We start from the raw sequence: 55,926 nt of genomic DNA, 5'->3' as shown, positions 1-55,926 counted from the left end.
TTATTCTGAATGTCGGTCATGTCGATTGCCTTGGACGAAATAAGGAAGTGAAGTCAGGCGCGGGATCAAAATGGGCAGGATCACGCGCCAACGGTTTCAAGACGTTCTTGGTTTGCCGTCAATGGCCAGTGCTGCGTCCTTTGTAGCAGGTATGGCGCTGGGCAGATGACGGGCAATCAGCCCGCGATAAGCTGCAGCACCGAGACAGGCACCGACAATCGGTGCAAAAACCGGAATCAGGAAGTACGGGATATCGCGTCCGCCAGTGAAGGAAATTTCACCCCAGCCTGCAAAGAAAGTCATCAGTTTAGGACCGAAGTCGCGGGCCGGGTTCATCGCGAAACCGGTCAGCGGCCCCATCGAGCTGCCGATCACGGCAATCAGCAGGCCGATCAACAACGGCGCCAGCGGTCCTTTGGGCAGGCCATTGTTGTCGTCGGTGAGCGACATGATCACGCCCATCAGAATGGCGGTGATGATCACTTCAACCAGAAAGGCCTGGCCCGTGGACAGGGCAGGGTTCGGGAAAGTGGAGAACACCGAGGCCAATTCAAGGCTGGCTTCGGTGCCACGAACCATTTGGTGAGTTTGTTCGAAATCGAAGAACAGGTTGCTGTACAGCGTGTAAACCAACAATGCCCCGCAGAAGGCACCGGCGACCTGGGAGAAGATATAGAAAGGCAGTTTGCGCTTTTCGAAGTCAGCGAAAATGCTCAGCGCGATACTCACGGCAGGGTTGAGGTGCGCACCGGAAACACCGGCGGTGAGGTAGATCGCCATGCTGACGCCAACCCCCCAGATGATGCTGATTTCCCACAACCCGAAGCTGGCACCCGCCACCTTGAGCGCGGCAACGCAGCCGGTACCGAAAAAGATCAGCAGTGCAGTACCCAGAAACTCGGCCATGCATTGGCTCGAGAGCGACGGTTGTTGTAACGCAGTTGTCATTGAAAACCTCGTTTTTTGTTGTTGTGTGGCGCTTTTCCATCGAGGTCAAAGCGCGATTTTCACCGAGGCAGGATCCCCATCCTGTGCTCGGCTTACTGCCGGGTGCTGCGGTGAGACGTTCGTGCTGTGTTCACATTCGAAAAAATATAGACAAGAAGCACTGCTGTCAAAGGTCGAAAGTGAACCATCAGTCATATTTAAACTATTAGTCCTGTGAATGATCGCATCGTTCATCTGACGAGAGGCGTGTGGACGAACGACCGAAAGCCCGGCCATGCTTTGGAAATAGCAGCGCAATAGAGCCTTTTATCGATCAATGACCTAGAATCCTGCGCAGTATTTTTCTTCTGCCGCCAAGTCTGGAGCTGTCATGACCCCCGCATTGGATTTGTTGAAAAAAGTTCGTGCCGAACATCGTGTGCACAGTTACGAACATGATCCGAAGGCAGCGTCCTATGGTCTGGAGGCCGCGGAAAAACTGGGCCTGGCCCCCGCGCAGGTGTTCAAGACATTGCTGGCGGCCAGTGAGAAGGGGGAGTTATTGGTGGCGGTGGTGCCGGTCGTCGGAAGTCTGGACTTGAAGGCGCTGGCACAGGCCGCAGGCGTGAAAAAAGTCGAAATGGCCGATCCAGCCGCTGCGCAGCGTTCGACGGGGTATCTGTTGGGCGGTATCAGCCCGCTCGGGCAGAAGAAGCGCCTGCGCACGTTTATCGATCATTCGGCCCAGCCGTTTTCCAGTATCTTCGTCAGCGCCGGGCGGCGCGGTCTGGAAGTCGAACTGGCGCCTGCCGTGTTGGCCGAACACACCCAGGCGAAGTTCGCCGATATCGGTCGAGCCTGAGCAGAAGGTCTTGGGCTAACAACCCGGCGCTGTATGGTGGAAATTGGTTCGTTCTGTCACTGGTGAAGGGCTATGCCGGGCTTCATGCTCGGCGACCTGAAGAAAGGGAGAAGTGCCATGCAGCTTGAGTTTCATCAGATCGATGCGTTCAGTGATCGGCCGTTCAGTGGTAACCCGGCGATGGTGTACCGGCTCGATGCCTGGCTTGACGATGAGTTGATGCAAAAAATCGCCGCCGAACATAACCTCGCCGAAACCGCGTTCCTGGTGCGTGAGGGTGCTGTCTGGCGCATTCGCTGGTTTACTCCGACCACCGAAGTCCCGTTATGCGGTCATGCGACCCTGGCCAGTGCCTACGTACTGTTTGAACTCTATAAAGAACCGGTCGAGCGACTGGACTTCATCTGCAAGTCCGGCCCGTTGAGTGTCACCCGAGAGGGTGGGCGCTTGTGGCTGGATTTCCCGGCAGTCGTGCCGTCGGAAGTGGGCGTGACCCTGGATGTCGAGCGCGCCTTGGGCGTCGAGGCGGTCGATGTGCTGGGCTCGAACGAATTGTTCGTGGTGCTGGAGTCCGAGCAGGCGGTGCTCGATTGTCAGCCAGACATGATTGCCCTGGCGAAATTGCCATGGCCGGGCGCCATCGTGACAGCCAAAGGCAGCAAGCATGACTTTGTGTCGCGCTACTTTGCCCCGGCGATCGGCATCAACGAAGACCCGGTGACCGGTTCAACCCATTGCAGCCTGATTCCGTACTGGTCGAAACGCTTGAGCAAGTCGAGTCTGACGGCTTATCAGTGCTCGGCGCGGGGTGGGGAGTTGTTTTGTCAGCTGGAAGGGGATCGGGTGAGTATTGGCGGGAATGCGACGCTGGTCGCGAGCGGAACGCTAATGCTGGGTTAAACGAAAATCCAATAGATGGGAGCGAGCTCCCACCTATGTCCGCGTTGTTCAGCTGGCGGCGCCGTAGCGCCGAACCCCGGACTCGATCGTCGGAATCTGCGCCGCTGTACTGCCGGAGGCCTGGAACAGTACCAGGTGTTCCGCCGCTACCCGAATGCCGACTTCAGCACCGACCAGATGATCGGCATGACTTGGGAAAATCGACTCCAGCTGTGCGCCCGTAGGCAACTGCAAGCGGTACAGCGTTGAGGCACCCTGGAAGCTCTTGCCGACAATCTGCGCCCTCAGTGGGCTGGACGGTGCATAGACGATGTCGTCCGGACGCAGCAATACGTCCACGGCGCCACCGATCGGCCAGGTGTAGGCACGGTTGCCGCGCAATTCACCCAATTCGGTCTGCACCGACTCCGGGCTGCTCAACTGACCGCGAATGAAGTAACCCTGGCCAATGAAGCTGGCCACATACGGTGTCAGCGGTTCGTGATAGAGGTTGTAGGGGGTATCCCATTGTTCCAGGCGACCTTCCTTGAAAACGCCGACATGGTCGCTGACCGCGAAAGCTTCTTCCTGGTCGTGGGTCACCAGAATCGCACTGGTGCCGCGAGCCTTGAGGATGTCGCGTACTTCATGGCTGAGCTTGCGTCGCAACTCACCATCGAGGTTGGAGAACGGTTCGTCGAGCAACAACAGTTGCGGTTCCGGCGCCAGGGCGCGGGCCAGTGCAACCCGCTGCTGCTGGCCACCGGACAGTTCATGGGGAAAGCGCTTGCCGAGATTTTTCAGGTTGACCAGTTCGAGCAATTCTTCGGTGACACGATCCTTTTGCGGGTGCTTGCGGATCCCGAAGGCGATGTTCTCGGCCACGCTCAAATGCGGAAACAGCGCGTAATCCTGGAACACCATGCCGATCCGGCGTTTCTCCGGGGCGAGGGTGAAGCCGGCGCTGGAGATGGTCTCGCCCGCCAACTGGATCTCACCCTCGTGCACCGGTTCGAAACCGGCAATGGCCCGCAGAGTCGTGGTTTTGCCGCAGCCCGAAGAGCCCAGCAGGCAACCGATATCGCCGGCATTCAAATGCAGGTTGAGGTTCTGCACAACCCGCTGGTTTTGATAACCACAGGCCAGATTGCGCAGGTTCAGCAGTAATGGCTGGCTCATGCGTGATGGTACGAAGGTGGGACGAGAAACTCGAGCAGGGCCTTTTGTGCATGCAGACGGTTTTCGGCTTGATCCCATGCCACCGAACGCGGGTCGTCGAGCAGGTCGAGGCTGATTTCCTCGCCACGGTGGGCCGGCAGGCAATGCATGAACAGCACGTCCGGCGCGGCCAGGTCGAGCAGGGCACGGTTGACCTGGAACGGTGCGAACAGCTTCAGGCGCTTGGCGGTTTCCTCTTCCTGGCCCATGGAGGTCCAGACGTCGGTGCTCACCAGATGCGCGCCGCGCACGGCTTCCCGAGGATCGCGGACGATGCTTACCCGATCGCCGGCCTTGGCCACGAATTCAGGGTTGGGTTCGTAACCCTCCGGGCAGGCGATGCGCAACTGGAAGTCGAACTGGATCGCCGCTTCTATATAGCTGTTGCACATGTTGTTGCCGTCGCCGATCCAGGCCACGGTCTTGCCTTGGATCGAACCGCGATGTTCGAGGAAGGTTTGCATGTCGGCCAGCAACTGGCACGGGTGCAGGTCATCGGACAGGCCGTTGATCAGCGGGACTCGCGAATTGGCGGCGAATTCGGTCAGGGTGCTGTGCGAAAACGTACGGATCATCACTGCATCGAGCATGCTCGACATCACAATGGCGGCGTCGCCGATCGGTTCGCCACGGCCCAGCTGAGTGTCGCGCGGCGACAGGAAGATCGCCTGGCCACCGAGCTGGATCATGCCAGCTTCGAACGAAATACGGGTACGGGTCGAGGACTTCTCGAAAATCATCCCCAGGACGCGGTTTTTCAAAGGCTCGAACAGTACGCCGCGGTTACGCAGGTCCTTGAGCTCAACGCCTCGACGGATCACGCTGACCAGCTCTTCGGGCGTGCAATCCATCAGGGAGAGAAAGTGCCTTGCGCTCATCATTGACTACCTTTTTGCAACAGACCGCAGATACTCAAAGCCTTGTTTAACTGAAAAACGGGCGAGACCTGCGGCGTAAGCCGCACGGGGCGACGAAATAGGGGAAGGCGCGATATTGACATTAAATGTCGCGTTTTTCCAATAGGCTACGGTGTTTAGAGGATTTCAGAGAGGCTACGGGGTGACTGAGGTAGCGCTTTTGAAGCCTGTTTCCTGACAGCAGCTGAGCATTTGTACACTGGGCTCGCCGGGCTTGGCAATCAGGCAGGGCGCGGGCGACAGATTGGCAGTCGGTTTTTGATCTGTCATTCGAGCCTTTGGCGGGCAATGTGTCTAGTCTGAAACATTTGCTAATGCAAAGTGCTGGGTTATAACTAAAGCACGAGCGACGCAGGAAGCCTCAGGAATGGAATCGAAAGAACAGTTATTGATGGAGCTACTCGGCCTTACGGCTCGCTCTCTGACCCACCTCACTGCTTCCATGACCTCGATGTCTTTCGAGTTGTTACGCAGTGAAGATGAAGTCACCAAGGCGGCTGGCCGGCGCATGATCGACCGCATGGCCACCATCAGTGCCGGGCTCGACGAGCATTGGCGGCTGATCGGCGAGCTCACCGGCGTGCACGTCGCCCACGAGCAGATCGAAACCATCGAGGAAATCCAGCTGCAGGCGCCGCCGAGTCTGCCGCCGAACTGATCTCCTTGCTGCCATCGGCCGGCCTGATGGTCGTCGATTCACAAGACGAACGTCGCTGGCGCGGTGGCAAGTCACGCGCCATAGTTTTGTTCCCGCGGCCGACATTGCCCGCCCAGAACAAAACAGAGACTGGCCATGACCAAGACTCTCCATCACCGTGCGTGCCACCTGTGTGAAGCCATCTGCGGCCTGACCATCGAAACCACCGAGGTCGAAGGCAGCGGCGTGCAGATCACCTCGATCAAGGGCGACCCTCAGGACAGCTTCAGCCGTGGGCATATCTGCCCCAAGGCGGTGGCCCTGCAAGACATTCAGAACGACCCGGATCGCCTGCGTCAGCCGATGCAGCGAGTGGGTAGCGAGTGGCAGCCTATCGAGTGGGAAGATGCGTTCAGCCTTGTAGCCGAACGCCTGGCGGCGATTCAGGAGCGTCACGGGCAGAACGCGGTGGCGGTCTATCAGGGCAACCCCAGCGTGCACAACTACGGGTTGATGACCCACAGCAATTACTTCCTCGGCCTGTTGAAAACCCGTAACCGGTTTTCCGCGACGTCGGTCGATCAGTTGCCCCATCACCTGACCAGTCATTTGATGTATGGCCACGGCTTGCTGTTGCCGATCCCGGACATCGATCACACTGATTTCATGTTGATCCTGGGCGGTAATCCGCTGGCCTCCAACGGCAGCATCATGACCGTGCCGGATGTGGAGAAGCGCCTCAAGGCGATTCAGGCCCGGGGTGGCAAAGTGGTGGTGGTCGATCCGCGTCGCAGCGAAACGGCGGCGATTGCCGACCAGCATCTGTTCGTGCGCCCCGGCGGCGATGCGGCGCTGTTGTTCGGGCTGCTCAATACGTTATTCGCTGAAGGCCTGACCCGCGACAGTCATTTGCCGGTCGATGGGCTGGATGAAGTGCGTAAGGCGATCGCAGGTTTCACTGCCGAGGCCATGAGCCCGCTGTGCGCAGTCCCCGCCGAACAGATCCGTCAACTGGCGCGGGACTTCGCGGCAGCCCCGACGGCGGTCTGCTATGGCCGCATGGGCGTCTCGACCCAGGCCTTCGGCACCTTGTGCCATTGGCTGGTGCAATTGATCAATCTGGTGACCGGCAACCTTGATCGTGTCGGCGGTGCGTTGTGCACCGAGCCGGCGGTGGACCTGGTGGCGTCCACGTCGGGCGGCCATTTCAACCTGTGGCAAAGCCGCGTGTCCGGGCGTCCTGAATACGGTGGCGAGTTGCCGGTGTCGGCGCTGGCCGAAGAGATGCTCACCGAAGGGGAAGGGCAGGTCCGTGCGCTGATCACCGTGGCGGGTAATCCGGTGTTGTCCACGCCCAATGGCCGACAGCTGGAGCAGGCGCTGGACGGACTGGAGTTCATGGTCAGCGTCGACCTGTACATCAATGAAACCACGCGTTATGCCGACCTGATCCTGCCGTCGACTTCGGCGCTGGAAAACGATCATTACGACACCACCTTCAATATGTTCGCGGTGCGTAACGTCACCCGTTTCAACCGGGCGATTCTCGCCAAGCCGCAAGGCGCGCTGCATGATTGGGAGATCTTCGTGGGGCTGGCCAAGGCCTTTGCGGCGAAGACCGGCAAGGCGCTGAAACCGACCATTGCGCCGGCGCAGATGATTGACCGGGGGCTGCGGATGGGCCTGTATGGCGATGCTTCAGGGCACAAACTGTCGCTGGCGACCTTGTTCGATCACCCTCACGGTATCGATCTCGGCGCGCTCAAGCCCAATTTGACGCCTCGTCTGAAGACGGCCAATCAGCGCGTCCAGGCGGCGCCTGTGGAGATCCTCGCCGATCTGGCGCGCTTTGCGGCGTTGCAAGCACCAGCCGCCGATGAGTTACTGATGATCGGTCGCCGCCATGTGCGCAGCAACAACTCATGGATGCACAACTATCACCGCCTGGTGAAGGGCAAGCCGCGCCATCAACTGCTGATGCACCCGGACGACCTGGCCAGCCGCGGGCTCAGCGATGGGCAGCGGGTGCGCGTCAGTTCACGGGTCGGCGTGATCGAGGTTGAAGTGGTCGCCAGCCTCGATATGATGAAAGGAGTGGTCAGCCTGCCCCACGGTTGGGGTCATGCGCGACCGGGCGTGCAGATGACGATTGCCAGTGGCCAGCCAGGTTCCAGCGCCAATGACCTGACTGACGAATGTCAGCTCGATGAGTTGTCGGGCAATGCGGCATTGAACGGCGTGCCGGTGACCGTGGCGGCGGCGTGAACATGTCTGTCGGGGAGGCCGAGCATGGCGCTCGGGTTTCCGTTACAATGCGCCACCGTGCCGACCACTGAGTCGGAAAGTTCAGCCGAGGTGCTCCATGGATATCATCGAAACGATTAAAGAGCAGATTGCCAACAACACCATTCTGCTTTACATGAAAGGCTCGCCGAATGCCCCGCAGTGTGGGTTCTCCGCGAAAGCCGCCCAGGCTGTGATGGCCTGTGGTGAAAAGTTTGCCTATGTGGATATCCTGCAGAACCCGGAAATCCGCGCCAACCTGCCAAAGTACGCCAACTGGCCAACCTTCCCACAACTGTGGGTTGCCGGTGAGCTGGTTGGTGGTAGCGACATCATGACTGAAATGTCTGCCGACGGTTCGTTGCAGGCACTGATCAAAGACGCCGCCGCCAAAGCCGCCGCTGCCAAGACCGAAGCCTGATTCGGTACCTGTAGGAGCGAGGCTTGCCCGCGAAGCAGGCGCCGCGCTTCTGCAGATACACCGCGTCATCGTTCTTCGCGGGCGAGCCTCGCTCCTACAAGAGCGCACGTAAAAAGCCCCGCCTCTGTAAAGAGAGCGGGGCTTTTTATTGCGTCGGGGTTAGCGGCGTAGAACTTACTCTTCGCCCATCTGCGATTGCAGATAGTTCTCAAGGCCGACTTTATCGATCAGGCCCAGCTGGGTTTCCAGCCAGTCGATATGTTCTTCTTCGGACTCAAGAATGTCTTCGAGCAGTTCACGGCTACCGAAGTCGCCAACGGTTTCGCAATGGGCGATAGCGACTTTCAGGTCGGCATGACCGTCGCGCTCGATCTTCAAGTCACACTCAAGCATTTCCTTGGTGTGTTCGCCGATGTGCAGCTTGCCCAGGTCCTGGACGTTCGGCAGGCCTTCAAGGAACAGGATGCGCTTGATCAGCTTGTCAGCATGCTTCATCTCGTCGATGGATTCGTGGTACTCGTGCTTGCCGAGCTTGTTCAGGCCCCAATCTTCATACATGCGCGCGTGCAGGAAGTACTGATTGATCGCGACCAGTTCATTGGCAAGGATTTTGTTGAGATGCTGGATGACTGTAACGTCGCCTTTCATGGTGGGAGTCCTGCCCTGTATTAGCTGTATATAAGGCGGAGTTTGAGCCGCGTAATTAATAGTGTCAAACCTAAGTTATTGAAACTTAAATGAAAATTAATCGGAATAAGAATGTTTGTGTTCCGCGTCTAAGGCCTAAGCGATTGATTTTCAGACATAAAAAAACCGGACATCAAGTCCGGTTCTTCGAAATACGGTAGTTATGCGGCTGTAAATTCTACGGGGTAGGGGATCGCCGCCTGGGCCGTTTGCAGTTTGCCCAGTGTTTCACGCACCACTTCCTTGGCCAGGCAAGCGCATTTGCCACATTGGCCGGCTACGCCGGTAGCCAGACGGACTTCCTTGTAGCTGCAGCAACCTTCATAGATTGCATCGCGGATTTGACCGTCGGTGACGCCGGTGCAGAGGCAGACATACATAAGTGAGAACCGTCGCTGGTTGTGACTCAATTGCGATGGATCTTAATGTTAACGAGAATGATTGTCAAAGTGGTTTCTGAAGGCTTTTCGTCATAAGGGCCTTTGACTGACGAACGGTTTCCTCTCGCGCCTTGCGAAAAAAAATAGCAGCGGCCATTTTGCCCGCCAGAAAAAAACCGCTAAGGACAGGCGAAAAACGCGGTGTATGATGGTCGGCCTTTTGCGAAGGAGGTTCGTGTCACAGGGCTGTCGCCTGAGGGTGACAGGCTGGCATGAGCCCTGTTCTTCAACGTTATTACACCAGGAGATATCCAATGAGCGTACTCGTAGGCAAACAAGCCCCTGACTTCACCGTACCGGCCGTACTCGGCAATGGCGAAATCGTAGACAGCTTCACCCTGTCCTCGGCCATCAAAGGCAAATACGGCCTGGTGTTCTTCTACCCACTGGACTTCACCTTCGTTTGCCCGTCCGAGCTGATCGCTCTGGACAACCGCATGGCTGACTTCAAGGCACGCAACGTTGAAGTGGTCGCCGTTTCGATCGACTCGCACTTCACCCACAACGCGTGGCGCAACACCCCGGTGAACAATGGCGGTATCGGCCAGGTTCGTTACACCATGGCTGCTGACATCAAGCAGGAAATCATGAAGGCTTACGACGTTCAGTCCGCTGACGGCGTGGCTTTCCGTGGTGCGTTCCTGATCGACGACAAAGGCGTTGTCCGCTCGCAGATCGTCAACGACCTGCCGCTGGGCCGTAACATGGAAGAGCTGATCCGTCTGGTTGATGCTCTGCAATTCCACGAAGAGCACGGCGAAGTTTGCCCTGCCAACTGGAAAAAAGGCGACAAAGGCATGAACGCTTCGCCAGAAGGCGTTGCGGCTTACCTGACCGAGCACGCTGCTGCGCTGTAAGCCAGGCGTCCGGCAATAAAAAACCGGCCTCACTGAGGCCGGTTTTTTTATGGGCGGGATAAACCGGCGACCAGCCTCAGTCGTTGTAGTCTTCCCAGCCGCCCATCTGTTTCCAGCGATTGACGATGCCGCAGAACAGCTCAGCAGTCTTCTCGGTGTCGTAGCGAGCCGAATGAGCCTCACGACCGTCGAAGTCGATGTCCGCTGCCTGACAGGCCTTGGCCAGTACGGTTTGACCGTAGGCAAGACCGGCGAGGGTCGCGGTGTCGAAGCTGGAGAACGGGTGAAACGGGTTGCGTTTCATGTCCAGGCGCGCGACTGCCGCGTTGAGGAAACCCAGGTCGAAGCTGCTGTTGTGACCGACCAGAATCGCCCGTTTGCAACCGTTGGCTTTCAGGGCCTTGCGAATGCCACGGAAGATATCGGTCAGCGCCGCTTCTTCACTCACTGCCATGCGCAACGGGTGATCGAGTTTGATCCCGGTGAATTCCAGGGCTGCTGCTTCGATGTTGGCGCCTTCGAATGGCTCAACCCGGAAGAAGTAGGTGTGATCGGGGTACACGAACCCTTTTTCATCCATGGCGATAGTGGTTGCAGCAATTTCCAGCAGGGCGTCGGTGGCCGAGTTGAAGCCACCGGTTTCTACGTCGACGACAACCGGCAGGTAACCACGGAATCTGGCAGCCATTGGATGACGAGGACCACCTCCACCGCCTTGACCGTCCTGTTCGTCGTCGAAATGGTCTTCACTCACGCGTGTTCCTCCAGCAGGCGCCAGCGCAGTTTTTCACCGGCGCGCAGCGGGATAACGGTCAGCTCGCCAAATGGCAGGCTGGTTGGGGCGGTCCACTCTTCGCGGACCAGGGTGATGCGATCGGTGTTCGCCGGCAGACCGTAGAAACGCGGGCCATTGAGGCTGGCGAAGGCTTCGAGCTTGTCCAGCGCATTACGCTGTTCGAAGGCTTCGGCATACATCTCGATCGCGGCATAAGCGGTGTAGCAACCGGCACAGCCGCAAGCCGCTTCTTTGGCGTGCTGGGCATGGGGGGCCGAGTCGGTGCCGAGGAAGAACTTGTCGCTGCCGCTGGTGGCAGCGTCGAGCAGGGCTTCCTGGTGGGTATTGCGCTTGAGGATCGGCAGGCAATAGAAGTGCGGCCGAATCCCACCCACCAGCATGTGGTTGCGGTTGTACAGCAGGTGATGCGCGGTGATGGTGGCGCCAACGTTGGCCGAAGCCGCGTTGACGAACTGCACGGCATCGGCGGTGGTGATGTGTTCGAACACCACTTTGAGCGTCGGGAAACGCTCGACCACGCGACGCATGTGCTCATCGATGAAGATTTTTTCCCGATCGAAAACGTCGATATCGCCACGGGTGACTTCACCGTGAACCAGCAAGGGCATCCCGACTTCGGCCATGGCCTCCAGTGCAGGGAAAATCTTGTCGATGCTGGTGACGCCAGAGTCCGAATTGGTGGTCGCGCCTGCCGGGTACAGCTTGGCGGCGTGAATGAAACCGCTGGCCTTGGCCTCACGAATTTCTTCGGGCTGGGTGCGGTCGGTCAGGTACAGAACCATCAGCGGTTCGAAACGGCTGCCGGCCGGACGTGCGGCGAGAATCCGCTGGCGATAGCCATCGGCTTCAGCAGCGTTGCGCACCGGAGGTACCAGGTTGGGCATGATGATGGCGCGACCAAAGGTGCGCGCGACATCCGCGACGGTATTGGTCAACACGGCACCATCGCGAAGATGAATGTGCCAGTCGTCGGGACGCAGCAGGGTCAGGCGGTCGGACATGAGGGAATTCCAGGCGGGTCAAACTCAGGGGAATGCTACCGGAAAAGACTCTTCCAGGCACTCGCTATCAAGTTTTACGACAAGCTTCCGATACCCAACAGGCAGGCCGTGAATATGTGTGTCGGTCTTTTTGTCGTAGAAGCCAGTGGAGCCTCCCGTGCGCCAGCGTTATTTAGCCTTGCTCAGTGTGTTTGCCAGCCTTCCCGCGATGGCGCTCACTTTCCAGACTCGCCTGGAGAGCATTGAGTGGACGGTCGAAGGCGACAAGTTCGAATGCCGCCTGACTCAACCGATCACCGATTTCGGTTCGGGTGAGTTTGTGCGGCGCGCCGGAGAGCAGGCGACATTTCGACTGAAGGCCTACAACTCAATGATCGGTGGGGGTTCCGCCACCTTGCTGGCGGCGGCTGCGCCATGGCAGCCGGGGCGTGGCGACATTAACCTGGGCTCGGTGAGAATCGGTAGTGGCAACGTGCTGTTCAACAGTTCGCAAGTGCAGGCCGGGCGCCTGATCAGCGGGCTGATGGAGGGGCGCAGCCCGGTCGTACGACACTCATCGGGCGACGGTCGGGTGTCTGAAGTGCGTCTGCTGCCGGTCAAGTTCAGCAAGGCCTATGGTGACTATCAGGGTTGCGTCGCCAAGCTGTTGCCACAGAATTTCGAGCAAGTGAAGCAATCCGAGGTCGGCTTTCCGGGGGAGGGTATCGATCTCGATGCCAGGGCCAAGGCCCAGTTGCAGGTCATGCTGGAGTTCATGAAGGCCGATCCGACGGTCAACCACATTGAACTCGATGGCCATTCCGACAATAGCGGTAACCGGCTGACCAACCGTGAACTGTCACGACGCCGGGCGCTGGCGGTGATGGATTTCTTCAAGGCCAATGGTGTGCAGGAGTCGCAGATCACCCTGCGTTTTCACGGTGAGCGCTATCCGCTGGCGCCCAACAACAATGCCGCCAACCGGGCGAAGAACCGCCGGGTTGCCGTACGTCTCGAGCGGGTCGCACCGACCGAGAAACCTGCGCCTCAAGCCACCGCCGCCGCGAGCAGCGCGACGACCTCCTGAACCTGCTGAATTCGTCGCTCGCTCGACATAATCTGTCGCTTCGTCGTCATAAGCTGTCGCGCCTCTGTAAATTATCCTGCATGAGCGGTAGACTTGACAGCTTTCCGTAGAACCCCGTGGAGTGATGGCATGGCGGACGTAAACAAGGTCGTTCTGGCGTATTCCGGCGGCCTGGACACTTCGGTGATCCTCAAGTGGCTGCAGGATACATATAACTGTGAAGTAGTGACCTTCACCGCTGACCTGGGTCAGGGCGAAGAGGTCGAACCGGCCCGCGCCAAGGCACAGGCCATGGGCGTAAAAGAAATCTATATCGACGATCTGCGCGAAGAATTCGTGCGTGATTTCGTGTTCCCGATGTTCCGCGCCAACACCGTTTACGAAGGCGAGTACCTGCTGGGTACTTCCATCGCTCGTCCGTTGATCGCCAAACGCCTGATCGAAATCGCCAACGAAACCGGTGCTGACGCCATTTCCCACGGCGCGACCGGCAAGGGCAACGACCAGGTTCGTTTCGAACTGGGCGCCTACGCCTTGAAGCCAGGCGTGAAAGTGATCGCTCCATGGCGCGAATGGGACCTGCTGTCCCGTGAGAAGCTGATGGACTACGCCGAGAAGCACGCGATTCCGATCGAGCGTCACGGCAAGAAAAAATCCCCGTACTCGATGGATGCCAACCTGCTGCACATCTCCTATGAAGGCGGCGTGCTGGAAGACACCTGGACCGAGCACGAAGAAGACATGTGGCGCTGGACCGTCTCCCCGGAGAAAGCTCCCGACAAACCGCAGTACCTGGAACTGACCTACCGCAACGGCGACATCGTTGCACTGGACGGCGTCGAAATGACCCCGGCCACCGTGCTGGCGACCTTGAACCGTATCGGTGGCGAACATGGTATCGGCCGTCTGGACATCGTCGAAAACCGCTATGTGGGCATGAAATCCCGTGGCTGCTACGAGACGCCTGGCGGCACCATCATGCTGCGCGCTCACCGTGCGATCGAATCGATCACCCTGGACCGCGAAGTGGCTCACCTCAAAGACGAGCTGATGCCTAAATACGCCAGTCTGATCTACACCGGCTACTGGTGGAGCCCAGAGCGTCTGATGCTGCAACAGATGATCGATGCTTCCCAGGCCCACGTGAACGGCGTAGTGCGCCTGAAACTGTACAAGGGCAACGTGATCGTTACCGGACGCAAGTCCGACGAGTCGTTGTTCGACGCCAACATCGCGACCTTCGAGGAAGATGGCGGCGCCTACAACCAGGCCGATGCGGCGGGCTTCATCAAGCTCAACGCCTTGCGCATGCGTATCGCGGCGAACAAAGGCCGCAAGCTGTTCTGAGACCTTTGATGCGGTAATGGAACTGTGGCCTTGTCGATGACAAGGCCACAGTTCTGAAAAAGGGCTGCTGCATATTACGTTTCGCTTTCTGCTGGTTTCTTCCAACCGTTCCTTTTGCTGCCTGCCTTTGATCTCACTTCAAGGGCTGCCTTGCTCTGTGCGACGGGTCAAAACCTAGCCCATGATCGTCACGCCATGTGAGCTCAAATTGTAAGAAACACAGAACGTTGCGTTGCTGCGTTTCTTTAGTTGTTTCCAGTGTTTGAGCGCACTGTCCTTCAGCACTACCTCCGAATCGGCACACGTGAGAAATACGATCACGTGTGCAGGATTATCCGGAGCGTGCTGGATACTCTCCATCAGGGCGCTGAACCCCATTTTTTTGGTTATCCAGCGTGCATCAATGATGTGCAGATCCTTTAGCGGCGCGGGCAGCTGCACATGGTGTTGGACCGAGCGTTCAGGCGACACACTGGAAGTGCTGTTTCCAGAGTGATCAGCGTTGTCCATGACTTTTATAAAATGCTTTCCCTTCTCGAAATCGGAGGGCGCGTAAAGCGATCGATAATTGAAGTTAAGTGTGGCGAAGAAAAGAAAAAGCAAATAAAAGGGAAAGCTGATCAGAAACCAGATGTAGAGTTCTCTCTCCTTGTGGTCAAGAAAGGGCAGCGATACAGCAGCTGATGTTTCGGACAGTGCTGCAAATATTGCAATGATTGTCATGGGGTTGGTGATTCTTTTTTTGAGTTTTGTCATGTTTTTTACTCATTAGGTATTATCTTATTCTCTGTTGGTTTATAGGGTGTGTTTTGGTGGTGGTGCATGTATGAGTGTGTTTTTCTGTATTTGTTATTTTAAGTTTCTTTTTGTTGTGTGGTTGAGGTTGATATAGTAACTGTATTGTTCTGGGTCTGGGTATGGCTGTTTATTTGTTTTAAAGTTGTGTGGGTTTGTTTGGGTTGTGAAGTGTTGCTGTATGTAAGGTTTTTCGAGTGGTTCGGGCCGGGTTATGTAAGATTCTGCAAGATACTCGTTACCTTTAAGGATAGCTTAATAGTCGCGGTCTGTCGGATCAAGGGCGTTGAACCCTGTTTTTTTGGGGGGTGAATTGTTACAAAGACATTGTCGAAGCGTTTAGCAGTGTTCGGCCAATAAAATCCCTGGCTTATCATGCGCAATGATTTCTTGTAGGAATAATCCGTGTTGTTTGTAGGTAATGTCTCTCGGTGCGAGTGGTCGAGGGGGACGGCATGCCATGGGTGAAACGACTAGGCTATGGTGCGGGCTCTAAAAATTCGAACAGCGAAAATTGGAATTGCCCATGAATAAAGTGCTGATCGTGGATGATCACCCCGTCATTCGTCTTGCGGTACGTATGCTAATGGAGCGTCATGGCTACGAAGTCATTGCAGAAACAGACAATGGCGTGGATGCATTGCAACTTGCTCGTGAACTTATGCCGGATATCGTTATCCTGGATATTGGAATACCGAAGCTGGATGGGTTGGAAGTTATCGCGCGCCTGACCTCGGCGGCGATGCCTCTTAAAGTGCTGATATTGACGTCCCAGGCTCCAGGACATTTTTCCATGCGTTGTATGCAATCGGGTGCCGCCGGATATGTCTGTAAACAACAGGACCTTACTGAGTTGCTCAGTGCAATAAAGGCTGTATTGTCAGGTTATAGCTACTTTCCTAATCAGGCGCTGCATACTGTGCGCTCCAGTCTTGGGAATGCCAGTGAAGCCGATATGGTGGATCGTTTGTCCGGGCGGGAAATGATGGTCCTTCAGCAGTTGGCCCGAGGAAAGACAAACAAGGAAATCGCCGATGGGATGTTCCTCAGCAATAAAACCGTCAGTACTTACAAGACTCGCCTGTTGCTGAAGCTCAATGCTCGCTCACTGGTCGATCTTATTGAATTGGCTCAACGTAATGGCCTGGTATGAGTATGCCAGCGTTTGACGAGGGGCGATGAGCGGGCGTTTGTCGGGGATGGGCACTTAGTAAAAAGCCTCCGTTTCGGGAGGCTTTTAGGTGTCATAGGTCAAAATCGTAATCGGCCAATTGCTTTTGCAGTCGGCGCTCCTCCAGCAGATTGTCGATGGTGCGGCGTTTGCTCAGGTTGGTCTTCGCTACTTCCACCACCGGTTCTGCGTCATCGGCCTCAACGGCGGTGAAGTCGTCTTCTACGTCCAATTGCTCTTTGCCAGTGCTCATAAGGTTAACTCCAGGCTAAGACTGCCTTTGGCGCTCCTTATATCGACAATTTCCCGGCGGGTAAAAAAGATTTTTTCAATCGGCTAATCAAGAAAACTAATAGAGCCTCAATCGTCCGAGGTCTTTTGCTTGTATTCGCATAAGTCCTCGATCCGGCAGCTGCCACAACGCGGCTTGCGGGCCAGGCAAACGTAGCGTCCGTGGAGAATCAGCCAGTGATGGGCGTCGAGCAGATACTCCTTCGGCACGAATTTCATCAGTTTCTGCTCCACCTCGACCACATTCTTGCCCGGAGCAATGCCGGTACGGTTGCTGACCCGGAAAATGTGGGTGTCCACGGCCATGGTCAGCTGACGAAAGGCGGTATTGAGCACCACATTGGCGGTCTTGCGGCCGACGCCGGGCAACGCTTCCAGCGCTTCGCGGGTCTGCGGTACTTCACCGCCATGGCGCTCTACCAGCAAGCGACAGGTTTCGATCACGTTTTTTGCTTTGCTGTTATACAGGCCGATGGTCTTGATGTACTCCGATAATCCTTCAACGCCCAAGGCATAAATCGCCGCCGGCGTATTGGCCACCGGAAACAGTTTGGCGGTGGCCTTGTTGACGCCGACATCGGTCGATTGCGCCGAGAGAATCACGGCGATCAGCAGTTCGAACGGCGAGGAATAGGCCAGCTCGGTCTTCGGTTCAGGATTGTCTTCGTGAAACCTGCGGAAAATTTCCAGACGTTTTGCGGCATTCATGGGCGATGCGTTTCCTCGAAGGAGGTCAATGTGGGGGAGGGGCGGGTCCAGGCCTGACGTGCGGCGATCAGCAGCCCCAGCAGAATAAACCCGCCGGGGGCCAGCGTGGCCAAGCGCAGGCCACCGTCAGCGGTGAGCACCCAACCTTGCCAGTCCGGTTGCATGGCAGCGGTCAGCCAGGGCAGATGGCTACCCAGTGTCCCGTTGCCGATAAGCTCGCGGAGCAGGCCCAGGCCAATCATCAAGGCGCCGAACAGGCCGCACAGGCGCAGGCGGTCACGCCTTGTGCCCTGGAAAAAACCGTTATGTTCCAGCACCACGCATTGCAAGGCGATCAATCCGGTATAGAACCCCAGATGCTGGTGCCATTGAAGCGACCAGGCTTGCATGGCGAGTTCCACACAACTGGTCAGTGTGGCAGCCAGCAGGAGGCAGGCCAGTAAATGGGTTGCCGGAATCAGTCGTGAGCGCAAGATACCCATGCTCACGTCATAAACACTGAGCACCAGAGCGAACATCAGCCACAGGCCTAGAGCCGTTACCAACGAATCAGTGACGCCGATCAGAGGCGCAAGCATCAGCGAGTTCTGCAGGGTTGATGACTTATTCATGGGCGCTGCTCCCGATCAGCGGTTGCCGGTGTTCATCGAAGTAACGCAATGCATCGTGGGTGGCATTGATCACCGCTCTTGAGGTGATGGTTGCGCCTGCGATCTGATCGAATTGCCCTCGGTCCTTTTTCAAGGCCCAGCCAGTGTCGCTTGGTTCGCCTAGAGACTTGCCGGTAAACACTTGCAGCCAGGCATTGGGCCAGTCGGCGAGCTTGCCGCCCAGCCCCGGGGTTTCCGATTGCTTGAGGGTTTTGACCCCCAGCAACGTGCCATGGGGGTCGATGGCGATCAGCAAATCGATGGCGCTGGCGTAGCCCAGTGTCTGGCTGCGCAGCAACACGGCGCTCGGTTGGCCGGCCTTGGACGCCAGATAGCCATTCAGCAGCGTGCTGTTGGGCAGGCGTGTTTTTTCGACGTTGAGGGGGTGTTCCAGTGGCTGATTGTCGTAGCTGTCGGGCGCTAGCAGATCCAGCAAATTGCGGCTGTCGATCAGGCGTTGTTCGGCGGCAATGCGTGCGGCGCTGGTGTACTGCGCGAGGTAAGTCGCGCCTGTCCCCAGGCCTGCCAGTAATACCAGGGTCACAACGCTTGTCGCTCGGTTCATGGGCTGACCTGCGCTTGTCTGGAGGCAGCAAACCGCTCCAGCGCCGGTACACAGAGGTTCATCAGCAGGACGGCAAAAGCCACCCCGTCGGGATAGCCGCCCCACGTGCGAATCAAGTAAGTCAGCAGCCCCACTCCGGCGCCGAACAGCAACCGGGCCGTGGGGTTTTTCGCGCCGGATACCGGTTCCGTCACGATGAAGAAGGCACCCAGCATGCTCGCGCCAGTGAGCAGATGGAAGAGTGGCGAGCCATGGGAGTCGGAGCCCGAACCGTTCCAGCACAACAGGCTGATGACGAACAGGCTGGCGAGCATGCCGACCGGCGCATGCCAGCTGAACACCCGCCGTTGCAGCAGAAACGCGCCGCCGGCCAGGAAGGCCAGGTTGACCCATTCCACGCCCCGGCCGCCGAAATGGCCGAATGCCGGGTTGCCGGCAAACAGTTCGTCCATGGTCAGGCTTTTGTTGATTCGCAGGCTGTCCAGCGCGGTGGCCTGGGCCCACGCGTCTGGTGTCTGGCCGAGGTTGAAGCCGAACACTTGTTGCAGGCCAGCGAGGAAGTCCATGCCGTGGGACGACGGCCAATGGGTCATTTGCTGAGGAAACGTCACTGAAGCCAGGGCGAAACCGAGCATCGCCGGGTTGAACGGATTCCTGCCGACGCCGCCATACAGGTGCTTGCCGAAAAAAAGTCCGAATGCCGCAGCGCTGACCGTCAGCCACCATGGGCAATAAGGCGGCAAGGCCAGGGCCAACAGGGTCGCGCTGACCAGCGCACTGCCATCGCTCACTGTCGGTTTTACAGGTTGCTTGCGCAGCTGTAACACCGCTGCTTCAACGGCCAGTGCGGTAGCTGCCGTCAGAATCAGGTTGATCAACACGCCCCAACCGTACAGCCAGAACAACATCAGCATTCCCGGCAGGGTGGCCAGCAACACCAGCTTCATGGCCTGCTGAAGGCGTTCATCCACCGATTCAAGGGGCGGCATAGGCATCCACCTGCCGCTCGGCTTCGCTGAGCGCATGTTGCAATGCTGTGATCTGTTCGGCCGGCGCTTCGTTTGTTTGAGCCTTCTTGAGTTCGGCGCGGCGCATGGCCAACTGGATCTTCGCCCGTTTCAGCTCGGCATCGTTTGTCGGAACAGGTGGAGTAGCTACCACCGGTGCACTGCTTTCCAGCAGCGACAGCGCCTGTTCGGCAGCTTCGAACTGCTGTTGCAGCACGATCAGTTGCGATTGCTGTTCGAAGGTCGGTGGATGCCCGAAGGCCTTGAGCGATTTATTCAGCTGCGCCCGACTCATCGCCAGATCGACCTTGGCCTTTTTCAGCGCCGCATCGGCATTGGCGGCCTTCTGCGCACGCACGCGCTCGAGCGCGGCCTGAACCGGGTCGAGCGTCACTTCACTGTGCTGCACGGCGCGTTGGGCGCGGGCCTGACGTTCGGCGAGTTTCTGTTCCTCTTCGCGATGTAGGCGGGCATTGCGCTGTTCGAAGCGACGTCGCGCGCGGTTGCGCTTGGCGGCCCGGGCCTGTTGTTCCTCCAGGCTGAACGCCAGCCCACCGACAATCGGCAGCGTGGCCAGCGGTAGCGGATGCATCTCGATGCAATCCACCGGGCAGGGCGCCACGCAGAGGTCGCAACCGGTGCATTCGTCGACGATGACCGTGTGCATGAATTTCGCCGCGCCGACAATCGCGTCGACCGGGCAGGCCTGAATGCATTTGGTGCAGCCGATGCATTCGGCTTCGCGGATGTACGCGATTTGCGCCGGTGCCGAACCGCGACTGACGTCCAGTTCCAGCACCGGCACTTTCAGCAGCTCGGCGAGGGCCGCGATGGTTTCGCTGCCGCCCGGTGGGCACTTGTTGATCGGCTCGCCGCTGGCGATGCCTTCGGCGTACGGTTTGCATCCGGGGTGGCCACACTTGCCGCATTGGGTCTGCGGCAAGAGGGCATCGATGCGTTGAATCAGACTCATGTTTTGATCAGCCCGCTGAATCCGAGAAAAACCACTGCGATCAATCCGGCGCCGATCAATTCGATCGGCAGGCCGCGAAAGGGCAGGGGGACATCGTTATCGAGTGTGCGTTGGCGCAAGTCGCTGAACAGGCTCAGCACCAGCCAGAAACCCAGCCCGGCACCTAGGCTCAAGGCTATGGCGTGGAAAAGTCCCTTGTCGTCCTGAGCGTTGAGCAGGGTCAGCCCAAGCACGCCGGCATTGCCCAGCAGCAGGGGCCAGAGACCCTCGAATGAAAGCTTGGCGAATAACCGTGGAAGCAGTTTCAGCAGCGGGCCGATCAGCAGAACGCTCAGCGGCAGGAATACGAACAGTCGCAGCGACGTCAGCCCCAGCGGCACCAGCAGCCAGTGGTAGAGCGCATGGCCGAGCGTGCCGACGATCAGCATCAGGCACGTCGTCGCGATGCCCAATGCATGCACCTGTCGCCGCTCGCTGCCCAGCACCGGATCGACGCCCAGCGGCCAGTGCAACACGAGGTTGTTGATCAGGGCAGCGCTGATAAGCGTAAGAAGCAGTTCGGTCATGATCGTGCCGGTAAGAACAGGGCTTTCTTAAGGGGCTCTCTAAAAAGAGATTAGGCATTATCCGGCAAGGAAGGAGGGTGGGCCAGATATGAAAATCCCACAGTCGCGCCGGGCACGACTGTGGGATCGGTTTAGCGTAGGACTTTACTTGATGCGCTGACCTGGCTTGGCGCCACTGTCGGGGCTCAGCAGATAGATTTCTTCGCCACCAGGGCCGGCCGCCATCACCATGCCTTCGGAGATCCCGAATTTCATTTTGCGGGGCTTGAGGTTGGCAATCATCATGGTCAGGCGACCTTCAAGCTTGGCCGGGTCCGGGTAGGCGCTCTTGATGCCGGAGAGCACGTTGCGTTGCTCGTCACCGATGTCCAGGGTCAGGCGCAGCAGTTTGTCGGCACCTTCGACGGCTTCGGCCTTGAGGATCAGGGCGACGCGCAGGTCGACCGCGGCAAAGGTATCGAACTCGATCTCCGGCGACAGCGGATCCTTGGCCAGTTCGCCGTTGCCTTGAGGCGCGGCAGCTTCGCCGGTGTCGGTCTGGCTGGCGGTCAGGTCTTCTTTCGAGGCGTCGGTCATGGCTTGCACTTTTACCGGGTCGATGCGGGTCATCAACGGTTTGAACTCGTTCAGCTGATGGTTGCTGAGCAAGGTGGCGTGGTCGTTCCAGGTCAGCGGTGCGACGTTCAGGAACGCCTCGGCATCGGCGGCCAGCAGCGGCAGCACCGGCTTGAGGAAAATCACCAATTGGCGGAACAGGTTGATACCCAGGGCGCAAATGGCCTGGACTTCATCCTGCTTGCCTTCCTGTTTGTTCAGCGACCATGGCGCCTTGTCGGCGATCCAGGCGTTGGCTCGGTCGGCCAGGCCCATGATTTCGCGCATGGCCCGGGCGAAGTCACGCGCCTCGTAGGCTTCGGCGATGCTCGGTGCTGCGGCCAGGAACGCTTCGGTCAGCTCTGGCGCGGCGTTGCCGGCCACCAGCACGCCAGCGTTGCCTTTGTTGATGAAACCGGCGCAACGGCTGGCGATGTTGACGACTTTGCCGACCAGGTCCGAGTTGACCTTCTGCACGAAGTCCTCGAGGTTCAGGTCCAGGTCATCGACGCCACGGCTCAGCTTGGCCGCGTAGTAGTAGCGCAGGTATTCCGGCGACAGGTGATCCAGATAGGTCCGGGCCTTGATGAAGGTGCCGCGGGACTTGGACATCTTCTGACCGTTGACGGTCAGGTAACCGTGCACGTTGATGCCGGTCGGTTTACGGAAACCGGCGCCTTCGAGCATCGCTGGCCAGAACAGGGCGTGGAAGTTGACGATGTCCTTGCCGATGAAGTGGTACAGCTCGGCGGTGGAGTCCTTGCCCCAGAACGCGTCGAAATCAAGTGCAGGCGTACGGTTGCACAGGTTCTTGAAGCTGGCCATGTAGCCGATCGGCGCGTCCAGCCACACGTAGAAGTACTTGCCTGGTTCATCAGGAATTTCGAAGCCGAAGTACGGCGCATCGCGGGAGATGTCCCACTGTTGCAGGCCGGCGTCCAGCCATTCGGCGATCTTGTTGGCCACGGCCTCTTGCAAGGTGCCGCTGCGTGTCCAGGCTTGCAGCATTTCCTGGAAGTCCGGCAGCTTGAAGAAGAAGTGCTGGGAATCCTTGAGCACCGGCGTGGCGCCGGAGATTGCCGACTTCGGATCTTTGAGGTCGGTCGGCGCGTAGGTTGCACCGCATTTTTCGCAGTTGTCGCCGTACTGGTCTTCGGTGCCGCATTTCGGGCAGGTGCCCTTGATGAAGCGGTCGGCCAGGAACATTTTCTTTTCCGGGTCGAAGTACTGCGTGATCGAGCGCGTGGCGATGTGCCCGGCGTCGCGCAGCTTCAGGTAGATCTGGCTCGACAGCTCACGGTTTTCTTCGGCGTGAGTGGAGTGGAAGTTGTCGAAGTCCACCAGGAACTCGGCAAAGTCGGCGCTGTGTTCAGCCTGGACGTTGGCGATCAGTTGTTCCGGGGTGATGCCTTCCTTTTCCGCGCGCAGCATGATGGCCGAACCGTGGGCGTCGTCGGCGCAGACATAAATGCATTGGTTACCGCGATGCTTCTGGAAGCGCACCCACATATCGGTCTGGATGTATTCCAGCATATGGCCGAGGTGGATCGAACCATTGGCATAGGGCAGGGCGCTGGTGACGAGGATCTTGCGTGGCTCGGACATGGGGCTCGGCTACTTGATGAAACGGAGGTCGGCCACTATAAAGCGCCGGCGCATATTTTTCACCCCCACGGCCAGCTTCCACGGACCTTTGTACCCGCCGGTCATAAGATATTTGTCATATTCTGAAAGCATCCCGTCCAGGCGACAGAACGGTTAGGATACCCGCCTGATTTTCCAGTCTTGCTATCGGAGTTGCCCATGAGCGCCGTCAATCGCGCAGCGGTGGAAGCCGTCCTTCGCCAATACACCGACCCTTATCTGAACCAGGACCCGGTCAGCGCCGGGTGCGTGCGCAGCATCGATATTCAGGGCGATCGCGTCAGCGTCCAGCTGGAGCTGGGTTACGCCGCCGGTCTGTTCAAGAGTGGCTGGGCGCAGTTGTTGCAGATGGCCATCGAGGGCCTGGATGGCGTGGTCACTGCCCGTGTCGAGATCACCAGCGTGATTGCCGCGCACAAGGCCCAGGCACAGATTCCGGGGTTGGCCAACGTCAAAAACGTGGTGGCCGTGGCGTCTGGAAAGGGAGGCGTGGGCAAATCCACCACGGCCGCCAACCTGGCGCTGGCGTTGGCTCGTGAAGGTGCCAAAGTGGGGATTCTCGACGCGGACATCTACGGTCCGAGCCAGGGCATCATGTTCGGCATCCCTGAAGGCACCCGTCCTCAGGTCAAGGATCAGAAATGGTTCATTCCGATCGAGTCCCATGGCGTCGAAGTGATGTCCATGGCCTTCCTGACCGACGACAACACGCCGATGGTCTGGCGTGGGCCGATGGTGTCCGGCGCCTTGTTGCAACTGGTCACGCAAACGGCCTGGGGCGACCTGGATTACCTGGTCATCGACATGCCTCCAGGCACCGGCGACATCCAGTTGACCCTGGCGCAAAAAGTCCCGGTGGCCGGTGCGGTGATCGTGACCACCCCGCAGGATCTGGCATTGCTGGATGCGCGCAAGGGCGTGGAAATGTTCCGCAAGGTCAACATCCCGGTGCTGGGCGTGGTCGAAAACATGGCCGTGCACATCTGCTCCAACTGCGGGCATGCCGAGCATTTGTTCGGTGAGGGCGGGGGTGTGAAGCTGGCCAACCAGTATGGCGTCGAACTGTTGGCTTCGTTGCCGCTGTCGATGCTGATCCGCGAACAGGCCGATGGCGGCAAGCCAACGGTGATCGCCGAGCCTGACAGCCAGATTGCGATGGTTTACCAGGAACTGGCCCGCCATGTCGGCGCGCGGATCGTGTTGCAGGAAGCTGCGACGCCGGCGATGCCGAACATCACCGTCAGCGACGATTAAATCGCTGAAAAGAGATCGCAGCCTCGCTTCGCTCGACACGAGGTTGCGATCTTTTGATATTGCTTTAGATACGCAACCCGCCATCCAGCTCCAGAATCCGACCGGTGTAGTAGTCATTCTCGAAAATGTAGGCCGCCGACTGGGCGATCTCTTCGGGTTTGCCCATGCGCTTGAGCGGAATCCCGGAAGTCATTTTTTCCAGCGCTTCAGGTTTCATGCTCAGGGTCATTTCAGTTTCGATGAAGCCCGGCGCAATGCCCGCCACGCGAATCCCGTAGCGCGCCAGTTCCTTGGCCCAGGTCACGGTCGCCGCAGCGACACCGGCCTTGGCGGCGGAGTAGTTGGTCTGGCCGATATTGCCGGCGCGTGAGATCGACGAGATATTGATGATCGCGCCGCTGTTGTTCAGCTCGACCATTTTTGCCGCGACTTCACGGGTGCACAGGAACACGCCGGTCAGATTGACGTCGATCACCGCTTGCCATTGGGCCAGGCTCATCTTGGTCATTTCGCCATCCTTGACCTTCAGCAACAGGCCGTCACGCAAAATGCCGGCGTTGTTGATCAGGCCATGGATCGCGCCGAAATCGTCGGCCACCTGGCTGACCATGTGGGTCACTTGCTCTTCATCGGCGACGTTGCACAAGTAGGCACGGGCCTCGACACCCTTGGCCTTGCAAGCGGCGACGGCGGCGTCGAGTTTTTCCTGGTTCAGGTCCACCAGGGCCAGCTTGGCGCCACGACCTGCAAGATACTCGGCCATGGAACGGCCTAAACCCTGGCAACCGCCGGTGATAATGATTACTTTGTCAGTGAGTTGCATTCGCATAGCCCCATAGCCGATCGGAGTGTTTCTCCTTCTAGAGGGCCTCTCGATCTGAGCCTGATGTGGCCTGGCTGCACATGAGAACTGCCCCTGTGGCGTACTGGAACTTTCACCCAGACGCCTGTCCGTTTTTTCGACGGAATCTATATAAGGAGTCATAAATTGAGCGTTGTAGTGGCTAAGCATGCCCGAGAATTGCTTCTCAAGGAATACCGTGGAGTGCTCTCGACGCACTCCAAAGCGATGCCCGGTTTCCCGTTTGGCTCCGTGGTTCCGTACTGTCTGGACGAACAGGGCCGGCCGTTGATCCTTATCAGCCGCATCGCTCAGCACACTCACAACCTGCTGAAGGATCCGAAATGCTCGCTGCTGGTGGGTGAACGCGAGGCCGAAGACGTGCAAGCCGTTGGTCGGCTGACCTACCTGGCCGAAGGGGAAAAACTCGAGGACACCGCAGCCATCGAAGCGGCAGCCGAGCGTTACTACCGCTATTTCCCGGATTCGCAGAACTATCACAAGGCCCACGATTTCGATTTCTGGGTGCTCAAACCGGTACGCCACCGTTACATCGGCGGCTTCGGCGCGATTCACTGGGTCGACCAACTGACCCTCGCCAACCCGTTCGCCGGCAAGGCCGAAGTGAGCATGGTCGAGCACATGAATGCCGATCACGCCAAAGCCATCGCCCACTATGTCGACTTGGCGGGCCTGCCGAAAACCGTGCCGGCGCAATTGGTCGGCATCGACAGCGAAGGCATGCACTTGCGCATCGGCCAGGGGCTCTACTGGCTGCCGTTTCAAGCGCCTTGTAATACGCCGACACAAGTCCGGGAAGCCTTGGTTTTCCTGGCTCACGCCGAACATTGGCCGAAAAATCAAGTGGCCGATGCTTGAATTCACGAAACGGCGACGTCATCTAAGGAACACTGGCAAGGCTTACTTGCGTTGAGGAACCATTTGATGCGCCCTTTTTTGTTGCTCTTTGTACTGTTTCCGGTGTTGGAGCTGTTCGTATTCGTCAAGGTCAGCGCAGCGATCGGGTTTTTCCCGGCCCTGCTGCTGATCATTCTCGGCTCGATGCTCGGCGTGTTCGTGCTGCGTATCGCCGGTCTGGCTACTGCGCTGCGCGCTCGTGAAAGCCTGAGCCGCGGCGAGTTGCCGGCCCAGACCATGCTCGAAGGCCTGATGCTGGCCCTGGCGGGGGGGCTGTTGATTCTGCCGGGCTTCGTCACCGACGTGCTGGGTCTGATTATGTTGCTGCCGATCTCTCGTCGACTGCTGGCCAATAAAATGCGCCAGCGCGCCGAGGAACAAGCGATGCGCCAGCGTGCGTTCGCCGATGACCTTCAGCCGCGGGGCGGTCCTGCTCCACGTCAGCCGTTGGGCCGTGAGCCTAACGTGATCGAAGGCGAGTTCGAACACCGCGACTCCAAGTAACATGTCCATCGACACGGCACCTTTGGGTGCCGTGTTCATTTTCAGGGTATCGACGTAAAAATTTCGCTCTCGGCCCTTGAAATAGGCTCGCGCGCCCTTATGTAACGGTCACCGCAAGGTTTCTGGCAATTGCGCCAGACAGACTTCCGCGGTTCGCTCGACGAACCGCACCCGGCGCCGCCGGATTTGTTAAACCCGCCGGGACTACACCGGCCGATGAAAACCACAATTAGGAGAGATCGACAATGAAGCTTCGTCCTCTGCATGACCGCGTCGTTATCCGTCGCAGCGAAGAAGAAAAGAAAACCGCTGGCGGTATCGTCCTGCCAGGTTCGGCTGCTGAGAAGCCAAACCAGGGTGAAGTCCTAGCTGTAGGCCCAGGCAAAGTGCTGGACAACGGCGAAGTGCGTGCACTGTCCGTGAAAGTGGGTGACAAGGTGGTGTTCGGCCCGTACTCCGGCAGCAACACTGTGAAAGTCGATGGCGAAGACCTGGTGATCATGGCTGAGAACGAGATTCTCGCTGTTGTCGAAGGCTGATTCCCCGCTCATTTTCCCGCTACTACAAAGTATTTAAGGAATATCGATCATGGCTGCTAAAGAAGTTAAATTCGGCGACTCCGCCCGCAAGAAAATGCTCACCGGTGTCAACGTTCTGGCTGACGCAGTAAAAGCGACCCTGGGCCCGAAAGGCCGTAACGTGATCATCGAGAAGAGCTTCGGCGCTCCGACCATCACCAAGGACGGCGTTTCCGTAGCCAAAGAAATCGAACTCGAAGACCGCTTCGAAAACATGGGCGCGCAGCTGGTCAAAGACGTTGCCTCCCGTGCCAACGATGACGCAGGCGACGGTACCACCACCGCTACCGTTCTGGCTCAGTCGATCGTCAACGAAGGCCTGAAAGCCGTCGCTGCCGGCATGAACCCGATGGACCTGAAGCGCGGTATCGACAAAGCGACCATCGCGATCGTCAAGGAACTGAAAGCCCTGTCCAAGCCTTGCGCTGACACCAAGGCAATCGCTCAGGTAGGTACCATCTCGGCCAACTCCGACAACTCCATCGGCGACATCATTGCCGAAGCCATGGAAAAAGTCGGTAAAGAAGGCGTGATCACCGTTGAAGAAGGCTCGGGCCTGGAAAACGAACTGTCGGTTGTTGAAGGCATGCAGTTCGACCGTGGCTACCTGTCCCCGTACTTCGTCAACAAGCCAGAGACCATGACTGCCGAGCTGGATGGTCCGCTGATCCTGCTGGTCGACAAAAAGATCTCGAACATCCGCGAAATGCTGCCAGTACTGGAAGCCGTTGCCAAAGCCGGCCGTCCACTGCTGATCGTGGCCGAAGACGTTGAAGGCGAAGCCCTGGCGACTCTGGTTGTGAACAACATGCGTGGCATCGTTAAAGTCGCAGCCGTCAAGGCTCCAGGCTTCGGCGACCGTCGCAAGGCCATGCTGCAGGACATCGCTGTTCTGACCGGCGGTACCGTGATCTCCGAAGAGATCGGTCTGAGCCTGGAAAGCACTACCCTGGAACACCTGGGTAATGCCAAGCGCGTGATCCTGTCCAAAGAAAACACCACCGTGATCGACGGCGCCGGCGTTGAGGCTGATATCCAGGCTCGCGTGACCCAGATCCGTCAACAAGTGGCCGACACTTCGTCCGACTACGACCGTGAAAAACTGCAAGAGCGCCTGGCCAAACTGTCCGGCGGCGTTGCAGTGATCAAGGTCGGCGCTGGTTCCGAAGTTGAAATGAAAGAGAAGAAAGCCCGCGTTGAAGACGCCCTGCACGCTACCCGTGCAGCCGTTGAAGAAGGCGTGGTACCTGGCGGCGGCGTGGCACTGATCCGTGCCCTGCAAGCCATCAGCGAACTGAAAGGCGACAACGCCGATCAGGACGTCGGTATCGCTGTTCTGCGTCGTGCGGTTGAAGCGCCACTGCGTCAGATCGTTGCCAACTCCGGCGACGAGCCAAGCGTGGTTGTCGACAAGGTCAAGCAAGGCGCGGGTAACTTCGGTTACAACGCTGCCACCAGCGAATACGGCGACATGATCGAAATGGGCATCCTGGACCCAACCAAGGTGACCCGTTCGGCTCTGCAAGCTGCATCCTCGATTGGCGGTCTGATCCTGACCACCGAGGCCGCTGTTGCCGAAGCACCGAAGAAAGACGGTGCAGCTGGCGGCGGTATGCCAGACATGGGCGGTATGGGTGGCATGGGCGGCATGATGTAAGCCAGCCTTACCCCTATAAAAAAGCCCCGCCTGCGTCGAGCAGGCGGGGCTTTTTATTGCCTTCATTTTGGTAGGTCCGCAGATCGCGTCGCGGCCATCCATCGCGGGCAAGCCACGATCCCACAGTGGATTGCGTAAACCTGTGGGAGCAGGGCTTGCTCGCAATGGCGTCGGTTCAGGCGCTGACCGGTTTTGCCTCGTTCGCCTGTTCAGTCTTGGAGGCCGGCCGGTACAGGATGTTGTAGTACGCCCCCAGGCAAAACAGCCAGCAGAAAATCGCCGTCCACACGTTGTGCGAGAAGAAGTGCGCGCCCTGCATCATCCGGCCGATGGAAAACACCGAGCCCAACGTGAAAGCGAAGATAAACGCATAGCGTGCCAGCCGTGGGCGTCGGTCACGCAACACAAAGAACAACGCAAACAGGGTGAAACCGGTCGCCGCATGACCACCGGGCCAGCAGCGGCCTGGCTTGTCGGTATGCGGGCGAGGACTCAGCAGTTCGCTGTAGGTTTCGTGCCCGCCGAATTGTTCCAGGCTCCATGGGCATTGCACCGCCGTTGCCGCTTTGAGCGGAGTGACAAAGGAGGTTGACAGCGCCAGAGACAACACCAGGCAACCCATTTCACGTTTGAACGGTTTGAGCCTTTCAATGAAAAAGGAACTGACAAAGCCGAGGATAGAGAACACCGAAAAGGCAATGACCACTTGCTTGGCCCGGTCATGCAGGATGTTTTCCAGGAAATAACTGTGGCGCCCGATGAACGCACCGGCGACCGGATCATAGAACAGCTTGGCAAGGTCCATGTCCAGGGACGTCAACTCGAGCAGCATCAGGGTGATCGCCGCAATGGCGGGCACTCCCAGGCACAGCCAGAAATTGAGCGGGCGGGAGACGGGACGGACAGCGGTTGATGACATGGTGGATCCTGATGAATGGAAAAACCCCGGGGCATCAGCCCGGGGCCATTCGATTAACGTTCGCTGACTTGGCGGCTGCCCTCCGTGGGCGCTTTCCAGCCGAGCAGCTGTTGCTTGAAGCCATGACTGGCAGTTTGGTAGTAAGTGATTGCGCGGGTGATCAACGGATCACCTGTGGTTGCCTGTGATTCGCGACTGTCGGTCAGTGCATCGTCGTGGCGACGCAGACCCTCACGCGGGCTCAGGATCGCTAAATCCTTGCCATCGAACAAGCCCAGATGTTGATAGTTGCCCACCACCACTCGCGGCGGCAGTGGATTGTCCTGCAACAGGTTGCGACCGAAGAACGTCGACTGGTAATCCAGGTTCAGCAGCCCGAGCAACGTTGGCGCAAGGTCGATCTGACTGGCCAGCTGTGCGGTTTCCCGAGCGTCGATCAGCTTCGGTGCATAGATGAACAGCGGAATCTGATAGTTGCTGATCGGCAAGTCTTCTTTGCCGGCGCTGCCAGCCGTGTGGTCGGCAACGAAGACGAAGATTGTATTATCGAACCAGGGTTTTTTGCGCGCCTGATCGAGGAACTGACCAATGGCGAAGTCGGTGTACTTCACCGCACCGTCGCGTCCGTTACCGGATTTGATATCGATACGGTTATCCGGGTAGGTGTAGGGGCGATGGTTGGAGGTGGTCATCAGTTGCAGTAGAAACGGCTGTTGCCTGGCGTAGTCGGCATCGGCCAGTTTCAGGGTCTGGTTATAGAGGTCTTCGTCAGCCATTCCCCAGGCGTTCTTGAAGTGAATCTCTGATTCATCGACGCTGCTCTGGTCGACGACGCGATAGCCGTTGCCGCTGAAGAACGCGTTCATGTTGTCGAAGTAACCGCGCCCGCCATACACGAATACGCTGTCGTAACCCACGGCGCCAAGTTGCTGGCCGAGGCTGGCGAAACCGCTTTCACGACCCACGCGCTTGACGATCGAGCGCCCCGGCGTCGGTGGAATGGCCAGGGTGATGGCCTCCAGGCCGCGATCGGTGCGGGTGCCGGTGGCGTAGAAATTATTGAAGTACAGGCTTTGTTTGCGCAAGGCATCGAGGTTTGGTGTCAGGTTGCGATCGTCGCCATTGCTGCCCATGTACTTGGCACTGAAGCTTTCGATGGTGACCAGCACGATGTTGGGTTTTCGTTCGGTGCCGGGATTATCGATCATCCGGCGGATGTCCTGCGGATCTTCGCCGATGAAGCGAGCGTTGGGCTCGGTCAGTTCAGCGCGAATCTGTTGCGCGACGACGGAGGTCGGCAGGGTGCTGTAGAACTGCGGGTAATCCAGTTCGTTATTGCGAAAGGCGGCGAAGAACTGGTACGGGCCATTACTCGCCAGCTCGTTCTGATAGGCATTACCGCCCTGAGCGCGCGGCGCATCCTGGCTGAGCAGTTGCGCGCTCAGGCCCGCGACGATCAGCAGGCCGAGTGCATTCAGCAGACGCCCGCGCATGGCAGGCAATGGTGCGTCCAGCGCAGCGTTGAAGGATTTGCGCAGCGCAAGGCTCAGGACCACGGCCAGCACCGCGAGCAGGCTCAGCAGCTTGCCGATCGGGTACGACTCCAACAGGTTATTCAGCACTTCGTCGGAGTAGACCAGGTAATCGACGGCGATAAAGTTGAAACGCACACCGAACTCATCCCAGAACAGCCATTCGGCCACCGACGTGAACAGCATGGCAAACAGGCTGACGGTCAGCAGGCCCTGAAGGAACCAGCGATGGCCACGGCGGCGCCACAAGGCCGGCGGGCATAGCAGCAGATAGAGGCCCATGGGCAGCGCCGCGTAGGCAATGAAACCCAGGTCATAAAGCAGGCCGATGCCAAACACGGACAGGAGCCCGCTGCCTGCCTCATCCAGGTGAGTGAGGAGGAGAACGCTTCGGGTCAGGAGAAAAATGACCAGCCAGGAACCGGTTACCAGTAGCAGAAAGCGCATTGGCGCCGTCTTCAAACAATCCATTATCTACATTCCCTATATCAATCGCGCGAAAGTTTCTCTTGAACGCTGTAGTCGGGTTGTGAACCGACAGTGAAAAACTTGTTAGCACCATTATTTGGTTGAGCGCATCGATTCTACGACCGGCCGCCCTAGCCCTGAGTCACACTAGGCCTTAAGCTGCGCGGGCCAAGACGGCCGTTACTGTATACGGAGGAGGTGCCGATGCGAATTCTATTGGTTGAAGACAACCGCGATATCCTGGCCAACCTGGCCGATTATCTGGGGCTCAAAGGTTACACCGTGGATTGCGCGCAGGACGGTTTATCTGGCTTGCACCTGGCGGCCACCGAGCATTACGACTTGATCGTACTCGATATCATGCTGCCCGGTATCGATGGCTACACCCTGTGCAAACGCCTGCGCGAAGACGCCCGCCGTGATACGCCGGTGATCATGCTCACTGCGCGCGATCAACTGGACGACCGTCTGCAAGGCTTCAAATCCGGCGCCGACGATTACTTGATCAAACCCTTTGCCCTGTCAGAACTGGCGGCGCGCATCGAGGCGGTCATGCGCCGTGCCCAGGGTGGCGGTCGCCGTGCCTTGCAGGTCGGCGATCTGAGCTACGACCTCGATACCCTGGAGGTGACGCGCGAAGGCCGTCTGCTGAAACTCAACCCGGTGGGCCTGAAGTTGCTGGCGGTGTTGATGCAGAAAAGCCCGCACGTGCTGCGCCGGGAAATTCTCGAAGAGGCCCTGTGGGGTGACGACTGCCCGGACAGCGACAGCCTGCGCAGCCACGTCCATCAATTGCGCCAGGTGATCGACAAGCCGTTCGCCAAACCCCTGCTGCACACGGTGCACGGCGTCGGTTATCGCTTGGCCGAGGGCCGTGATGGAGTTTAAGCAGAGCCTTTCGCAACGGATCATCATCGCCTTTGCGTTGATGAGCGCATTGGTCGCGGGAGCCTTCGCGATAGGCATCATCGCGACCGTGCACCTGGTGGAGGAGAAACTGATTTCGTCAGGTCTGGGTGGCGATTTGCAACGCCTGTTGCTGATGGACAGCGTGACGGACTGGAGCCACCGCCCCGAGCCGGACCAGTTGTTCTATTTCAGCGGCGGGCCGGGCGATTTTGAGTTACCCAAGGATTTGCGGCACCTGGACTCGGGTTTTCATGAAGTCTTTCGCGACCATCTGTCGTATCACGCCATGGTCGAAATCGTCGACGGACGGCGCTACGTGCTGTTGCAGGACCAGAGCGATTTCGAAGAGCGTGAACGGGTGCTGTTTGCCGTAGTGCTGGTGGGGTTCGTACTGAGCCTGGCGCTGGCGGTATTTCTGGGCTGGGTGCTGGCGCGCAAGGTGATGGCGCCGGTGGTGCGACTGGCCCGCCAGGTGCGCCATCGCGATCAGCTGTTGGGCCTGGCACCGCCACTGGCGCCGGATTATGCCGCCGATGAAGTGGGCGAGCTGGCCGTGGCCTTCGACGCCACCCTCGGGCGCTTGCGTCAGGCGTTGACCCGTGAGCGATTGTTCACCAGTGACGTCAGCCACGAACTGCGCACGCCATTGATGGTGTTGGCCAGTTCCTGTGAATTGTTGCTGGAAAACCCCGGCATCGATCAGCGCGGGCGTGCCCAGGTCGAGCGGATCGCCCGGGCTTGCGCAGAGATGCGCGAGTTGGTGCAGACCTTCCTCATGCTGGCCCGCGCTCAGCATGAAGACGCCAGCATGGGCCCCCAGCAGAGCCTCAGTCAGGTGGCCGACGGGTTGCTTTGCCAATGGCGCGAACCGATCGAAGCCAAGGGTCTGACGTTGAACGTCGAGTTGGGCAACCCGCCGGACACTCGCTATAACGCGACGCTTCTGCACGCGGTGATGGGCAACCTGTTGCGTAATGCGCTGCATTACACCGAGCATGGGTTTATCCGCTTGGCCCTGACGGATACGGGGTTCGTGGTCGAGGACAGTGGTGTGGGCATTCCGGAAGAAAAACGCGAGGCGATGTTCGAGCCTTTCGTACGCGGCAGCGAAAAGCGTGGCGAGGGCTTGGGGCTGGGGCTGTCGCTGGTGCAACGGATCTGCGAGAACCAGGGCTGGAGTGTCAGCCTGACGAACATGGAGCCCAACGGTTGTCGCTTCCAGGTGGAGTTGAGTCAGAAAAAGCGGTGAATGGGTTGAAAAATAAATCGGCTCCGTAAAACCCTGAAATGATTCCGAGGTTACCTGACGAAATTTTCACCAACGCATGACCTGACGCTGACACCCCGCAACTTAAGGTGGTTGTCATCAGAAGCTCAGGAGATTGCAGTCATGGCTGGCCCGATAAAGCTCGGCTTCTCCGAAAAATACGACGATCAACCCGCACAGAAAAATGTGCGCAAGCACCAGGTGGGGCTCGGTCGCCGGCTGTCCCAATGGCGTGATGAACACCTGGCGCGAAAGGCCCTGGCGTTGGCCGGTGAACCTGGCCTGGTCCTCGATTTGCCCTGCGGTGCCGGGCGTTTCTGGCCGTTGCTCGCGGAAAAGCACAACCGTGTCATCATCGGGGCCGACAACTCGGTGTCCATGCTCAAGACTGCCATGCGCACTCAACCCGCCGACGTGGTCAAAAGGGTACAACCCTTGCACACGTCTGCATTCGACATTGCCTTGCCCGATAACGCGGTCGACAGCATTTTCTGCATGCGTCTGCTCCATCACATCGGTGAAGCCGAGCAACGACTGACCATCCTGCGTGAATTCGAGCGTGTCACCCGCGACAGCGTGATTGTTTCGTTGTGGGTAGACGGCAATTTCAAGGCCTGGAAACGCAAGCGCGCCGAGAGGATGCGTGGGCAGGAAGGTTACCAGACTCGATTTGTGTTACCGGCTGCCACGATTGAAAAGGAGTTTGAGCAGGCGGGTTTCCATATTCAGGGGCAAATGGATTTTTTACCGCTCTATGCCATGTGGCGGGTCTATGTATTACGCAAGAGGTAACAGAATGACAGTGCACTATGCAGCTGCGCCCCATGACCTGAAGCAAAGGCGTCGCCACTCGTCGTTCAGCGATACAGACGGGGAAAAACTCGTCTACTTTTATAACAAGGCGTTTGGCAGCGCTATCAAAGGCTTATTGCAATGAAACTCGAAATTGCACGAGGTTTGTTTTTAGCCGGAGCCTTGGCAGTTGCTTCTTTGGCGGTGGCTGCCTGGGAGCAGCCCCGCACGCAAGTCCTCAGTTCCGTGCACGGCGACGCACGTTGTCCGTTGCCCCGGGTAGCCAAAGCACCCGTGGCCACTCAACCCGATCATGACTTGTTACTGTTCATGTTCGGACTTTCTCAGGGACTGAGGCCACAGAGTTGAACAGATTGAAGCCCAAATAAAAGGCCTCGCAGTTGCGAGGCCTTTTGCTTTTTGACGTTAAGGTTTATCGGGTTTGGCCAGCAATGTGTAAATGCATGGCAGCACGAACAAGGTGAACAGCGTCCCGATCGACATCCCCGTTGCGATCACCGTGCCGATGTCGAACCGGCTGACGGCTCCCGCGCCCGTGGCGATGATCAACGGCACCATGCCGAACACCATTGCCGCCGTGGTCATCAATACCGGGCGCAGACGAATGGCCGCCGCTTCCTCCACCGCTTCGCGAGGTGTCAGGCCTTTCTCCTTGCGTAACTGGTTGGCGAACTCGACGATCAGGATCCCGTGCTTGCTGATCAGTCCGATCAACGTCACCAGCCCCACCTGGGTATAGATGTTCATGCTCGACCAGCCGAGGAACAACGGGATCAATGCGCCACAGATCGACAGCGGCACAGTCACCAGAATCACCAGCGGATCGCGGAAGCTTTCGAACTGGGCCGCCAGCACCAGGAAGATGATCGCCAAGGCCAGGGCGAAGGTGACCCACAGCGCGCTGCCTTCCTGAACGTATTGCCGTGAGACACCGGCATAGTCGATGGCGTAACCCGTGGGAGCCTCTTCCCGGGCGATCTGGCGCACGGTGTCGATGGCTTCACCCATGCTGACCAGCGGGACCCCGGAAAGAATCGCCGAGTTGAGTTGCTGGAACTGGTTCAACTGACGCGGCCGCGCGCGGTCGGTCACGGTGATCAGGGTCGACAGGGGCAGCAGTTCGCCCTTGGTGTTCCTGACGTAATAATGGTTCAGCCAGTCAGGGTTATCGCGGTAGGGCCGTTCCACCTGAGCGATGACCTTGTAGCTGCGACCTTCGATGGTGAACCGGTTGATCTCCGCCTCGCCCAGCATCGTCGCAAGAGTACCGCCCAGGTCCTGCATGGACACACCCATCTGCGCAGCCTTGGCGCGATCGATATCCACTACCACTTCGGGCTTGTCGAAGGCCAGGTCGACGTCGACAAAAGCAAACTTGCCGGATTCCATCGCTCTTTTTTTCACTCGGTCCATCACCTGCAACAGCGCCTCGTAGCTGTTAGCCGAGTTGATCACGAATTGAAACGGCAAGCCCTCGCCGGTGCCTGGCAGGGACGGCAGGTTGAAGCCGAATATTTGCAGCCCGGGAATGCTTTCCAGTTTGCTCTGGACCAGCGGCAGGATCTGCATCTGGGTCCGGTGGCGTTCATTCCAGGGTTTGAGCAGGAAGCCGCCGATCCCCGATTGCACGCCGTTGAAGCCGTTGATCTGGAACGAAGAGTAGTACTCGGGAAACTCCTTGAAAATGGCGACGAACTCGTCGGTGTAGGCGTTCATGTAGTCGAGGTTGGCTGGTTGCGGGGCGTTGGCCATCATGAAGATCACGCCCTGGTCTTCGTCCGGCGCCAGTTCCGACTTGGTGAACTTGAGCAGTATCGGGATCAGGCACAGCACGATCACCGCGAACACCAGCACTACCGGCCGGGTGTTGAGAGTGCCGTGAAGCACGCGCTGGTAGCGGCGTTTGAGGCCTTCGAAGATCACGTCCAGGCGATGGGCCAGGCCGCTGGGGTTTTCATCGTGGCGCAGCAGCATGGCGCACATCATCGGCGACAGCGTCAGGGCGACGACACCGGAAATCACCACCGCCCCGGCCAGGGTCAGGGCAAACTCCTTGAACAACGCCCCCGTCAGGCCGGTCAGGAAGCCGATCGGCGCATAGACCGCCGCCAGGGTGATGGTCATCGACACCACCGGCATGGCGATCTCCCGTGCGCCCTCGATGGCCGCATCCAACGGTGTCTTGCCTTCTTCGATGTGCCGGTGGATGTTTTCCACCACCACGATGGCGTCGTCCACCACCAGCCCGATGGCCAAGACCATCGCCAGCAAGGTCAGCAGGTTGATCGAGTAGCCCATCATCTGCATGAAGAACATCACGCCGATCATCGACAGCGGAATGGTCACCACCGGGATCACCACCGAACGCAGGGCGCCGAGGAACAGGAACACCACCACAATCACGATCAGCACCGCTTCGAACAGGGTTTTCAACACCTCGTCGATGGAGGCCTGGATGAACAGCGTGGCGTCGTAGGCGATTTCGCCCTTGAGGTTTGGCGGCAGCTGGGCTTCCAGGTCCGGCATGATCTTGCGCACTTCCTTGATCACGTCCAGCGGGTTGGCGCCGGGTGTGGCCTTGATGCCGATGTACACCGAAGGTGTGCCGCCGAAGGAGCTGATGGTGTTGTAGTTCTCCGCGCCCATCTCGACCCGCGCCACGTCTCGCAACAGCACACGACTGTCACCGTCGACCTTGAGCGGAATTGCGCCAAAGGCCTCGGCGGACTTGAGTTCGGTGTTGGCGTTGATGCTGGTGACCACGTACTCGCCTTTCACTTCGCCGGCGGCGGAGAGGAAGTTGTACTGGCGCACGGCGTTGGTCACATCGCTGGCGCTCAGGCCGAAACCGGCGAGCTTCACCGGGTCCAGCCACAGGCGCATGGCGAACACCTGGTTGCCGAGAATCTCGGCTTCGGCCATGCCCGGCAGGGTCGCCAGTTTCGGCTGGATAACCCGGGACAGGTAGTCGGTGATCTGCGGGTTACTCAGCTCGTTGCTGAAGAAACTGATGTACATCAGCGCCGAGGCGCCGGTGGCTTCCTTGCTCAGCACCGGGTCTTCGGCGTCCTGGGGCAGCTGGTTCTTGACCTCGTTGGCCTTGGCCAGCAGTTCGGTGAACAGGCGGTCGGTGTTGGAACCGATGCGCGCGTAGATCGAGATCACCGAGAAGTTCTGGCGACTGACCGAGGTCATGTAGTCGATGCCCTCGGCGCTGGCCAGGCTATGCTGCATCGGTTGGGTGATATAACCCTGAATGGTCTCGGCGTTGGCTCCGGGATAAGCGGTGGTCACCGTGATCAGGGCGTTTTCCATTTGCGGGTATTGGCGCAGCGGCAACTTGCTCCAGGCCTGGAAGCCCAGCAGCACTATCAACAGGCTGACCACGGTGGCGAGCACCGGGCGGCGGATGAACGGATCGGTAAAAGCCATGGGGATTCCTTGATCAGTCAGCGCGTGGCTGACTGTTCTTCTCAGCCAGGGTCTTGTCGTCGCTGATGGCAACGTGCGCGCCGTGGTCCAGTTTGAGCTGACCAGCCGTGACCACTTTTTCGCCGTTCTGCACGCCTTTGGTGATCATGACCATCCCGTCGCGGCGCTCGCCGGTTTCGACGAAGCGTCGTTCGGCGATCAGAACCGGTTCGCCCTTGTCGTCTTTTTCGAGGCTGCCGTCTTCGGCCTTTTTCTGCGCGACGACATACAGCGAGTTGCCATAAAGGGTGTAGCTGATCGCGCTTTCCGGCACCACGATGTGCGGCTGCGGGTCGGGCAACAACACCTGCAGGCTGGCAAACATCCCCGGCAGGAGTTTGCCATCGGGGTTGGCCAGGGTCGCGCGCACCAGCACGTTGCGGGTGCTGCTTTCTACCTTCGGGTTGATGGCGCTGACGGTGCCGGGGAAAGTTTCCGTCGGGTAGGCCGAGACGATGACCTGTACCGATTGGCCGAGGGTGATCTTCGGCACGTCCTGCTCGGGTACAAAGAAGTCGACGTAGAGGCTGCTGAGGTCTTGCAGGGTGGCGATCATCGTGCCGCTGGCCACGTAGTCGCCGACGTCTACCCGACGAATACCGATGGTCCCGCTGAACGGTGCGAGGATTCGTTTTTTCTCCAGCGCCGCCTTGAGCTGATTGACCGTGGCCCGGCTCTTTTGCAATACCGCCGAGAGTCGGTCGAACTCACCTTTGGAAATAGCCTGGCTGCCTACCAGTTGGCTGCCGCGACCGTAATCCAGTTGCGCCAGTCCCAGGTCGGCCTGGGCGGTTGCCAGCAGGGCGGTTTCCACGGCGCTGTCGAGTTGCAGCAGCGGCTGACCGACCTTGACCTTCTGTCCTGACTCGAACTGAACTTCCTTGACGGTGCCGTCGACCTCCAGGCTCAGATCGACCCCTTGCAGCGCCGTAAGGGTGCCGACCGTTGGCAAACGGCTTTGCCACGGACGTTCGGTGGCGGTGGCCACGGCGACGCTGATCGGTGGTTTCGGTACAGAGAAGCCCTTCATCATCGTATAGATGGAGAAGGCTTTGTAACCGGCCAGGACCAGCACGATTAGCAGGACAACACCCAACATGATCAGCATGCGGCGACGCAGCATATTTCCATTTCCTTGGAGAAAATCAGGTGAGACAGGCGAAAACATTACTCCCACTGCGAAGGGGATTCCAACTGTAGCAGCTGGCGCAGCCTGCGTTCGGCTGCGAAGCAGTCGTAATCCAGACACCGCGGTTCGTCTGATACAACTCGGTGTCTGATTTCACGACTGCTGCGCAGCCGAACGCAGGCTGCGCCAGCTGCTACAGGTTGCGTGTTCAGATCAGGTGAAGGTGGTTGTCCCAGAGCCCCGCAGGCAATTCCAGAGGTTTTGCAACAAGGTTTGTCTGGCGGCAATCGTAGAACCGGCAACGGCCTTGCCCGGAGGTCACGACAAAACCATCGGCCACGGCCCCGACCCCGGCGCAATCGGGAAGCGGTGCATCCAGGCGTACTTCACCGCTGTCCAGGTCCCAGATAAAAAAGCGGTTGCCCCGCGGCGCGGTCAGGGCGACCAGGCGCAGTTCGCTGTGTACGGCAACGCTGGCGGTGTAATGCCCCATGGCCTGTAACTGATGCTCAGGCACCGGGAAGGCCACGAACGGTTGACCGGGACGCTTGATTGCCAGCAGCTCCGAAGACTCGTGAGCATCGCCCATGAACTGCTGACCGGCGACGATGGTGCCGTCACTGGCGATACCCAAGTGCCGCACGCTGTTCATCTGCTGGGCCAGTGTTTCCTTGCTCAGCAGCGTGCCGTCGCGTTGCATCAGCACAAGGCTCGGCTCCATGGCATTGAGGTTCATCTCGACCCGGCTTTCGGCCTCGGTGCGAATGCCGCCGTTGGCCACCACCAGCGTCTCGCCATCGGGCATCCACGACACCTGATGCGGGCCGACGCCGTGGGTGGAAATTTCGCCGCTGTGCACCAGTCGCTCACCTTCGAACTTATACACACCAAGCAGGCCACGGCCCGGATCGGAGGTGTCGTTCTCGGTGGCGTACAACCAGTCACCGCTCTGGTGAATCACCGCGTGACCGTAGAAGTGCCGGTTCGGCTGCGACACCACGGTTTGCAATAGCGTGCCGTCGCGCAGGTCGATCAGGTAGCTCTCGGTGCCCGGACGCCGAGCGACGAATAGCGCAATCGGCAGTGTCGGGTGGTTGATGATGTCATGGCAGCGCTGACCGACCTGGGTGGCAAACACCCGGGTGCCGTCCAGTCGATAACCGACGGCATAGTGCTTGCCGTCACCGTCGTCCCGCGCCGAGAGCAGCAGCGGGCTTTTGTCCTTTTGCTTGAACAGCGTCCAGCCGCCCAGTGTCACCGCACCCAGCAGCAAACTCCCTAACGTCAGAGCCTGGCGTCGCAGCATGGCACTTGCCCTCATCAGTCGCCGTCGTTGGCGTTGAAGCCCAGTTGGATGCCCAGCGCCTTGGCCAGTTCGCCTTCGTGCAAGCGGTGGACAACGTTGAGGCTGTCATAGATGTCGTTCAGCTGCTGGCGACCGGCATCGTCGGTGAGCATGTCGGTCAGCGAGCGCTGGTTGCCGGCAAGCAGTTTCAGGGACGCTGCGTAGGCCGCGTCGATCTTGTCGGCCAACGGTTTTTGCTCGTTCGGCAGCAGACCGCGCAGGCCTTTGTTGTCGACACCCACCCAGACGGTTTGCGCAGCGCTCAGGCTTGCTTCCATGCCTTTGAGCGACGATTGGCTGCGCCAGGCATCGGCCTGGAATGGCTGTGGCGTACCCTTGCTCTGACGGCCCATCGGCGTGCCGAGTTTTTTCTTCAGGGTGTCCAGTGCAGTCACTTGCACACGCAGCAGATCGGCGATCGCTTCGTGTGAGTCGGCGTAGCGCTGGTTGGGGAATTTGCTCATCTGCGCGAGCATGCCGTCGTTGGTGTTCCAGCGCGACAGGATCTCTTCGGCCAGTTGCTTCTGACGCTCGCCAATGGCGGTCAGCAGCGGGCAGTATTTGGCTTTCTGAGCGCTGTCGGCCATGTCGATCTTGCTGTCGAACAGGATGTATTCATAAGCCGAGAGGCCTTGCACCACGACGCTGGACTTGGCCAGGGCGGCAGCATCGATCTGCGGCTGCGCAGTGACCAGTTGCTCGACTTGACGGCCGACGAGGTTTTTCTTGTCCGGCCAGAACTGCACCTGCCACGAACGGTTGCCTTCGGCCAGCGGCCCGATCAGCAGCGGTTGCAACTCGGCCCAGGCTTTTTGCGCGTGCAGGAAGTCGGCGCGAGCGGTGTCCAGGGTTTCCTTGCCTTGGCAGAACGCCAGGGCGCTGACCGCCAATTGCCGGTCGGCTTCAACCCAACGACTGTAGCTCGGCAGGATCACTTGCTTGGCGATGGCCGCCGAGGTGACCGCTTGCGGATCCTGGGGCGAACAGGCGCCCAGGGCGAGGGCGGCAAGGCTGGTGAACAACAATTTGGGACGGAACATGTCGGGCTCCCGCTGAAGGAATACGTATTAAAGGGAATTCAAAAACGCCAGCAACGCCGCGCGCTGCTCGGCGTTGAAAGACAAAACCTGTTGCTGCGCCGCTTTTGCCTCGCCGCCATGCCAGAGCACGGCTTCGAGCAGGTTGCGGGCGCGGCCGTCGTGCAAAAACTGGGTGTGTCCGCTGACCGTCTGCGTCAGGCCGATGCCCCACAACGGCGGCGTACGCCAGTCGCGGCCACTGGCCTGGAACTCGGTGCGGTTGTCGGCCAGACCGTCGCCCATGTCGTGCAGCAGCAGATCGCTGTAAGGGCGAATCACTTGATTGGCCAATTCAGGTTCCGCGGCGTTGGCGGCGGTGGTGTATTGAGGGGTGTGACAGGACTGGCATCCGGCCTGGAAAAACAGATTCTTGCCGGCCAGCACCTCAGGTGCGCCAACATCGCGACGGGCCGGCACGGCGAGGTTACGGCTGTAGAACAGCACCAGACGCAAAATGTTGTCGCTGACTTCCGGCTCGCCATCGGGGCCATTGCCGTTGGGCGCCTGTTTACAAGCAGTTTGGGCGTCGGTGCAGTCATCAATGGGTTTCAGGCTGGTCGTGAGGCCCATATCACCAGAGAACGCATGAACATTCTGCTGATTGAGGTTCGGTTGCCCGGCTTTCCAGCCAAATCGTCCGAGAACAGTCTTCTGCTGCGCGTCGTCCCAGACCCGGTTCGGTCGTCCGGCGATGCCGTTTTTCTCCCGGGCCTGAGCCTCGGCGTTGGCCAGGATGGCCTCGTCGGGAATCGCTTCAAGCAAGCCCAGGCCAATCATCGGCGGTGCGATGCGCGCCGAGAAACGTGTGTCCGGGTGCATCGGGCCGTAGCCGAGTTGGGTCATCTGCAAGATTGGTTTACGCAACTCGATTTCGCTGCCGTCCTTGAAGCGTACCGGGACCGGCGTGTAATCGACACGCACCTTGCCTTCCGGGGCGACGCCGGGCACCGCCATGTCCTGGAACTGGCCGCCGTAGACCGGCTCCGGCACCACGCCCAGTTGTTCGATGACCTTGGCGTAGGCGGGGGCATTGGGAATCGACAGGCGTACCAGCATCGACACCGCATTCGGCGCATCGGGCGTTGGCGGATGACCGCGCCCGTCCTTGATGTGGCAGTTCTGGCAGGCGTTGGTATTGAACAACGGGCCGAGGCCATCGCGGGCGGTGGTGGTCGACGGCGCGATCACCCAGGGGCTGCGAAAGAAGCTATTACCGACGCTGAAGTCGACGCGTCGTGACGGCGCCAGATTGGCGGAGGGCAAGGAGAATGCGTTCTTATCGGTCTTGCGCACTGTTGCGCTGCCACCGGACCGGGCTTCACCAGGTTCGGCCTGGGTAAAACGCGGGGCGTCATCGCAGGCACTCAGGCCCAGGGCCAGCAACAGTGCAGACAAGCGAAGAGGCAGCGTGGGCATCGGACATCCTGCAAGACGAGCAAAACAAGGGCGCAAAGTCTAACAGGGCAGGGGAGTTTGAATAAGAGGAATTATCGTTTGGTTGATGTGAGGCAGGGTTTGATGTCAGACCGCGTCGCCCCCATCGCGGGCAAGCCACGCTCCCACAGGGTTTTGCGCTGACCCCGTGGGAGCGTGGCTTGCCCGCGATGAGGTCATCAGCATCACCCAAAAGACAGGCATGAAAAAGGCGACCCGAAGGTCGCCTTTGTATTCGCTCAGCCAGCGTTGATCAGAACTCGTGATCAGCGTTGTCCGGGTTCAGGTCGCTGATGCCCAGTTTGCCGGCGGCAGCTTCGATCGAACCGGTCTGCTTGACCAGAGAGGCAATGGCGTCGCGCACGATCTGATTGCCAGCGGTGTTGCCGGCAGCGATCAGTTGGTCGTAGTGCTCACCCTTGTTGGCGTGATCGACCATGATCTGGATCTTGGCTTCGGTCGCAGCCAGGTCGGCTTTCAGCGCGGCATCGGCAGCCGGGTCGGCCTTGGCCACCAGGGATGACAGGCTGGCGCCGGTCATTTTGGTGCCGTCGACACGGGTGTATTCGCCCAGGTACACGTTACGAATGCCTTTGGCATCGTAGAAGTGCGAGTTGTGGGTGTTGTCGCTGAAGCAATCCTGTTCGTCTTCCGGGGAGTTGGCTTCCAGGGAAACCTTCATGCGCTCGCCCGCCAGTTCGCCCAAGGACAGGCTGCCCATGCCGAACAGCATTTTGCGCAGACCGGATTCAGCCGGTTCCGCTTCCAGGGTGGCGCGGTAGTTGTCGGCCACGTTCGGCTTCCAGTTACCGACCATTTCTTCCAGGTCGTTGACCAGCAGTTGGGTCACGGATTTCAGGTAAGCGCGACGACGATCATTGTGACCGCCGGTAGCGCCTTTGCCTTCCAGGTAGTCGGAGGCTGGGCGGTTGCCGGCGCCAGGGCCGGTGCCGTTCAAGTCCTGGCCCCAGAGCAGGAATTCGATGGCGTGGTAGCCGGTGGCGACGTTGGCCTCGGAACCGCCCAGCTCGTTCAGGCTGGCGAGTTTTTCCGGGGTGATGTCTTTCACGTCGACCTTGTCTTCGCCAATCTGAATCTGGGTGTTGGCGATGATGTTGGCAGTAGCGCCCGGGTTACCCAGTGCGTGTTCGTAGGATTTGTCGACGTAGTCGATCAGGCCTTCGTCCAGTGGCCAGGAGTTCACCTGACCTTCCCAGTCGTCGATGATGGTGTTGCCGAAGCGGAACACTTCGCTCTGCAGGTAAGGCACGCGGGCCGCGACCCAGGCAGCCCGGGCGGCTTTGAGAGTGTCGGCGTCCGGCTTGGCGAGGAACGCGTCGACGGCGGTTTGCAGGGTTTTCGCGGTGGATTCGGCATCGCTGTAAACGGCAAAGACCATGTCGGCGTAATGCGCGACCACAGCCTTGGCGGCGGCTTCATCGACTTTAGCGGTGGTAGCAGGCGCAGCTGTGCTGGCGGCCGGGGTCGGCGCTTGTTGAGCGGCAGCCTTGTCTTTGCCTTCGCCGCAACCGGCGAGGGAAATAGCGATGGCCAGCAGACTGGCGGTGGCCAGAGGCATACGAATCATGGCGAACATCCTGCTTCGGTGATGGAGTGGGCGCGCACGGGCGGCGCGCAAAACTGCGACATAATGCAAATCTTTCGCATTACCTGTAAAGGGTTACGCCTGCAAATATTTCTTATTCACGCAGATCAAAAGATCGCCGTTGTTTCAGAGGATGGCCGCGTTACTGCGCTGGGCCTGCTTGAGGTAGACGCTCAATTCCCGCGCCGGCAGCGGTTTGCTGTAGTGATAGCCCTGACCTTCGTGGCAGCCTTCGGAGATGATGTAGGCCTCTTGCTCGGCGGTTTCCACGCCTTCGGCAATCACCTGCATGCCCAGGCTTTTGCCCAGCTGGATGATGGCCCGGACGATGGTCGCATCGTCGTCGTCATCGAGCAGGTCCTGAACGAAGCTCTTGTCGATCTTGATCTTGTCCAGCGGCAGGCTTTTCAGATAACTCAATGACGAATAACCGGTGCCGAAGTCGTCGATGGCGATCAGCGCGCCGGAGCGACGCAGGCTCAGCAAGTGCTGGGCGGCGGTGCTGATGTCTTCCATCAGGCCGGTTTCGGTGACTTCCAGCTCCAGGCTGCGCGGTGGCAGGCGGTAGATCTGCAGCAGGTTATTGACCACCCGCGGCAACTCGGCGTGGTGCAATTGCACGGTGGACAGGTTCACCGCCATGCGCAGGTCGACGAAGCCCTGATCGTGCCACTCGCGCAGTTGTTTGCAGGCCTGGTCCAGAACCCATTCGCCAATGGCAATGATGGTGCCGTTCTGCTCGGCCAGCGGGATGAACAGGTCCGGCGGCACCAGCCCATGCTCGGGATGCTGCCAGCGAATCAACGCCTCGACACCTACCACGCGATGATCGCGGTAGCTGATCTGCGGCTGGTAGACGAGGTAGAACTGGTCGCGGATCAAGGCGTCACGCAGATCTTTTTCCAGCTCGCGACGCCGACGCATTTCCGTGTCGACGCTGGCGATATAGAACTGATAGCGGTTGCGCGAGCGCGTCTTGGCCAGGGTCATGGTCTGCTCGGCTTTTTGCAGCAGCTTCTCGGTGCTGTCACCGTCCTCGGGGAACAGGGTGATGCCGATGGTGGCGCGCAGGCGGATTTCCTGATGATCGAGGGCGAACGCCGCTTCCAGATCATCGAGAATGCTTTGGGCCAGTTCGGCGGCTTCGTAGGGTTGTTCGATGTCGGCCTGGACCAGCGCGAACTGGTCGCCACCCAAGCGGGCGAGGGCGCCGAGGCGGCCGCTGTGAGCCCGCAGGCGATCGGCCAGGGCCAGCAGCAACTGGTCGCCGGTCTGGTAGCTGAACTGTTCGTTGACGCCTTTGAAGTCATCGAGCCCGACACACAACACCGCGACCCGACGCTGCAGTTTGCCGGCGTCGACAAGGATCTTGTCCAGCTGTTGCTGCAATTGCTGGCGGTTCGGCAGACCGGTGAGAAAATCGTACTGGGCCATGCGTAACAGGCTGTTTTCTGCTTCGTGGCGCAGGTGAGTGTTGCGCTCAATGGATTCGAGCAGCTGGTTGGCGGTGTTGATCCAGACCCCCAGCTCGTTTTTTTCATGACCCTTGAGCTGTGGGATCTTGTGGGCGCTGGGCCGGTCCGGGTTGATTTCAGTCAGATGTTCGATGATCCGCGACAATGGTTTGGTCAGCAGCCAGTGGTAAACCAGATACAACACCAGGCTCATGGCCAGGGCGCGCAAGACGCCAGAGATGAAGATGATCACCGAGCTGACGATGAAGCTCTGGCCGTAGGTGGCGGTGTCGAGGGTAATGCTCAGGTCGCCGTAGTACTCGCTGTAGGGGCCGCGACCCACCAGTTGGGTGGTGAACGTGCGTTCCTGGCCGAGGATCAGGTCAGTCAGCCAGCGGCTGTGGGACTGCTGAAGCTCGCGGGATTTTTGCGCGAGCATGGCTTCGTGGGGGTGGCCGATGGAGGCCATGCGCACGGCGTCATCCTGGAACAGGCCTTCGATCACCTGCATGCCCATTTCCCGATCCAGGCTGTAGACCGCCTGGGTGGAGGGATCGCGGAACATGTCGAGGATGCGCTGGGCATCGTTGGCAACCGCCTGACGTGTTTTATAGGCATCGAAAACAATTTGTGCGCAGCTCAAGACTACGCCGACGATCAATGCCGACAGGAGCACGACCCGGAGTAACTTCACCGACAAGCTGTTCTTGAGTTCCAGCTTCAAAGGGTTATTCCTTGTTCCGTGCGGGTAGCGTCAAGTTGCCATGAGTATTGGCAATCCCGTGATGGCAGTCAAAGGGACAATCCAACCCGGGGGATATTGCCGGTAGCTTGGCCGCTAGGCTGCTGTTTGGAGTATTTGCCCTATTAACACTGTGTCGGTTGCCGGGGCCTTCAACTTGAGGAGGTTGAGGCAATTTTTCCTTGTGTTGATGTTAGACCGCTGTGCTGCGGGGGCAAGAGGGCGAATGCGGTTCGCGTTGTGGGAAAGCACGCCCCACGTACGGATTTTCGATGGCGTAAAAAACCCGGCATAAAAGCCGGGTTTTTTGACTGGCGCGAAGCTTAAGCGGTGAAGGTTTTGCCTTCGAACTGCTCAGCCACGAATTTCCAGTTGACCAGGTTCCAGAACGCTTCGACGTACTTCGGACGAAGGTTGCGGTAGTCGATGTAGTAAGCGTGTTCCCAGACATCGCAGGTCAGCAGCGGGGTGTCGCCGCTGGTCAGCGGGTTGCCGGCGCCGATGGTGCTGGCCAGGGCCAGGGAACCGTCAGCCTTTTTCACCAGCCAGCCCCAACCGGAACCGAAGGTGCCGATGGACGTTTTGCTGAACTCTTCCTTGAACTTGTCGAACGAACCGAAAGCAGCGTTGATGGCATCAGCCAGAGCGCCGGTTGGTTGACCGCCGGCGTTTGGCGCCAGGCAGTTCCAGTAGAAAGTGTGGTTCCAGACCTGAGCGGCGTTGTTGAAGATACCGCCCGAGGAAGTCTTGACGATTTCTTCCAGGGTCTTGCCTTCGAACTCGGTGCCTGGCACCAGGTTGTTCAGGTTCACGACATAGGTGTTGTGGTGCTTGTCGTGGTGGTATTGCAGAGTTTCCTCTGAAATGTGCGGCTGCAGGGCATTGTGCGCGTAAGGCAGCGGCGGCAATTCGAAAGCCATGATGATTCTCCTAATCAGGTCAGTTGCGGTGAGCGCAAGGCCGATCACGGGCGGCCAGACATGCGCCGGGGAGTTTGTACTCTTTGCGGCGCAGGGATCGGATCATAGCACCGGGGGTGCGGCATAACCACGCAACAACTGTGTGGAATAGAGGTTCCAGAGCCTTTTGGAATAAATCATGAAGCGATGATCAACTGGAACGCTACGGTGAACATCATTACGGCCACCAAAAGGTCGAGGATTCGCCAAGTGCTTGGCCGTGCCAACCACGGTGCCAGCCACGCTGCGCCAAGGGCCAGGGTAAAAAACCACAGCAACGAAGCACTGGCCGCGCCCACGACATAAGCACCGGGCTCGGTCTGTTGTGCGCCAAGGGAGCCGATCAGCAACACGGTGTCCAGGTAGACGTGCGGGTTGAGCAAGGTCACCGCCAAAGCGCTGAGCAGCACCGCCCGCAATGAGCGCACGGTCTGGTTCTCGCCGTGTTGCAGGCTCTGTTTCGAGCAGGCCCGACGCAGCGCCAGGCTGCCATACCACAGCAGAAACGCCGCGCCACCCCAACGAGCGATGGCCAACAGAGTCGGGTTCTGCGCCAGCAACGTCGCCAGGCCGAACACCCCGGCGGCTACCAGCAACGCATCGCAGGTGACGCAGAGCGCCGCCACCGGCAGGTGATGTTCACGTCGAAGGCTCTGCGCCAACACAAACGCATTCTGAGTGCCGATCGCCATGATCAGCCCGGCGGCCACCAACAGGCCGTTCACATAGCTTTGCCACATAAGATTTTTACTCCGCGTTGGCCGCCAGATCCCGCAGTACCTGCAGGGCGCGTTCGGCATCGGCCTGGCCGACGAACAAATGGTCGTGGTAGTAGCCGGCAATCACGTTGCAACTGATGCCGGCCTGGCCCAGTGCCGTGGCGAACGCGGCGGTCAGGCCGACGGCTTCAAGGGCTGAGTGCACGTTCAAGGTGATCCAGGCAGCGATGTAGTCGAAGCTGAAACCGGCCTTCTCGGCGTGGGAACGTTGCAGAATCACCGTCAGCCCTTCCTGTTCGCGGAAGCTGCCGACAATCTCAAGGCCTGCGGGCAGCTTGCCGTCAGGCAACGTGCAGAACACGTATTCGCCGTCGTTGAGTTGCGGGCTCATGCTGCGCAGCAGGGTTGCCAATGAGGTTTCGCCAGCCATGTCGGTGATCCTTGTTCAAGAGTTCTTGCTGGCCATTCTCCGGTGGGAAGTTGTATAAGAAAAACCAATAGTGCTGATCGCTCATTAGGAAAACTGATGTTCGACTACAAATTGCTGTCCGCCCTCGCCGCCGTGATCGAGCAGGCCGGATTCGAACGCGCCGCGCAGGTCTTGGGCTTGTCCCAATCGGCCATCTCCCAGCGCATCAAATTGCTCGAGGCGCGGGTCGGCCAACCGGTGTTGGTGCGGGTCACGCCACCGGCTCCGACGGAGATTGGCCGGCGATTGCTCAACCATGTGCAGCAGGTGCGATTGCTGGAGCGCGATCTGCAAAGCCTGGTGCCGGCGCTGGACGAAGAAGGCCTGCCGGAACGCCTGCGCATCGCGCTGAACGCTGACAGCCTGGCCACCTGGTGGGCTGCGGCGGTGGGGGATTTTTGCGCGCAGGAGCATCTGTTGCTCGACCTGGTGGTGGAAGACCAGACCGTCGGCCTCAAACGCATGCGCGCAGGCGAAGTGGCGGGGTGTCTGTGCGCCAGTGAGCGGCCGGTGGCCGGTGCGCGCAGCGTGCTGTTGGGGGCGATGCGCTACCGTGCGTTGGCCAGCCCTGCATTCATTGCCCGGCATTTTCCCCAAGGTGTGCGTGCCGATCAGTTGGCCAGAACCCCGGCGCTGGTATTTGGCCCGGACGATTTCCTGCAGCATCGTTACCTCGCGTCAGTCGGCGTGAATGGCGGTTTCGAACACCATTTATGCCCGTCTTCCGAAGGTTTTCTTCGTCTCACGGAAGCAGGGCTTGGCTGGGGCCTGGTGCCTGAATTGCAAGTGCGCGAGCAACTGGCGCGCGGCCAATTGGTGGAGCTTTTGCCAGATAAGCCGATCGATGTGCCGCTGTACTGGCATCATTGGCGCAATGGCGGTCAGCTGTTGGGGTTACTCACCGATCAATTGGTGCGTTCGTCGAAGCAATGGCTGGTGCCGTTGGACTGACGGCTGGCGTCAAGACCTCACGCCCTATGCAAAACGAAAAACGCAAAACGAAATATTCGGAGCAATACATGAAGATTCTGGTCACCGGCGCAAGCGGCTTCATTGGCGGACGCTTTGCGCGTTTTGCCCTGGAGCAGGGCCTGGATGTGCGGGTCAACGGTCGCCGGGCCGAGAGCGTCGAGCATTTGGTGCGCCGTGGTGCCGAGTTCATCCAGGGCGACTTGAGCGACCCGCAACTGGCGCGCGACCTGTGTTCCGACGTCGAAGCCGTGGTCCATTGCGCAGGCGCTGTCGGTTTGTGGGGGCGCTATCAGGATTTCCATCAAGGCAACGTCGAGGTCACCGAGAACGTGGTCGAGGCCTGCCTGAAACAACGGGTGCGGCGCCTGGTGCACTTGTCGTCGCCATCGATTTACTTCGATGGCCGCGATCACCTGGGGTTGACCGAAGACCAGGTGCCCAAGCGCTTCAAGCATCCTTACGCCGCAACCAAATACCTGGCCGAGCAAAAAGTTTTCGGTGCGCAGGAGTTCGGCCTCGAAACCCTGGCCTTGCGCCCGCGCTTCGTGACGGGCGCAGGCGACATGAGCATTTTCCCCAGGTTGCTGAAGATGCAGCGCAAAGGGCGGTTGGCGATTATCGGCAATGGCCTGAACAAGGTTGACTTCACCAGTGTGCAAAACCTCAATGAGGCGTTGTTCAGTAGCTTGCTGGCCAGCGGTTCGGCCTTGGGCAAGGCCTACAACATCAGCAACGGAGCACCGGTGCCGTTGTGGGATGTGGTCAATTACGTGATGCGCAATATGGATGTGCCACAGGTGACCCGTTACCGTTCCTACGGCTTGGCCTACAGCCTTGCCGCGCTCAACGAGGGTGTTTGCAAGCTGTGGCCGGGTCGTCCCGAGCCGATCCTGTCGCGGCTGGGCATGCAGGTAATGAACAAAAATTTCACCCTGGACATCAGTCGCGCCCGGCATTATCTGGATTACGATCCGAAAGTCAGTCTCTGGACCGCCCTCGATGAATTTTGCGCCTGGTGGAAGGCTCAGGACATTCGCTGACACACAAGGGCCGGCCCTCACTGAACCGAGTTCGGGGTTCAGGGTCAACCGGTGCGGCAGCGAGGGTTATACTTCGCCGCATCAAGCCATCACCGCGTTTTACAAAGGTTGACTCAATGTCCATGCGTAACGATGCCAACGACGACTTCGACGATGTACCGAGCCTGCGTGCCGACAGCCTCGACGACGATGATTTTCCGACCACCGCGCGCACTTCCGTGCATTCGCGCACCACACCGGTAGTCAAGGTCAAAGGCCCGAGCACCGGCCCGCTGTGGGCGTTGGTCGGTGCGTTGTTCTTTGCCTTCGCTGGCCTTGCCTGGTGGAGTTTCCAGCAGATATCGCTGATGGAACAACAACTGGTGGCGACCCAGGAAAGTTTCGCCCGTATCAGTGAGGAAGCGGCGGGGCGCTTGCAGGACATTTCCGGCAAGGTCGTGGCCAGCCAGTCCACGGTCAACACCGGCAGTGAAGCGTTGAAGCTGCAAATAAAACAACTGGAAGGCAAGCTCCAGGACCAGAGCAAACAGCTGGAAAGCAAACTCCAGGATCAGAGTAAACAGCAGCAAGGCGTGCTCGGCCAGACCTCCGATCTGGACAAGCGCCTGGCGCAAATGACCACGCAGGCCAGCGAACAACAAGCCGCCAATGCTCAGTTGCAGGCCCAGGTCAAAGCCTTGAGCGGCGAGCTGGCCGCGTTGAAGAGCGCACCGGCCGATACCAGCAAAGTCGACGCCCAACTCAAAAGCCTTGGCGCCGATATCGCTGCGCTGAAGCGGCAAGGCAACCCGAGCGCTGCAGTCGAGCGTCTGGAGCAAGACATGATCGTGCTCAAAAGCCAACAGGACAACCGCCCGGCCGCGGCGCAAGGTGGCAACAATACCGCCGAGTTCGACGCCTTCCGTGGCCAGGTCACCCGCAACATCAACACCCTGCAGGCGCAGATCCAGAACCTGCAACAACAGCTGCACGCCCGGCCTCAATAGCCCGATGCAGTGATGTTGTGTGGAGTGGGCCTGTGGAGTGGGACTTTTGTGGCGAGGGAGCTTGCTCCCGCTCGACTGCGCAGCAGTCGCAAATCAGGCACCGCAGGTTATCTGAATAGCGGTGGTGAATGGGTTTGGGGCGGCTGCGCCACCCAACGGGAGCAAGCTCCCTCGCCACAGAAAGCAACACAACGCCTGGTCGTTAGTGGTGTCCGGGCTGACGTCTTCGCGGGCAAGCCTCGGTCTTTCTAGCGAACCTTGTCTTCCCGCCCGCGCAACACCCTGTTCGGCATGGCAATCGCCGCCGCCAGCCCCAGCAGCGACACCGCCGCGCTGACCATCAGCAAATGCCTGAAGGTCAGCAGCAGCTCGGCGCGCAAGGCGTTTTGCGCATCCCCCGGCGCGGCGTTCAAACCATCGAGCAAGACATTCCCCGAACGACCCTCGGCAATCAGCGACGAGCCGGCCAGGTGCGCGAAACTGGAATCCTGCAACAACGCCAGCAACAGTGCCGACATCAACGCCACGCCCACTGCGCCGCCCAGAGCGCGGAACAGATTGGTGGTGCTGGTGGCAACGCCAATGTCCCGTTGATCCACCGAGTTTTGCGTGCCCACCAACGACGTCGGGAACTGCATGCCGCCAGCGATTCCGCAGAGCAACATGAACAGGCTGCTCAGCACAAATGCCTGCGGCGCACTGAACGCCATGCCGAGAATCGCCAACGGCATGAGCAACGCGCCGGTCAGGATCATCGGTTTGTAACGACCGGTCACCGAGGTCCGGCGCCCGGCGAAATAGGCGCCTATCGGCAAGCCCATGGCCAGCGGCAACAGGTGCAGTGCCGCGCTGTCGGCCCCGGCGCCGGTGACGCTCTGGAAGCGCAGCGGCATCAGCACGATCAGGGAAATCGCCTGGAAACTGGTGAAGAAAATCGTGCACCAGCAAAGGATCGCATTGCGGTTGGCGAACAAATGCATCGGCAGCAACGGTTCCCGCGCCCGCCGTTCATGCCAGACGAACACCGCCAGCACCGCCACCGCACAACCGAGCAAACCCGCCACTTCGGGGCTGCGCCACGAATGCCCCTGGCCAACCTGAGTGATGCCCAGCAACAACGCCGTCAGGCCAATGATCATCAGCAACGTACCGAGGTAGTCGATGATCGGCTTGCGCTGCGGCACCGGCAGCCCTACCAGCGTGCGATAAGCCACCCACCAGGCACCCAGGCCCAACGGCAGGTTGATCAGGAATACCCAGCGCCAGGACAGGTATTCGGTCATGTAGCCACCGAGTACCGGGCCGGCCACGCTAGCCACCGCGTACATGCTGCTGAAGTAGCCCTGATAGCGACCGCGTTCGCGCGGTGGAACGATGTCGCCGATGATCGCCTGGCTCACCGAAATCATTCCGCCGGCGCCGATGCCTTGAAAGATCCGCGCCAGCACCAGTTGCTCCATGCTTTGCGCCATGCCGCAGAACAATGAAGCCAGGGTGAACAAGCCCATGCCGAACAGCATCAACCGGCGGCGGCCATACAGATCGCCGAGCTTGCCGTAGATCGGCACCGCCACGGTCATCGCCACCATGTAGCCGGAAATGACCCAGGCCAGCAGGCTGACGTCCTTGAACTGCGCGGAAATCGCCGGCATCGACACAGCGACGATGGTCTGGTCCAGCGCGCCCAGAAAGATCGCCAGCATCAGGGCGATCAGCACGCTGCGAATGGCCGGTTTGGGCGTTTCAGGCCGGTTGAGATTGGTCACGATAAAACCTGCGGGCAGTGATGGACCCGCAAGGAGCAAGGCGAGCGGGAGTGCTCGCCAGTGTAAGTCGGTAGGAGCCTATTCGATAGCCTCGTATGGAAGGCCGACGTAGTTTTCCGCGATGGTTTTTCGGCCCGCCTCGGAGTCAACGAAATAGGCCAGTTCCGATTCGCTGATGCGCTGACTGAACGCGTCGTGCTCGTCGAAGCGATGCAACATCGAGGTCATCCACCAGGAAAACCGTTCGGCTTTCCACACCCGCCGCAGGCAGATTTCGGAATACTTCTCCAGCAAATCAACACGGCCTTCGCGGTAAACCTTCAGCAGAATATTGAACAACGTACTGACGTCGCTGGCCGCCAGGTTCAGGCCTTTGGCACCGGTGGGCGGGACGATGTGCGCGGCGTCGCCGACCAGGAACATCCGCCCGTACTGCATCGGCTCGACCACGAAACTGCGCAGCGGCGCGATGCTTTTCTCGATCGACGGGCCGGTCACCAGCACATCGGCGAGGGCCGCTGGCAGACGGGATTTGAGTTCGTCCCAGAAGCGTTGGTCGGACCAGTCATCGACCTGATCCTGGGCCGGTACCTGAAGGTAATAACGGGTGCGTGTCGGCGAACGCATGCTGCACAACGCAAAGCCCCGTTCATGCCGCGCATAGACCAACTCCTCGTGAACTGGCGGAGTGTCAGCGAGAATCCCCAGCCAGCCGAACGGATACACCCGCTCGAATACCTTCAGGCAGTCGGCAGGAATCGACTGTCGCGCCACGCCATGGAAACCGTCGCAACCGGCGATGTAGTCACAATCGAGTCGATACGTTTCGCCGTCCTTGTCGAAGGTCACATAGGGTTCAGCGCTTTTCATGCCGTGGGGGACGACGTTGCCGGCCGAATAAATTGTCTGCGCGCCAGTGTCCCGACGAGCGGCCATCAGGTCGCGGGTGACCTCGGTCTGGCCATACACCATCACGGTTTTGCCACCGGTCAATGTTTGCAGATCGATGTGTACCCGGCGCCCGTCCAGGGCCAGTTCGAAGCCGGTGTGAACCAGCCCTTCGGCGTCCATGCGCTGGCCCACTCCGGCCTGACGCAACAGCTCTACCATGCCTTGTTCGAGGACACCGGCACGGATGCGTCCCAGCACATAGTCCGGGGTTTGGCGTTCGAGAATCAGGGTGTCGATGCCGGCGTTATGCAGCAATTGGCCGAGTAGCAAACCAGAGGGGCCGGCGCCGATGATGGCGATTTGGGTTTTTAGTGTTTTCATTGTTTTTATGACTCGCAAGCTCCACGCGACCAACGCCGGTGGATGATTTTTATGGATCGAGTGCTTGCATTTTTCACTTGCGGGTCCGTCAATTGAAGGTGAAAACTGAGCCGATACCTGTACATTCTGCCAATCGGTGCGATTATCGCCCCGTTACCTTCGAGGCCTGGATTGAAGTGATGAACAAGCCCGCCCTGCCATCGATTCCGGTGTTCAAACTCTACGGTGAAAGCCTGGATTGGCCGACCCCCGATTTGCTCCACTGTGAAACCATTTCAAAACGCAGCCGCGAACATCAATGGGAAATAAAACCCCATCGCCACGCTGATTTGTGTCAGTTGCTCTTCGTCTTCAAAGGTCAGGCAGAGCTTGAAATCGAAGGGAAACGCTCACAATTGGCTGAGCCGGCAATCATCATCCTGCCGCCGTTATCGGTGCATGGTTATCGGTTTTCCGAGGACGTCGAAGGGTTCGTCGTCACCCTGGCCGCGCCGCTGGTCGCCCATCTTCAGGCGCAGTTG

The 55,926-nt window shown here is 59.2% G+C and carries 54 protein-coding genes (2 of these 54 cut by a window edge); 22 read left to right on the top strand and 32 right to left on the bottom strand.

What is annotated here, in order from left to right:
- Positions 1 to 20, bottom strand: partial view of a glycerol kinase GlpK gene (gene glpK / locus AC07VO_RS17235; RefSeq protein WP_018926616.1) — the beginning only. It extends 1,486 nt beyond the left edge of the window; only the first 20 of its 1,506 coding nucleotides appear in the window; it begins with the start codon at positions 18 to 20; the stop codon falls past the left edge of the window.
- 76 nt (positions 21 to 96) lie between these two features.
- A complete protein-coding gene (locus AC07VO_RS17230; RefSeq protein ID WP_019581559.1) occupies positions 97 to 948 on the bottom strand; it encodes an MIP/aquaporin family protein in 852 nt (283 codons plus the stop codon).
- Between the two features lie 370 nt (positions 949 to 1,318).
- Between AC07VO_RS17230 and ybaK the strand changes: the two genes are divergently transcribed.
- Both ybaK and AC07VO_RS17220 read left to right on the top strand, forming a co-directional pair.
- Positions 1,319 to 1,789 (top strand): Cys-tRNA(Pro) deacylase, encoded by a 471-nt coding sequence (gene ybaK / locus AC07VO_RS17225; protein WP_111454728.1) that lies wholly within the window; start codon positions 1,319 to 1,321, stop codon positions 1,787 to 1,789.
- 117 nt (positions 1,790 to 1,906) lie between these two features.
- Complete coding sequence (locus AC07VO_RS17220; RefSeq protein ID WP_026286459.1) at positions 1,907 to 2,689, top strand: PhzF family phenazine biosynthesis protein; 783 nt, start codon at positions 1,907 to 1,909, stop codon at positions 2,687 to 2,689.
- A 48-nt stretch (positions 2,690 to 2,737) separates the two neighbouring features.
- Here AC07VO_RS17220 and AC07VO_RS17215 read toward each other — a convergent pair whose 3' ends face one another.
- The gene (locus tag AC07VO_RS17215) at positions 2,738 to 3,847 is read right to left on the bottom strand and encodes an ABC transporter ATP-binding protein (RefSeq protein WP_019581557.1); all 1,110 of its coding nucleotides are present in this window, start codon (positions 3,845 to 3,847) and stop codon (positions 2,738 to 2,740) included.
- A complete protein-coding gene (argF, locus tag AC07VO_RS17210; RefSeq protein WP_026286458.1) occupies positions 3,844 to 4,764 on the bottom strand; it encodes an ornithine carbamoyltransferase in 921 nt (306 codons plus the stop codon). Before argF ends, AC07VO_RS17215 begins: the two co-directional genes overlap by 4 nt.
- Before the next feature lie 406 nt (positions 4,765 to 5,170).
- Here argF and plzR point away from each other — a divergent pair, with 406 nt between their 5' ends.
- The 3 genes from plzR to grxD all read left to right on the top strand — a co-directional run bounded on the left by plzR (position 5,171) and on the right by grxD (position 8,144).
- Positions 5,171 to 5,461, top strand: coding sequence for a PlzR type 4 pili assembly inhibitor (gene plzR, locus AC07VO_RS17205; protein WP_018926610.1), 291 nt, complete (start codon positions 5,171 to 5,173; stop codon positions 5,459 to 5,461).
- A gap of 135 nt (positions 5,462 to 5,596) precedes the next feature.
- The gene (locus tag AC07VO_RS17200; RefSeq protein WP_457327292.1) at positions 5,597 to 7,705 is read left to right on the top strand and encodes a molybdopterin oxidoreductase family protein; all 2,109 of its coding nucleotides are present in this window, start codon (positions 5,597 to 5,599) and stop codon (positions 7,703 to 7,705) included.
- A 97-nt stretch (positions 7,706 to 7,802) separates the two neighbouring features.
- On the top strand, positions 7,803 to 8,144 hold the full coding sequence (grxD, locus tag AC07VO_RS17195; RefSeq protein ID WP_007938922.1) for a Grx4 family monothiol glutaredoxin: 342 nt from the start codon (positions 7,803 to 7,805) through the stop codon (positions 8,142 to 8,144).
- Between the two features lie 174 nt (positions 8,145 to 8,318).
- Here grxD and bfr read toward each other — a convergent pair whose 3' ends face one another.
- Both bfr and AC07VO_RS17185 read right to left on the bottom strand, forming a co-directional pair.
- Positions 8,319 to 8,792: a bacterioferritin gene (gene bfr / locus AC07VO_RS17190; protein ID WP_007898512.1), complete on the bottom strand. Its 474-nt coding sequence runs from the start codon at positions 8,790 to 8,792 to the stop codon at positions 8,319 to 8,321.
- A 200-nt stretch (positions 8,793 to 8,992) separates the two neighbouring features.
- Positions 8,993 to 9,211, bottom strand: coding sequence for a bacterioferritin-associated ferredoxin (locus AC07VO_RS17185; RefSeq protein WP_018926608.1), 219 nt, complete (start codon positions 9,209 to 9,211; stop codon positions 8,993 to 8,995).
- A 314-nt stretch (positions 9,212 to 9,525) separates the two neighbouring features.
- Here AC07VO_RS17185 and AC07VO_RS17180 point away from each other — a divergent pair, with 314 nt between their 5' ends.
- On the top strand, positions 9,526 to 10,128 hold the full coding sequence (locus AC07VO_RS17180; protein ID WP_018926607.1) for a peroxiredoxin: 603 nt from the start codon (positions 9,526 to 9,528) through the stop codon (positions 10,126 to 10,128).
- A gap of 76 nt (positions 10,129 to 10,204) precedes the next feature.
- On the opposite strand, the gene rnt is transcribed toward AC07VO_RS17180, so the two are convergent.
- Positions 10,205 to 10,882 carry a ribonuclease T gene (gene rnt, locus AC07VO_RS17175; RefSeq protein WP_007938919.1) on the bottom strand — a complete coding sequence of 226 codons (678 nt, stop codon included), beginning with the start codon at positions 10,880 to 10,882 and terminating at the stop codon, positions 10,205 to 10,207.
- A complete protein-coding gene (pyrC, locus tag AC07VO_RS17170) occupies positions 10,879 to 11,925 on the bottom strand; it encodes a dihydroorotase (RefSeq protein ID WP_018926606.1) in 1,047 nt (348 codons plus the stop codon). The genes rnt and pyrC overlap by 4 nt, the downstream gene beginning before the upstream one ends.
- Before the next feature lie 157 nt (positions 11,926 to 12,082).
- On the opposite strand from pyrC, the gene AC07VO_RS17165 reads away from it, so the two are divergent.
- A complete protein-coding gene (locus tag AC07VO_RS17165) occupies positions 12,083 to 12,991 on the top strand; it encodes a flagellar protein MotY (RefSeq protein WP_018926605.1) in 909 nt (302 codons plus the stop codon).
- A 129-nt stretch (positions 12,992 to 13,120) separates the two neighbouring features.
- Entirely contained in the window at positions 13,121 to 14,338 is a 1,218-nt protein-coding gene (locus tag AC07VO_RS17160; RefSeq protein ID WP_020799894.1) for an argininosuccinate synthase, read from the top strand.
- A 174-nt stretch (positions 14,339 to 14,512) separates the two neighbouring features.
- On the opposite strand, the gene AC07VO_RS17155 is transcribed toward AC07VO_RS17160, so the two are convergent.
- Complete coding sequence (locus AC07VO_RS17155; RefSeq protein ID WP_064616313.1) at positions 14,513 to 15,094, bottom strand: hypothetical protein; 582 nt, start codon at positions 15,092 to 15,094, stop codon at positions 14,513 to 14,515.
- A 565-nt stretch (positions 15,095 to 15,659) separates the two neighbouring features.
- Between AC07VO_RS17155 and AC07VO_RS17150 the strand changes: the two genes are divergently transcribed.
- The gene (locus AC07VO_RS17150) at positions 15,660 to 16,286 is read left to right on the top strand and encodes a response regulator transcription factor (RefSeq protein ID WP_018926602.1); all 627 of its coding nucleotides are present in this window, start codon (positions 15,660 to 15,662) and stop codon (positions 16,284 to 16,286) included.
- Between the two features lie 91 nt (positions 16,287 to 16,377).
- On the opposite strand, the gene AC07VO_RS17145 is transcribed toward AC07VO_RS17150, so the two are convergent.
- The 8 genes from AC07VO_RS17145 to metG form a co-directional block, all read right to left on the bottom strand.
- Positions 16,378 to 16,557, bottom strand: a complete 180-nt coding sequence (locus tag AC07VO_RS17145) for a PA3496 family putative envelope integrity protein (RefSeq protein ID WP_018926601.1) — start codon at positions 16,555 to 16,557, stop codon at positions 16,378 to 16,380.
- 107 nt (positions 16,558 to 16,664) lie between these two features.
- Positions 16,665 to 17,303, bottom strand: coding sequence for an endonuclease III (nth, locus tag AC07VO_RS17140; protein ID WP_018926600.1), 639 nt, complete (start codon positions 17,301 to 17,303; stop codon positions 16,665 to 16,667).
- Positions 17,300 to 17,914, bottom strand: coding sequence for an Rnf-Nqr domain containing protein (locus AC07VO_RS17135; protein WP_018926599.1), 615 nt, complete (start codon positions 17,912 to 17,914; stop codon positions 17,300 to 17,302). Before AC07VO_RS17135 ends, nth begins: the two co-directional genes overlap by 4 nt.
- A complete protein-coding gene (locus AC07VO_RS17130) occupies positions 17,907 to 18,518 on the bottom strand; it encodes an RnfABCDGE type electron transport complex subunit G (RefSeq protein ID WP_457327293.1) in 612 nt (203 codons plus the stop codon). Before AC07VO_RS17130 ends, AC07VO_RS17135 begins: the two co-directional genes overlap by 8 nt.
- Entirely contained in the window at positions 18,515 to 19,507 is a 993-nt protein-coding gene (locus tag AC07VO_RS17125) for an RnfABCDGE type electron transport complex subunit D (RefSeq protein WP_018926597.1), read from the bottom strand. The genes AC07VO_RS17130 and AC07VO_RS17125 overlap by 4 nt, the downstream gene beginning before the upstream one ends.
- Positions 19,494 to 20,498, bottom strand: coding sequence for an electron transport complex subunit RsxB (rsxB, locus tag AC07VO_RS17120; RefSeq protein WP_018926596.1), 1,005 nt, complete (start codon positions 20,496 to 20,498; stop codon positions 19,494 to 19,496). The genes AC07VO_RS17125 and rsxB overlap by 14 nt, the downstream gene beginning before the upstream one ends.
- A complete protein-coding gene (locus tag AC07VO_RS17115) occupies positions 20,495 to 21,064 on the bottom strand; it encodes an electron transport complex protein RnfA (RefSeq protein ID WP_064616316.1) in 570 nt (189 codons plus the stop codon). The genes rsxB and AC07VO_RS17115 overlap by 4 nt, the downstream gene beginning before the upstream one ends.
- A gap of 144 nt (positions 21,065 to 21,208) precedes the next feature.
- Complete coding sequence (gene metG / locus AC07VO_RS17110) at positions 21,209 to 23,263, bottom strand: methionine--tRNA ligase (protein ID WP_086946091.1); 2,055 nt, start codon at positions 23,261 to 23,263, stop codon at positions 21,209 to 21,211.
- Positions 23,264 to 23,461: 198 nt separating this feature from the next.
- Between metG and apbC the strand changes: the two genes are divergently transcribed.
- Positions 23,462 to 24,556: an iron-sulfur cluster carrier protein ApbC gene (apbC, locus tag AC07VO_RS17105; protein WP_018926592.1), complete on the top strand. Its 1,095-nt coding sequence runs from the start codon at positions 23,462 to 23,464 to the stop codon at positions 24,554 to 24,556.
- Between the two features lie 64 nt (positions 24,557 to 24,620).
- Here the strand turns inward: apbC and AC07VO_RS17100 are convergent, their stop codons facing one another.
- Positions 24,621 to 25,379, bottom strand: a complete 759-nt coding sequence (locus AC07VO_RS17100; RefSeq protein ID WP_018926591.1) for an SDR family oxidoreductase — start codon at positions 25,377 to 25,379, stop codon at positions 24,621 to 24,623.
- A 165-nt stretch (positions 25,380 to 25,544) separates the two neighbouring features.
- On the opposite strand from AC07VO_RS17100, the gene AC07VO_RS17095 reads away from it, so the two are divergent.
- The 4 genes from AC07VO_RS17095 (at position 25,545) to groL (ending at position 29,054) form a co-directional block, all read left to right on the top strand.
- Entirely contained in the window at positions 25,545 to 26,276 is a 732-nt protein-coding gene (locus AC07VO_RS17095; RefSeq protein ID WP_026286457.1) for a HugZ family pyridoxamine 5'-phosphate oxidase, read from the top strand.
- Positions 26,277 to 26,342: 66 nt separating this feature from the next.
- Positions 26,343 to 26,819 carry an FxsA family protein gene (locus AC07VO_RS17090; RefSeq protein ID WP_018926589.1) on the top strand — a complete coding sequence of 159 codons (477 nt, stop codon included), beginning with the start codon at positions 26,343 to 26,345 and terminating at the stop codon, positions 26,817 to 26,819.
- Between the two features lie 245 nt (positions 26,820 to 27,064).
- Positions 27,065 to 27,358, top strand: a complete 294-nt coding sequence (locus AC07VO_RS17085; RefSeq protein WP_018926588.1) for a co-chaperone GroES — start codon at positions 27,065 to 27,067, stop codon at positions 27,356 to 27,358.
- 49 nt (positions 27,359 to 27,407) lie between these two features.
- Entirely contained in the window at positions 27,408 to 29,054 is a 1,647-nt protein-coding gene (gene groL / locus AC07VO_RS17080) for a chaperonin GroEL (RefSeq protein ID WP_018926587.1), read from the top strand.
- Between the two features lie 175 nt (positions 29,055 to 29,229).
- Here groL and AC07VO_RS17075 read toward each other — a convergent pair whose 3' ends face one another.
- Together AC07VO_RS17075 and AC07VO_RS17070 are read right to left on the bottom strand one after the other, a co-directional pair.
- Positions 29,230 to 29,973: a phosphatase PAP2 family protein gene (locus tag AC07VO_RS17075; protein WP_064616318.1), complete on the bottom strand. Its 744-nt coding sequence runs from the start codon at positions 29,971 to 29,973 to the stop codon at positions 29,230 to 29,232.
- 53 nt (positions 29,974 to 30,026) lie between these two features.
- The gene (locus AC07VO_RS17070) at positions 30,027 to 31,976 is read right to left on the bottom strand and encodes an LTA synthase family protein (protein ID WP_495007642.1); all 1,950 of its coding nucleotides are present in this window, start codon (positions 31,974 to 31,976) and stop codon (positions 30,027 to 30,029) included.
- 201 nt (positions 31,977 to 32,177) lie between these two features.
- Between AC07VO_RS17070 and colR the strand changes: the two genes are divergently transcribed.
- The 4 genes from colR (at position 32,178) to AC07VO_RS17050 (ending at position 35,310) form a co-directional block, all read left to right on the top strand.
- The gene (colR, locus tag AC07VO_RS17065) at positions 32,178 to 32,861 is read left to right on the top strand and encodes a two-component system response regulator ColR (RefSeq protein ID WP_007938890.1); all 684 of its coding nucleotides are present in this window, start codon (positions 32,178 to 32,180) and stop codon (positions 32,859 to 32,861) included.
- Positions 32,851 to 34,131 carry a sensor histidine kinase gene (locus tag AC07VO_RS17060; protein WP_064616320.1) on the top strand — a complete coding sequence of 427 codons (1,281 nt, stop codon included), beginning with the start codon at positions 32,851 to 32,853 and terminating at the stop codon, positions 34,129 to 34,131. The genes colR and AC07VO_RS17060 overlap by 11 nt, the downstream gene beginning before the upstream one ends.
- 141 nt (positions 34,132 to 34,272) lie before the next feature.
- Positions 34,273 to 34,941 (top strand): class I SAM-dependent methyltransferase, encoded by a 669-nt coding sequence (locus tag AC07VO_RS17055; RefSeq protein ID WP_064616321.1) that lies wholly within the window; start codon positions 34,273 to 34,275, stop codon positions 34,939 to 34,941.
- 141 nt (positions 34,942 to 35,082) lie between these two features.
- Positions 35,083 to 35,310: a hypothetical protein gene (locus AC07VO_RS17050; protein ID WP_082920824.1), complete on the top strand. Its 228-nt coding sequence runs from the start codon at positions 35,083 to 35,085 to the stop codon at positions 35,308 to 35,310.
- A gap of 57 nt (positions 35,311 to 35,367) precedes the next feature.
- On the opposite strand, the gene AC07VO_RS17045 is transcribed toward AC07VO_RS17050, so the two are convergent.
- The 10 genes from AC07VO_RS17045 to AC07VO_RS17000 form a co-directional block, all read right to left on the bottom strand.
- Positions 35,368 to 38,394, bottom strand: coding sequence for a multidrug efflux RND transporter permease subunit (locus tag AC07VO_RS17045; protein ID WP_064616322.1), 3,027 nt, complete (start codon positions 38,392 to 38,394; stop codon positions 35,368 to 35,370).
- A gap of 13 nt (positions 38,395 to 38,407) precedes the next feature.
- Positions 38,408 to 39,556, bottom strand: coding sequence for an efflux RND transporter periplasmic adaptor subunit (locus AC07VO_RS17040; protein WP_086946095.1), 1,149 nt, complete (start codon positions 39,554 to 39,556; stop codon positions 38,408 to 38,410).
- Between the two features lie 214 nt (positions 39,557 to 39,770).
- Positions 39,771 to 40,868 (bottom strand): DUF1513 domain-containing protein, encoded by a 1,098-nt coding sequence (locus tag AC07VO_RS17035; RefSeq protein WP_018926579.1) that lies wholly within the window; start codon positions 40,866 to 40,868, stop codon positions 39,771 to 39,773.
- 14 nt (positions 40,869 to 40,882) lie between these two features.
- On the bottom strand, positions 40,883 to 41,947 hold the full coding sequence (locus AC07VO_RS17030; protein WP_019651380.1) for an imelysin family protein: 1,065 nt from the start codon (positions 41,945 to 41,947) through the stop codon (positions 40,883 to 40,885).
- 27 nt (positions 41,948 to 41,974) lie between these two features.
- Positions 41,975 to 43,402: a di-heme oxidoreductase family protein gene (locus AC07VO_RS17025; RefSeq protein WP_019651381.1), complete on the bottom strand. Its 1,428-nt coding sequence runs from the start codon at positions 43,400 to 43,402 to the stop codon at positions 41,975 to 41,977.
- A gap of 271 nt (positions 43,403 to 43,673) precedes the next feature.
- Positions 43,674 to 45,008, bottom strand: a complete 1,335-nt coding sequence (locus AC07VO_RS17020; RefSeq protein ID WP_018926576.1) for an imelysin family protein — start codon at positions 45,006 to 45,008, stop codon at positions 43,674 to 43,676.
- A gap of 144 nt (positions 45,009 to 45,152) precedes the next feature.
- The gene (locus AC07VO_RS17015) at positions 45,153 to 47,204 is read right to left on the bottom strand and encodes a putative bifunctional diguanylate cyclase/phosphodiesterase (RefSeq protein WP_477746900.1); all 2,052 of its coding nucleotides are present in this window, start codon (positions 47,202 to 47,204) and stop codon (positions 45,153 to 45,155) included.
- A 341-nt stretch (positions 47,205 to 47,545) separates the two neighbouring features.
- Complete coding sequence (locus AC07VO_RS17010) at positions 47,546 to 48,142, bottom strand: superoxide dismutase (RefSeq protein ID WP_007938876.1); 597 nt, start codon at positions 48,140 to 48,142, stop codon at positions 47,546 to 47,548.
- A gap of 176 nt (positions 48,143 to 48,318) precedes the next feature.
- The gene (locus AC07VO_RS17005) at positions 48,319 to 48,921 is read right to left on the bottom strand and encodes a LysE/ArgO family amino acid transporter (RefSeq protein ID WP_019581534.1); all 603 of its coding nucleotides are present in this window, start codon (positions 48,919 to 48,921) and stop codon (positions 48,319 to 48,321) included.
- A gap of 7 nt (positions 48,922 to 48,928) precedes the next feature.
- Positions 48,929 to 49,330 carry an ACT domain-containing protein gene (locus AC07VO_RS17000; RefSeq protein WP_018926573.1) on the bottom strand — a complete coding sequence of 134 codons (402 nt, stop codon included), beginning with the start codon at positions 49,328 to 49,330 and terminating at the stop codon, positions 48,929 to 48,931.
- Positions 49,331 to 49,426: 96 nt separating this feature from the next.
- Here AC07VO_RS17000 and AC07VO_RS16995 point away from each other — a divergent pair, with 96 nt between their 5' ends.
- The 3 genes from AC07VO_RS16995 to AC07VO_RS16985 all read left to right on the top strand — a co-directional run bounded on the left by AC07VO_RS16995 (position 49,427) and on the right by AC07VO_RS16985 (position 52,367).
- Positions 49,427 to 50,320, top strand: coding sequence for a LysR family transcriptional regulator ArgP (locus tag AC07VO_RS16995; RefSeq protein WP_018926572.1), 894 nt, complete (start codon positions 49,427 to 49,429; stop codon positions 50,318 to 50,320).
- Positions 50,321 to 50,388: 68 nt separating this feature from the next.
- Positions 50,389 to 51,381: an NAD-dependent epimerase/dehydratase family protein gene (locus AC07VO_RS16990; RefSeq protein ID WP_495007641.1), complete on the top strand. Its 993-nt coding sequence runs from the start codon at positions 50,389 to 50,391 to the stop codon at positions 51,379 to 51,381.
- Positions 51,382 to 51,497: 116 nt separating this feature from the next.
- Entirely contained in the window at positions 51,498 to 52,367 is an 870-nt protein-coding gene (locus AC07VO_RS16985) for a hypothetical protein (protein ID WP_018926570.1), read from the top strand.
- A 248-nt stretch (positions 52,368 to 52,615) separates the two neighbouring features.
- Here the strand turns inward: AC07VO_RS16985 and AC07VO_RS16980 are convergent, their stop codons facing one another.
- Both AC07VO_RS16980 and pobA read right to left on the bottom strand, forming a co-directional pair.
- Positions 52,616 to 54,133: an MDR family MFS transporter gene (locus tag AC07VO_RS16980; RefSeq protein WP_018926569.1), complete on the bottom strand. Its 1,518-nt coding sequence runs from the start codon at positions 54,131 to 54,133 to the stop codon at positions 52,616 to 52,618.
- A gap of 78 nt (positions 54,134 to 54,211) precedes the next feature.
- Positions 54,212 to 55,405 (bottom strand): 4-hydroxybenzoate 3-monooxygenase, encoded by a 1,194-nt coding sequence (pobA, locus tag AC07VO_RS16975; RefSeq protein WP_018926568.1) that lies wholly within the window; start codon positions 55,403 to 55,405, stop codon positions 54,212 to 54,214.
- A 179-nt stretch (positions 55,406 to 55,584) separates the two neighbouring features.
- Between pobA and AC07VO_RS16970 the strand changes: the two genes are divergently transcribed.
- Positions 55,585 to 55,926: the start of a helix-turn-helix domain-containing protein gene (locus AC07VO_RS16970; protein WP_019581529.1), read on the top strand. Its footprint extends 570 nt past the window's final position; only the first 342 of its 912 coding nucleotides appear in the window; its start codon is at positions 55,585 to 55,587; its stop codon lies off the right edge, out of view.

Source organism: Pseudomonas sp. GW821-FHT03E01 (genome assembly GCF_059420765.1).
This window is presented reverse-complemented; position numbering and strand designations above follow the sequence as displayed.

Excerpts from the sequence above, each read along its gene's own strand:
- AC07VO_RS17130 (WP_457327293.1), bottom strand. The coding sequence starts at position 18,518 with ATGAACCGAGCGACAAGCGTTGTGACCCTGGTATTACTGGCAGGCCTG.
- AC07VO_RS17115 (WP_064616316.1), bottom strand. The coding sequence starts at position 21,064 with ATGACCGAACTGCTTCTTACGCTTATCAGCGCTGCCCTGATCAACAAC.
- argF (WP_026286458.1), bottom strand. The coding sequence starts at position 4,764 with ATGAGCGCAAGGCACTTTCTCTCCCTGATGGATTGCACGCCCGAAGAG.
- AC07VO_RS17050 (WP_082920824.1), top strand. The coding sequence starts at position 35,083 with ATGAAACTCGAAATTGCACGAGGTTTGTTTTTAGCCGGAGCCTTGGCA.
- AC07VO_RS17100 (WP_018926591.1), bottom strand. The coding sequence starts at position 25,379 with ATGCAACTCACTGACAAAGTAATCATTATCACCGGCGGTTGCCAGGGT.
- AC07VO_RS17030 (WP_019651380.1), bottom strand. The coding sequence starts at position 41,947 with ATGTTCCGTCCCAAATTGTTGTTCACCAGCCTTGCCGCCCTCGCCCTG.
- AC07VO_RS16995 (WP_018926572.1), top strand. The coding sequence starts at position 49,427 with ATGTTCGACTACAAATTGCTGTCCGCCCTCGCCGCCGTGATCGAGCAG.
- AC07VO_RS16985 (WP_018926570.1), top strand. The coding sequence starts at position 51,498 with ATGTCCATGCGTAACGATGCCAACGACGACTTCGACGATGTACCGAGC.
- AC07VO_RS17145 (WP_018926601.1), bottom strand. The coding sequence starts at position 16,557 with ATGAGCACTGGCAAAGAGCAATTGGACGTAGAAGACGACTTCACCGCC.
- AC07VO_RS17060 (WP_064616320.1), top strand. The coding sequence starts at position 32,851 with ATGGAGTTTAAGCAGAGCCTTTCGCAACGGATCATCATCGCCTTTGCG.
- rsxB (WP_018926596.1), bottom strand. The coding sequence starts at position 20,498 with ATGAGTCTGATTCAACGCATCGATGCCCTCTTGCCGCAGACCCAATGC.
- AC07VO_RS17040 (WP_086946095.1), bottom strand. The coding sequence starts at position 39,556 with ATGCTGCGTCGCCGCATGCTGATCATGTTGGGTGTTGTCCTGCTAATC.
- AC07VO_RS17150 (WP_018926602.1), top strand. The coding sequence starts at position 15,660 with ATGAATAAAGTGCTGATCGTGGATGATCACCCCGTCATTCGTCTTGCG.
- AC07VO_RS17010 (WP_007938876.1), bottom strand. The coding sequence starts at position 48,142 with ATGGCTTTCGAATTGCCGCCGCTGCCTTACGCGCACAATGCCCTGCAG.
- AC07VO_RS17135 (WP_018926599.1), bottom strand. The coding sequence starts at position 17,914 with ATGAATAAGTCATCAACCCTGCAGAACTCGCTGATGCTTGCGCCTCTG.
- AC07VO_RS17090 (WP_018926589.1), top strand. The coding sequence starts at position 26,343 with ATGCGCCCTTTTTTGTTGCTCTTTGTACTGTTTCCGGTGTTGGAGCTG.
- pobA (WP_018926568.1), bottom strand. The coding sequence starts at position 55,405 with ATGAAAACACTAAAAACCCAAATCGCCATCATCGGCGCCGGCCCCTCT.
- AC07VO_RS17180 (WP_018926607.1), top strand. The coding sequence starts at position 9,526 with ATGAGCGTACTCGTAGGCAAACAAGCCCCTGACTTCACCGTACCGGCC.
- grxD (WP_007938922.1), top strand. The coding sequence starts at position 7,803 with ATGGATATCATCGAAACGATTAAAGAGCAGATTGCCAACAACACCATT.
- bfr (WP_007898512.1), bottom strand. The coding sequence starts at position 8,792 with ATGAAAGGCGACGTTACAGTCATCCAGCATCTCAACAAAATCCTTGCC.
- AC07VO_RS17230 (WP_019581559.1), bottom strand. The coding sequence starts at position 948 with ATGACAACTGCGTTACAACAACCGTCGCTCTCGAGCCAATGCATGGCC.
- AC07VO_RS17185 (WP_018926608.1), bottom strand. The coding sequence starts at position 9,211 with ATGTATGTCTGCCTCTGCACCGGCGTCACCGACGGTCAAATCCGCGAT.
- pyrC (WP_018926606.1), bottom strand. The coding sequence starts at position 11,925 with ATGTCCGACCGCCTGACCCTGCTGCGTCCCGACGACTGGCACATTCAT.
- apbC (WP_018926592.1), top strand. The coding sequence starts at position 23,462 with ATGAGCGCCGTCAATCGCGCAGCGGTGGAAGCCGTCCTTCGCCAATAC.
- AC07VO_RS17160 (WP_020799894.1), top strand. The coding sequence starts at position 13,121 with ATGGCGGACGTAAACAAGGTCGTTCTGGCGTATTCCGGCGGCCTGGAC.
- AC07VO_RS17005 (WP_019581534.1), bottom strand. The coding sequence starts at position 48,921 with ATGTGGCAAAGCTATGTGAACGGCCTGTTGGTGGCCGCCGGGCTGATC.
- AC07VO_RS17025 (WP_019651381.1), bottom strand. The coding sequence starts at position 43,402 with ATGCCCACGCTGCCTCTTCGCTTGTCTGCACTGTTGCTGGCCCTGGGC.
- AC07VO_RS17055 (WP_064616321.1), top strand. The coding sequence starts at position 34,273 with ATGGCTGGCCCGATAAAGCTCGGCTTCTCCGAAAAATACGACGATCAA.
- AC07VO_RS17085 (WP_018926588.1), top strand. The coding sequence starts at position 27,065 with ATGAAGCTTCGTCCTCTGCATGACCGCGTCGTTATCCGTCGCAGCGAA.
- AC07VO_RS17045 (WP_064616322.1), bottom strand. The coding sequence starts at position 38,394 with ATGGCTTTTACCGATCCGTTCATCCGCCGCCCGGTGCTCGCCACCGTG.
- colR (WP_007938890.1), top strand. The coding sequence starts at position 32,178 with ATGCGAATTCTATTGGTTGAAGACAACCGCGATATCCTGGCCAACCTG.
- AC07VO_RS17020 (WP_018926576.1), bottom strand. The coding sequence starts at position 45,008 with ATGATTCGTATGCCTCTGGCCACCGCCAGTCTGCTGGCCATCGCTATT.
- nth (WP_018926600.1), bottom strand. The coding sequence starts at position 17,303 with ATGAATGCCGCAAAACGTCTGGAAATTTTCCGCAGGTTTCACGAAGAC.
- AC07VO_RS17215 (WP_019581557.1), bottom strand. The coding sequence starts at position 3,847 with ATGAGCCAGCCATTACTGCTGAACCTGCGCAATCTGGCCTGTGGTTAT.
- AC07VO_RS17000 (WP_018926573.1), bottom strand. The coding sequence starts at position 49,330 with ATGGCTGGCGAAACCTCATTGGCAACCCTGCTGCGCAGCATGAGCCCG.
- AC07VO_RS17125 (WP_018926597.1), bottom strand. The coding sequence starts at position 19,507 with ATGCCGCCCCTTGAATCGGTGGATGAACGCCTTCAGCAGGCCATGAAG.
- AC07VO_RS17220 (WP_026286459.1), top strand. The coding sequence starts at position 1,907 with ATGCAGCTTGAGTTTCATCAGATCGATGCGTTCAGTGATCGGCCGTTC.
- plzR (WP_018926610.1), top strand. The coding sequence starts at position 5,171 with ATGGAATCGAAAGAACAGTTATTGATGGAGCTACTCGGCCTTACGGCT.
- AC07VO_RS17155 (WP_064616313.1), bottom strand. The coding sequence starts at position 15,094 with ATGACAAAACTCAAAAAAAGAATCACCAACCCCATGACAATCATTGCA.
- AC07VO_RS17070 (WP_495007642.1), bottom strand. The coding sequence starts at position 31,976 with ATGGATTGTTTGAAGACGGCGCCAATGCGCTTTCTGCTACTGGTAACC.
- AC07VO_RS17075 (WP_064616318.1), bottom strand. The coding sequence starts at position 29,973 with ATGTCATCAACCGCTGTCCGTCCCGTCTCCCGCCCGCTCAATTTCTGG.
- metG (WP_086946091.1), bottom strand. The coding sequence starts at position 23,263 with ATGTCCGAGCCACGCAAGATCCTCGTCACCAGCGCCCTGCCCTATGCC.
- ybaK (WP_111454728.1), top strand. The coding sequence starts at position 1,319 with ATGACCCCCGCATTGGATTTGTTGAAAAAAGTTCGTGCCGAACATCGT.
- AC07VO_RS16990 (WP_495007641.1), top strand. The coding sequence starts at position 50,389 with ATGAAGATTCTGGTCACCGGCGCAAGCGGCTTCATTGGCGGACGCTTT.
- AC07VO_RS17200 (WP_457327292.1), top strand. The coding sequence starts at position 5,597 with ATGACCAAGACTCTCCATCACCGTGCGTGCCACCTGTGTGAAGCCATC.
- groL (WP_018926587.1), top strand. The coding sequence starts at position 27,408 with ATGGCTGCTAAAGAAGTTAAATTCGGCGACTCCGCCCGCAAGAAAATG.
- AC07VO_RS17035 (WP_018926579.1), bottom strand. The coding sequence starts at position 40,868 with ATGCTGCGACGCCAGGCTCTGACGTTAGGGAGTTTGCTGCTGGGTGCG.